Source organism: Brevundimonas diminuta (assembly GCF_039673845.1).
Classification (GTDB): domain Bacteria; phylum Pseudomonadota; class Alphaproteobacteria; order Caulobacterales; family Caulobacteraceae; genus Brevundimonas; species Brevundimonas diminuta_E.
On sequence record NZ_JBDJMK010000006.1, the window covers coordinates 114,221 to 171,891 of the forward strand.

Genomic DNA, 57,671 nt, shown 5'->3' on the forward strand with positions numbered 1-57,671 from the left:
CCGTCGGCGAGACGCTCAAGGATGGGCTGGAGCGCGCCCGACTGCTCGCCCGCCGCCGTCATGGCGCGATATAGCGGCGGAAAGGCCGCGCCCTGCTGGCCCATGGCGTCGGACAGGCGCCGCCCCTCGATCACCCCGGCGTGGACGCCCTCCAGCACACGGCGCACGTTGGGCCGGTCCGCTTGAAGCATCAGGTTGCGCAGCGCCTCCTCCAGCGGAGAGACGGAGATCAGTGTCGCCAGTTGCCGCGTCATCAGCGCCAGCGCCTTGGGCGACAGCCGCCCAGCCCTGCCCGTCTTCGATGAGGCGACGACCGCGCCCGAACGACCGGGCGAAAGCTGCAACGGCGCCAGTTGGCGTTTCGCCAGCGCCTTGCGCGCGGCGGCCTCGTCGGCGGCGGTCACGGAACCGCTGACCGTCCGCCCAGCCGCATCGGCGGCTACATAGTCGAAGGCCGCCATCAGGCCGCGACCTCTTCGGCGGCGGTTTCCTGACGCGCGACGCGCAGGGCCTCCTCGACCGAGGTGACGCCTTCCAGCACCAGCGCCCGCGCCCGGTCGGCCAGCGTCCCGCCGCGCGCGAAGGCCGCGTCGAACACCGCGTCCTCATCAGCGCCCGAGGCGATCAGGCGGCGCACCTTCTCGTCCACCGCCAGCGTCTCATAAAGGCCGATGCGCCCGACATAGCCGGTCGAGCCGCAGTCGGCGCAGCCGTGCGGCCGCCAGACGCGCACGCCTTCCTCGGCGCCGATCAGCCGCGCCGTCGCCCTGTCCGCCGTCTCCTCGATCCGGCAGTGCGGGCACAGGCGCCGCACCAGCCGCTGCGCCACCACCAGCCGCAGGGTCGAGGCCAGCAGGAAGGGCTCGACTCCCATGTCGCGCAGGCGCGTCACGGCTCCGGCCGCGTCATTGGTGTGGACCGTCGACAGCACCAGGTGGCCTGTCAGCGACGCCTGCACGGCGATGGCCGCCGTCTCCGTGTCGCGGATCTCGCCGACCATCACCACATCCGGGTCCTGACGCAGGATGGCGCGCAGGCCGGCGGCGAAGGTCATGCCGACCTTGGGGTTCACCTGGGTCTGGCCGACGCCCTCCATAGCGTATTCGACCGGGTCCTCGACCGTCAGGATGTTGCGCGAGCCGTCGTTCAGCAGCGACAGCCCGGCATAGAGGCTGGTCGTCTTGCCCGAGCCGGTCGGCCCGGTGACGAGGATGATGCCGTTCGGCTCGGCCAGCGCATGGCGGAAGGCCTCGAGCGCCGCCGGGTCCATGCCCAGCCGGTCCAGCGTCAGCCCGGCCTGATCCTTGTCGAGAATCCGCAGCACCACCCGCTCGCCCGCCCGCGACGGCAGGGTCGAGACGCGCACGTCCAGCGACTTGCCGCCCAGCGTCAGGGGGATGCGCCCGTCCTGGGGTTTACGCTTCTCGGCGATGTCCAGCCGCGCCATGACCTTGATGCGCGACACCAACAGGGGCGCCACGCGCGGGTTCAGGCTCAGCGCCTCGCGCAGCACCCCGTCCACCCGCATCCGCACCAGCAGGCGCGTCTCATAGCTTTCCAGGTGCACGTCCGAGGCGCCGATGCGGGCGGCCTCGGCGATGACGCCGTTGATCAGGCGGATGACCGGCGCGTCGTCCGTCGCGTCCAGCAGGTCCGCCGCCGCCGGGATGTCGTCCACCAGACTGTCCAGCCCCACCGGCAGGGACAGGTCGTCGCCGTCGGCCGCCGTCAGTTGCTCGCCCGCATAGACTTCCGACAGCTTGCGGTCGAAGGCGGCGGCGCTCAGCGGCGTCGCCTCCAGCGGACGGCCCAGCGCGCGGCGCGCCTCGACCAGGGCCAGAGGGTCGGCGCCCTCGCGCACCCCGACCGCCATCACCTCGCCCGCCGCCAGCAGCAGGACGCCGTGGGTCTTGGCGAAGCCATAGGGCAGGCGCGGATCGACGACGGTGATCACCGGGCGGCTCCCGATACCGGCGGCAGAGGTTGCGCCACGACCGGCGCCACGGGGGCGATGACCAGCGGCTCGCCTGCTGCCGGAGCCGCGGGCGGCTGGGCCTGCATATAGTCGCGCAGCAGGGCGTCCAGGCTGGGCTCGCGGTCGGGGTGAACCCGCTGCTGTTCGCCGCGCATATAGCCCCAGCGATCCGCCGCCAGCCCCTGCGCGTCCGCCGTGGTGCGCAATATGGTCGGGCGCAGGAAGACCATCAGATTGGTTCGCCCCCGCTCGCGGCTGGTCGAGCGGAACAGGACGCCGACGCCCGGAATATCGCCCAGGCCGGGAACCTTGCTGGTCTCCAGCCGGTCGTTCTGATCCAGCAGGCCGCCCGCCACGGCGATGTCGCCGTCATCGACGACCAGCGTCGTCTCCAGCTCGCGCTTGTCCAGGATCAGGTCGTTGGCGCCGCTGGTCAGCAGGCCGTTGATGCTCGACACCTCCTGCCGCAGCGTCAGGGTGATGGAGCCGCCCGCATTGATCTGGGGCCGCACCGTCAGGCGCACGCCGATGTCCTTGCGCTCGGTCGTGGTGAAGGGATTGGAGTTGCCGTCCAGAATGGTCTGGCCGGTGGTGATCGGCACCTCCTGCCCGACCAGAAAGGTGGCCTCTTCATTGTCCAGCGTCATGATCGACGGGGTCTGCAGCAGGTTGGAGCCCGCGTCCGTCTTGGCCGCATTGATGATAAAGCCGAACAGGCCGTCGCCCCACTTGCCGCCCGCGCCGCCGACGAAGCCGTTGGCGCCCAGCAGGCTGTTCAGGGCCAGGTTCTGCAGCCGCTCGCGCAAGGGGTCGTCCTTGTCGAGCTGACCCGCCCCCGCCCCGCCCGCGATGGGAACCAGCGGCGCCGCGCGGTCGGAATAGTTGGTCAGGCCGACGCCCTGCTCGCCCGCCATCAGCCACTGGACGCCCAGGTCGCGTACGGCCTTGTCGCTCAGCTCGACGACGATGGCCTCGATCAGCACCTGCTGACGGCGCACGTCCAGCTGGCGGATCACCTCAGTCAGGGTGCGTTGCAGGTCCGCCGGACCGGAGATGACCAGAGCATTGGCGCCGGGGAAGCGGGCGATGGTGGCGCGCTGGCCGGTGGCGGTGACGGTGGTCGAGCCGATCGAGCCGCTGTCGGCCTCGCCCGTCGTGGTCAGGCCGCCCTGCCCCATGCCGCTGGTCGTATTGTTCGCACCGGCGCGCGCGGTGCGCAGGCGCGGTGGCGACGCCGCCGCAGCATCCGCAGGCTGGCCCACGATCTGTTGCAGGACCGGCAGCAACTGCTCGGCGTCGGCATGTTCAAGGAAGACGACGTTGACGTCCTGACTGGCCCGCGCCCGACCGTCCAGATCGGCGATCAGGCCGCGCACCCGCGCCAGCGCCTGCCCGTCCCCGCGCAACACCAGGGCGTTGGAGCTTTCAACCGGGGTGATCGTCACCAGGCCGGGACCGCCGGGGCCGCCCGTCACCTGTTGCAGCACGCCCGCGATCTCGCGCGCCGAGGCGTTCTCCAGCGCCACCACCTCATAGGCCGAACGGTCCACGTCGATGCGGCCGACCAGCGCCCGGATACGCGCCAGATTGTCGGCGAAGTCGGCCACGACCACGCTATTGGCCCCGGGGTTGGCCAGCACCTGCCCCTGCGCCCCGACCAAGGGCCGGATCGTCTCGGCGGCCGAGGCGGCGTCGATATGACGAAGACTGAAGACCTCGGTCGAGAAGCGCTCGGCGCCGACGGTGGCCGGACCCTGCGCCGCCCCCTGCGCCGGGCTGATGCGATAGGCGCCCGACGATGTCGGCGTCACGACCAAACCATTGGCCCGCAGCGTCGACAGGAAGACCTCGAACAGCTGGGCGCGGGTCAGGGGGCGCGGGCTGGACACCGTCACCGTGCCCGTCACCGCCGGATCGACGATGAAGGTGCGCCCTGTCGTGCGCGCCACATCCTGCACGAAGGCGCGGATGTCGGCGTTCTGAACATTCAGCGTCTGACGCGCCTCCTGCGCGATCACCGGCGCAGAGGCCAGCGGCTGAACCGCCAGAACAGCGGCCAGAACGCCGGTAAGAATACTGCGGCTGCGGGCCTTCATGGGCGCGTCCTTACGGTGGTGGAGCGGACCTGACCGTCGCGCTCGAACTGGATCTGGGCCGAAGGGGCGTCGGCCAGTTGACCGCGCAGGGCGGCGACCGCCTGCGGGCTGTTCAGCGCCGTGCCGTTGACCGACACGATGACGTCGCCCGAGCGCAAGCCTGCGTTGCGCAGCTCACCCCCGTCGCCCGAGGCCGAAACGGTCAGGCCGTTGACGCCCAGCCCCTGAATGCGCGGCTTCAATCCAGCCTGTGCGATCAGGCGCTGCGGATCGACCACCGCGCCCTCGGTGGAGGCCGCTTCAGGCGCAGCATCCGCCGGTTGCGCCGTCGTCGCGGGCGCAGCAGAGGCGGCGCCGGTCGCCATATCGGGAAAATCGAGGCGGAACGGCGCGCCGCCACGCGACAGCATGACGTGATCGGGCGCGACGGCGGTCAGGGTCAGGCCCGGCTCAACCTCCTCGCCCGCCGCGACCGAAACCTGCCGTCCGTCCGGCAGGCCGATGATGGCCGAACCGCCGCCCGACCCGTCCGCACGCACGCCGAACAGGCTCAAACCGCCGCCGTCCGACGCGCCCGCCGCCTCGCCTCCGCCGCCGTTGCGAAAGAAGGCGTCAAAGCGCGACAGCACGCCCATGTCGACCGGCGGCAAGGGCTGCGCCTTGACTGTCGGCGGGGTCGGCGCGGCGAACAGCCAGACAAGCCTTATGACTTGAATTATCAGAAGAACCGCCAGCCCCGCCTCGACCAGACGCCGCAGCGGAGGGCGACGAAATCCGCGCAGGAACAGGACTTTCCCGCCCGGCGAAACGGCGCTCGATTTGCGAAGGCCAGCGAACAAGGAAGACATCCCCCACGGCCTTTCGCGGCCGCAAAACCTCCCTAGTCGGATGCTCCGTACCCGGCTCGCTCCGAACCATGACAGGGCCGAGAAGTTGTCGCGACAACTGTGGCGGGTTCGGAATGAATGACGCGCAAACGTCACCCTCTCCCGGCGGGAGAGGGAAGAAAAAAGCCGGGAGGCCGCGTGACCTCCCGGCTCCAATGTCCGACCCGCCTGCGCCTAGAAACGGGCGGTCAGGCTGACCGAGGCGCTCTGGCCCAGATCGTATTTGTTGATGCGGATCTTGTTGCCCAGCTCCTGGTATTCCTCGAACCCCGTGCCCAGCAGATTGCGCAGTTCGAAGGCGAAGCCCAGATCGCGCCCCTTCACGGTGAAGTCCTTACGATAGACGAAGTCGAGGAAGGCGCCCGGCTCCTGCACATAATCAGGTTCGCGCGCGTCATACAGGCCCGCGCCGCGCGCCGTGATCCGCTCCGACACATAGTTCAGGATCAGCGTCGCCTGCGACCGCGCCGTGTCGTCTTCCCAACCCAGTTGCAGGTTGGCGACGTGTTCGGACTGGCCCTGCAGACGGCTGCCGTCCTGCAGGAAGGCGCGGGCCGGTTGCGGGGCGCCGGCGCCGCTCAGGGTGATGACGGTGTCGTTCTCACCCACCGAAATCTCGGAGTCCGACCAGGTGTAGTTGGCCTGCACCAGCCAGCGCTTGTTGGAGATGAAGGCCGCCTGATCGGCGAACTCGAAATACTTCTTCACCTCGGCCTCGACGCCCATGACGGTCGCTTCGGGCGCGTTGAGGAAGGACTGCTGGCGCTGGTTGCCGACATCGACGATCATCGCCTCGACCGGCTTGTCCAGCTTCTTGTAGAAGACGCCCGCCGTGACGAACTGCTGGCGGCCGAAATACCATTCCCAGCGCGCGTCCAGATTCAGGATTTCGGTGTCCGTCAGATAGGGGTTGCCGATGAAGACGCGGTCGCTTTCCGGGTCGGTATAGGCCTGCGGCGCCAGTTCGCGGAACTGCGGGCGGCCGATCGTCTTGGAGGCGCTGAAGCGCAGCTGCTGATCTTCAGCGAAGTTCCACGTCGCCGTGAACGACGGCAGCCAGTACTGCTCCTTGATCTCCGTCTCGTCATAGGACGAGGTCCCGCCGAACAGGTCGCGCGGCGTCACGCTCTGCTGGCCGTCCTCGAAACGGACGCCGAAGGTGGTGCGTACGGTCGGCACGAACTCGGCGTCGACCATGGCGTAGACGGCGTTGACCTTCATCTGCGCGTCATAGGCGTTGGCGCCGTTGGACCCGGCGATCTCACGCAGCTGCAGCGTCCACGGATTGATGTTGTAGTCCGAGAACAGATAGTCGATCCGCGCCCGGCGCTGGCTGTCGGTCAGGCCGTTGACGGCCTCGAACTGCAGGTCGTGACGCTCGGCCGAACGGGTGTTGTCCAGCGTCGAGGCGCCGACGCTGATGGTCGCCTCGCGGCCCGCCGACATCGGCAGTTTATAGGCCAGGTCCGCGCCGCCGGACCACACCTTGTCGTCCAGATCGCTGAACGAGATCTGGTTGCCCTGGACGTTGTGGATCAACTGCCCCTGCGCATCGACGCCGTACTGGAAGCGCGATTCATAGGGGGCGTCGCGCGAGGTCTTGGCGTAGGCCGCGCGCCAGTCCAGCTTCCACGCGCCATCGGCGCCGAAGTAGTGCTCGCCCGACAGCTGGCTGCTGAACAGCTGGCGCACGAACCATTCCGTGTAGTCGTTGCGGATGATGCTGTCGCCCGCGTCGAAGTCCGGGCCGCTGGAGATGCGGGCGCGCTTGGTCGTGGTGCGGACATAGAGGTTCGTCCACTTCACTTCATGATCGCCGTGGGTCAGCGACAGCCCGCCCAGAAAGTTCAGGCGCACGTCGTTCTGGTTGGACTCCACATCCTTGGGCGAGATGGGCTTCAGGATGTCGCCCTCGAACTGGGCCTTTTCCTGAATGGCCTGACGCGAACGCCACGCGTTGTCGTAACCGGCCACGGCGATGACGCCCAGATCGCCGATCTCGGTCGGCGTGCGGAAGCCGCCCGCCAGTTCAAGGCTGCCGTCCACCGGCGTCTGCTGACGCTGCATCAGGCGCAGCGGCGCATTGACCAGCGACCGGCCCATGGCTTGAAGCGCATCGGCCGAGAAGTTGGCGCTGTTGATCTGCTGGCCCATGCGGAAGGCCTGGGCGATGCCGCCAGGAACCTTGCGCGTCTCGTCGTCGAAACCGGTCCAGTCGGTGTCCGAGCCGTAATAGACCAGATTGTCGCGGGCGGTGGTTTCGGTATTGCCGCCGACGCCCGCCTTGAAGGTCAGGAAGGGCTCGGCCGGAGCGTCCACGGTGCGCAGGTCGATGACCCCGCCGCCGAACTCGCCCGGAAAGTTGGGGGAATAGGACTTCTGAACCGTCACCCCCGCCAGAATGCTGGAGGGGAACAGGTCCAGCGGCACCACGCGCTGCAGCGGCTCGGGGCTGGGCAGCGGCGAACCGTTCAGCAGGGCCGAGGAATAGCGCTCGCCCAGGCCGCGCACATAGACGAAGCGACCGTCGACGATCGACAGGCCGGTCACGCGGGTCAGGGCGGCGGCGGCGGTGGAATCGCCGGTGCGTTGCAGGTCTTCCGTCGTCAGGAAAGCAGCCACCTCGGCGCTCTGACGGTTCGGCTCAGGGATGTTGCGGCCCAGCACGACGATGTCGCCCAGTTGTGTGGCCGGGGTCTGCGACACCTGATCCGGGTTGGTTGGATCGGCAGGCAGTTCGTTGCTCAGGGTCACGGCGGCGACAGGAGTGGCGACGGGGGCGACGACGGGGGCGGACGCCTGGGCGAGCGCGAAGCTGGGCGCGCCGAAAGCGGCGACGAGTGCGCTGCTGGCCAGCAGCGCCCCGTTACGGGTCAGGGTCTTGGTCTTCATATTCGGCTGCCTTGCGAAGGTCGTGAGGGGCTGGACGCTCAAAGGGTCGGCGGCGGCCCTTTCGGACCGCCGCCTCGCCACAGGGTTCATCAGCACTTCAGGTTGGCCGTCAGGCCGCAGGTCCAGCCCTGCCACCAGGTGTCCGAGGCGTTCTTCACGGCGCCGATGTAGTCGGTGTCGGCAAAGAAGGGATGGACACTGGAGGCCTTCACCGGCGTCACGGCGGTTTCATTGGCGCCGTTGATGAAGGTCAGCGTCTGGTTCGTAATGGTGATCCCGGCCGTGGGCGCGGTCAGGGTCGAGGTCCCCTTGGCCGTGTTGTTCGAACCCGCCGTGAAGATCGGCTCCGAGCGGGCGGCGCCACTGGCGCGGTAGGAGATGCCGCAGGACATGAAGACCGAGTTGAACACCGGGTTCACGCTGGCCGTATCGGCGTCGGCGATATCCAGGCAGCCGGCGCTGGAGCCGGAGACGCTGGTGAAGACCGAGTTGACCACGGTCGCCTTGGTGCCGGTGTCGAAGTGGGCGACGGTGTGGGCGTCGGTCGGCGAGTTGCGGCCCACCAGCGTCCAGTTGGCGATCTTGGGCTGGGAGTTGTAGCGCTGGGCCAGCGGCGTGGCGGCCGGGGCGGCTGAGAACTCGAACCCGGCCGAGCGGCTGGTCGCGTTCGGGGCGCGCTGGGTCACGATGCCGAACTGGGCGCCGCCGCGCCAGCCGGTGTCGGTGTCGAAGCCGTCGTCGTCGGCGCCGTTGATGACGATGTGCTTCAGATTGACGTTGCCGCCGAAGATCTCGATGCCGTCATCCGACGAGTTGTAGGACTGAACGTATTCGATCAGTGTGCCTGCGCCGACGCCCGCCAGGGTCAGGGCCTGCAGCTCGTTGCCGGTCGAGATTTCAAAGCCCGAATAGCGGATCTGCACATAGCGCAGACGACCCGAGTTATCGTTGGCGTCGCCGCCGCCGTAGAAGGCGTTGGTGCCCTCGACCTGGCCGGTGCAGGTGACCGGGGCGGTCAGCTGGCAGTTGGCCTGCGGGGCGCGGCCGGCGATGACCACGCCGCCCCACTGGCCGTGCGAGTTCTCATTGGTCGAACCTTCGACGTTCTGACGGCTGGTGAAGATGATCGGCTTGGCCGCCGTGCCTTCGGCATAGATCTGCGAGCCGCGGTTGATCAGCAGATAGTCGCCGCCGCCCGAGGCGAAAATGGTCACGCCCGGCTCGATCGTCAGCACGCCCTGCGTCCCGGTCGTCGACGCCGCGTCCACGCCGCGGTCCACGCCCACCGCCGTGCGGCCCGAGATCGAATAGATGGTGCCCGCGCGCAGCGGCACGGTCAGCGAGCCGTTGATCTGTTGCGGCAGCTGGCAGTTGCGCAGCGTTTCATTGGCCATGGTGCCGACGTTGGCGAAACCGGCGGGGCAGTCAGCGGCCGCCTGACCGGTTCCGCCATTGCCGTTGCCATTGCCGTTACCGTTGCCATTACCCTCGCCGAAGTTGCCTTCGCCCGGCGAGGCCACCTCGGCCGAACCGCCGCAGGCCGCCAGGGCCAGCGCGCTGGCCGCCACCGCGAGCAGGGTCTTGAAGCTGCTGTTCATCGTCATTCCACCGGTCTGGTCAAAGGATGCGACAGCGGGCGGCCGCTCCTGTCCCGGACGGCTTCTGCTCCCCCTGCCTCGGCGGAATGGATAGCGACTGCGGTTATCGAAGCTTGCGCGCTTCAGTGAAGGATCAACGTAGGTTCCTTGCAGATTCATCGCTGTTTCGATGACGAACCTTCCGAAACCGGAAGGATTGCGGACCGCGTTCGACGAAGGAGGCGCTTGTATCCACGGCGCGTCTGTCGCAACAGAGCGCGCCGGACGCCTCGGCCGGCCGATTTCTCCAAAACAAAAAGAACAGGTTTCCGAATGGCGGGCTGGAACGTACGCAAGCGCATCACGGTCGATCCGCAGGAACGCAGCCTGACCCGCAGTCTCAGCTGGCCGCACCTGGTGGCCATGGGCGTGGGCGCCATCGTCGGCACCGGCATCCTGACCCTGATCGGCATCGGCGCGGACAAGGCCGGCCCGGCCGTCCTGCTGTCCTTCCTGATCGCGGGCTTCGTCTGCGCCTGCGCCGCCCTGGCCTATGCCGAGATGGCCTCGACCATCCCCGCCTCGGGCAGCGCCTATACCTACAACTACGTCGTCATCGGCGAAGTCGTCGCCTGGGTCATCGGCTGGAGCCTGATCCTGGAATACAGCCTGGTGGTCAGCGCCGTGGCCGTCAGCTGGTCCGGCTATGCCGCGCCCCTGCTGCACGACTGGCTGGGCCTGCCCATGGCCCTGATGCAGGGGCCGCACGCGGGCGGCGTCGCCAACGTCCCGGCCCTGTTCATCATCCTCGTCATCGCCGGAATGCTGATCATCGGCACCCGCAAGAGCGCCACGCTGAACCTGGCCCTGGTGGTGGTGAAGCTGTCGGCCCTGGTGCTGTTCGTCTGGTTCGCCCTGCCCCATTTCAACGCCGCCAATCTGGAGCCCTTCAGCCCCTTCGGCTTCGGCCGCACCATGGGCGCGGACGGGGTCGAGCGCGGCATCATGGCCGCCGCCGCCATCATCTTCTCGGCCTTCTACGGCTTCGACGCCATCGCCACCGCGGCCGAGGAAACCCGCAATCCCAAGCGCGATCTGGCCATCGGCATCGTCGGCTCCATGCTGGCCTGCGCGGCCATCTACACCGTCATCGCCACGGCGGCGCTGGGCGCAACCTCCTTCACCCTGTTCGCCAACAGCCCCGAGCCGCTGGCCCTGATCCTGCGCGAGATCGGCCAGCCGGGCGCCGCCCATTTCCTGGCCGTGACGGCGGTGCTGACCCTGCCGACCGTCATCCTGGCCTTCTTCTATGGCCAGAGCCGCATCTTCTTCGTCATGGCGCGCGACGGCCTGCTGCCGCGCGGCCTGTCGCAGCTGTCGGCCAAGGGTGCGCCCCTGCGCATCACCCTGTTCACCGCCGCTGTGGTGGGGACCATCTCCCTGTTCTTCCCGCTGGACGAGATCGTCGCCCTGGCCAACGCCGGGACGCTGGTGGCCTTCAGCTCGGTGGCGCTGTGCATGTTGATCCTGCGCCGCCGCTCGCCGGATCTGCCGCGCGGGTTCCGCACGCCTATGGCCTGGATCATCGGCCCGATCGCCATCGCGGGCTGCCTCTATCTGCTGGCCAGCCTGCCGCAGAAGACCCAGATGTGGTTCCTGATCTGGAACGTCATCGGCGTCGGCGCCTATCTGCTGTACGGTCGTCGTTTCAGCGTCGCCCGTCGTGAGGCCGAACAGGCGGAACAGACCGCCGACTGATCCATACAGGGGGCGCTGCGACCGGCGCCCCCGCTAATCCGCAACCGGCCCAGGCGGCGCCGGGGGCCGCCTGCTATCCAGACGCCTCGCCCCGATGGCCGGATGGCGGAGCGGTTACGCGGCGGAGTGCATATCCGTCCAGCCTGGTTCGATTCCAGGTCCGGCCTCCATCGGGGCGCCCTGCCGTTCAGGAGCCGCCCCCATGCGCCGCCCCGCGCCCCCGATCGACGCTGTGGACTGGCTGAACACGCCCACCCCCGTTCATCTGGAAGACCTGCGCGGCAAGGTCGTCTGCATCGCCTTCCTGCAACGCCTCTGCCCCGGCTGCTCCCACTACGCCCTGCCGCAGGCCCGGCGCGTGGCCGAGACCTTCACCTCCGGCGAGGTCGCCGTTCTGGGCGTCCACAGCGTGTTCGAACATCACGACCAGCAGTCGGATCGCGCAGGCCTGACAAAGTGGCTGGCCGAGCACGGCTGTCGTTTCCCGGTCGCCGTCGACGCGCCCTCGGCCGATACGACAGCGCCGCGCACCATGACCGCCTTCAATCTTCAGGGCACGCCCAGTCTGGTGCTGGTCGACCGGCTGGGCCGGATGCGGATGCGCCGTTTCGGCCCCGTCTCGGACATGATGCTGGGCGCCGAGATCATGGCCCTGTTGCTGGAGCCCGCAACCCCCGCGTGAAAAGCCGCCCGTGCCTGCTTGCCCCAGCATCAAATGCTCATTTTATTGAGCACGCTGAACACGAAATCAGTGACTTAGGCCAAAACCATAAAGGGCTTGGCGCCTGATCCGTTATCGTGCCCACTATCCTGGACGGCGAACCAGAGGGGGATCGCCTTCACAGTGAGCCTAACGACATGGTCGCGCCCTTCCCCACGGATAAGGTCTTCATCGGCGGCGTCTGGCGCCCCGCAGGGGGCAGCGCGTCCCTGCCGATCGAGAACCCGTCGACGGGCGAGGTCATGGGCCGCCTCGCCGCAGGAACCGCCACCGACGTGGACGCCGCCGTCCGCGCCGCGCGCACTGCCTTCGACGGAGACTGGGGCCGAACCACCGCCGTCGAACGCGGCCGCATCCTGGCCCGCATGGGACGCGAGATCGAAGCCCGCATCGACATGCTGGCCGAGCTGGAAGCGCTGGACGTCGGCAAGCCGCTGAAGCAGGCTCGCAACGACGTCATAGCCTTGGCCCGCTACCTCGAATTCTATGCCGGCGCGGCGGACAAGCTGCACGGCGAGACCATTCCCTTCCAGGACGGCTACACCGTCTACACCCTGCGCGAGCCGCATGGGGTGACGGGCCACATCATCCCCTGGAACTATCCGATGCAGATCATCGGCCGCTCGGTCGTGGCGGCCCTGTGCGTCGGCAACGCCATAGTGCTGAAGCCTGCCGAGCAGGCGTCGCTGACCGCCCTTGCCTTCGCCCACGTGGCCGCCGACTGCGGTCTACCCGCAGGCGCGCTGAACGTCGTGACCGGCACGGGCGCCGAAGCGGGCGCTGCGCTGGCCGCCCATCCGGTCATCAGCCACCTGTCCTTCACCGGCTCGACCGGCGTGGGCGTCGCCATCCAGCAGGCGGCGGCGGTCAACGCTGTGCCGGTGACGCTGGAGCTGGGCGGCAAGTCGCCCCAGCTGGTCTTCGACGACGCCGATCTGGACAAGGCCCTGCCCTTCCTCGTCAACGCCGGGGTTCAGAACGCGGGCCAGACCTGCTCGGCCGGATCGCGCGTGCTGGTTCAGCGCGGCGTCTATGACAAGGTCGTGCGCCGCATGGCCGAGCGCTTCCGCGCCCTGACCATCGGCCCCGCGATGGACGACCGCGACGTCGGCCCGCTGGTGTCGAAGAAGCAGCAGGCCATGGTCGAGGGCTTCATCGACAAGGGCCGCGCCGACGGCCTGATCGTGGCTCAGGCGACGCTGGCCGACCTGCCGTCCGGCGGCGCCTATGTCGCGCCGACCCTGTTCGCCGATGTCGCGCCCGATCATCCGCTGGCGCAGCAGGAAATCTTCGGCCCCGCCGTCGTCGTCATCCCGTTCGAGACGGAAGACGAGGCGGTGGCCATCGCCAACGGCACCGATTACGGCCTCGTCGCAGGCGTCTGGACCGCCGACGGCGGGCGGCAGATGCGGCTGGCGAAACGGCTGCGGGCCGGACAGGTGTTCATCAACAACTACGGCGCGGCAGGCGGGGTCGAACTGCCCTTCGGCGGCGTCGGAAAATCGGGCCACGGTCGCGAGAAGGGGTTCGAGGCGCTCTACGCCTTCACCACCCTAAAGACCGTCGCGGCCCATCATGGATAGCGCAAGGGAGTAGCGTCTTGGAGGGGAACAGATCGAAGCGGCTGGAGGGCAAGCGAGCGATCGTCACGGGCGGAGCCTCCGGCTTCGGCGCCGGAATCGCGCGTCGCTTCGCCGAGGAAGGCGCCTGCGTCATCGTCGCCGACCTGAACGGAGATGCGGCCCGCGCCTTGGCCGCTGAACTGGGCGACGCCGATCTGGGCGTGAAGGTCGACGTGTCCAGCGCCGCCGACGTGGCTGCTCTGGCCGAAACAGCGAACCGCCTGCTGGGCGGCGTGGACATCGTGGTCAACAACGCGGGCGTCGGCCACACGCCCCAGCCGCTGGACGAACTGTCGGACGAAGCCTTCGACCGCATCGCCGCCATCAACATGCGCTCCATCTATCTGATGTCGAAGGCCTTCGTCCCGGCGATGAAGGCGCAAGGGTCCGGCGCCATCCTGAACATCGCCTCGACCGGCGGGGTCAGCCCCCGGCCCAACCTGACCTGGTACAACGCCTCCAAGGGCTGGGTCATCACGGCGACGCGGGCCATGGCGGTCGAACTGGCGCCCTTCCAGGTGCGGGTGAACGCGCTGAACCCGGTGGCGGGCGACACCCCCCTGCTGAAGACCTTCATGGGCGCCGACACGCCCGAGGTGCGGGCGAAGTTCCTAGCCTCCATCCCCATTGGCCGCTTCTCGACACCCGAGGACATGGGCGCCGCCGCCGCCTTCCTCTGTTCTGACGACGCCTCGATGATCACGGGCGTGGCGCTGGAGGTCGACGGTGGCCGCTGCATCTGACCGCGTGTTCAGGCTTCTGGTCCTGCCGGGCGACGGCATCGGGCCGGAGATCATCCGCGAGACCCTGCGCGTCGTCGACTGGGCCCGAAACGCCGGGCTGCGCATTGAACTGAGCGAGGCTCTTGCAGGCGGCGCCAGCATAGACGCCGTGGGCGCGCCCATCGCCGAAGACGTGGTGACGCAGGCTCTGGCGTCCGACGCCGTCCTGTTCGGCGCCGTCGGCGGGCCGAAGTGGGACCACCTGCCCCGCGCCCAGCGACCCGAGATGGGCATACTGCGCCTGCGTCAGGCGCTGGACCTCTACGCCAACCTGCGGCCCGCCGTCTGTTTCGACGAATTGCTGGACGCCTCGGCGCTGAAGCCCGAACTGATCCGGGGCCTCGACATCCTGATCGTGCGCGAGGCGACGGCGGGCGTCTATTTCAGCCTGCCCCGCGCCAACGAAGTCGCCCCCGACGGCCAGCGCCGCGCCTATGACACCCAGGCCTATACCGAGGCCGAAATCGCCCGCGTCTGCCGCACAGCGTTTGAACTGGCCCGCACCCGCCAGCGCCGCGTCTGCTCGGTGGACAAGGCCAATGTCATGGAGACAGGCGCCCTGTGGCGCGCCGTCGCGACCGAGGTCGCCGCCAACTATCCCGACGTGGAACTGTCGCACATGTACGCCGACAACTGCGCCATGCAGCTGGTCCGGCGTCCGGACCAGTTCGACGTCATCGTCACCGACAACCTGTTCGGCGACATCCTGTCCGACGCAGCGGCGGCCTTGACCGGATCGCTGGGCCTGCTGCCGTCGGCCTCCCTGTCCGGCTTAGGAGAAGGCGGCAGCAGCCGCGGCCTCTATGAGCCGATCCACGGCTCGGCGCCCGATATCGCAGGACAGGGCGTCGCCAATCCCATCGCCACCATCCTGTCCTTCGCCCTGTGCCTGCGCTGGTCGTTCGACCGCGCCGATCTGGCCGAGGCGCTGGAGCGCGCCGTGCGACAGGTCGTGTCCAGCGGCGTGCGCACCCCCGACATCGCAGAAGCCGGGGTCGCCCCTGTCTCCACCCTTCAGATGACCGACGCGGTTCTGGCCGCGCTGGACGCCCAGTTCGCGTGAGGATCAACCCATGAGCGCCCCCACAATGCAGACCGTCATGGACCTGATCGACGGCCGCACCGACGAACTGGTCGCCCTGACGCAGGATCTGATCCGCTTTCCCACCATCAACCCGCCGGGCGAGGCCTATCGCCCCTGCGCCGAATACGTGGGCGAGCGGCTGAAGAAGCGCGGCTTCACCGTCGAATATGTGCGCGGCGAGGGCTCGCCGGGCGACAGCGACCAGTATCCGCGCACCAACGTCATCGCCCGCTGGACCGGCTCTGAACCGGGGCCTTGCGTCCACTTCAACAGCCACATCGACGTGGTCGAGGTCGGGTCCGGCTGGACCGTCGACCCCTTCGGCGGCGAGGTGAAGGACGGTCGCGTCTACGGTCGCGGCGCCTGCGACATGAAGGGCGGGCTTGCCGCCTCCATCATCGCGGTCGAGGCCCTGATCGATTCCGGCCTGCCCCTGCCCGGCGCGCTGGAGATCTCCGGCACAGTGGACGAGGAATCCGGCGGCTACGGCGGCGTCGCCTATCTGGCCGAGCGCGGCTGGTTCTCCGAGCCGCGCGTCAACCACGTCATCATCCCCGAGCCGCTGAACGTGGACCGGGTCTGCATCGGCCACCGCGGCGTCTGGTGGGCCGAGCTCGAGACCAAGGGCCGCATCGCCCACGGCTCCATGCCCTTCCTGGGCGACTCCGCCATCCGCCACATGGGCGCGGTGATGGAAGAGTTCGAGAGCAAGCTCTATCCCGCCATGGCCGCCCGCCATTCCGACATGCCGGTCGTCCCTGAAGGCGCCCGCCAGTCTACGATGAACATCAACTCCATCCACGGCGGACAGGCCGAGGGCTTCGACGGCCTGCCCGCGCCCTGCGTCGCCGATTCCAGCCGCATGGTCATCGACCGCCGCTTCCTGATCGAGGAGACGCTGGAGGATGTGAAGGGCGAGGTGAAAGCCATCCTCGACGGACTGGCGGCCCAGCGCCACGGCTTCCGCTACGAGATGCGCGACCTCTTCCAGGTGGCGCCCAGCATGGCCGACCGCGACGGCCCCGTCGCCAGCACGACCGCCGCCGCCATCGAAACCGTGCTGGGGAAAAAGGCCCAGTTCGTCTGCTCGCCCGGCACCTATGACCAGAAGCACATCGACCGCATCGGCAAGCTGAAGGACTGCATTGCCTACGGCCCCGGCGTGCTGGATCTGGCGCACCAGCCGGACGAATGGGTCGGGATCGACGACATGACCAACTCGGCCAAGGTCATGGCCCGGGCGGCCTATGATCTGCTGACCCGCAAGCGGAACTGACAGGGTGGCGCGCGGCGATATGGAAGAAGAGAACATCATCGGCCCGCGCCTGCGCGCCCTTCGCGATCGCCTCGGCCTGTCGCAGCGCGCGCTGGCGCGCAAGGCGGGCGTGCCGTCCAGCACCGTCAGCCTGGTCGAGAGCGGCCGCACCAGCCCCTCGGTCGGCTCGCTGAAACGGCTGCTGGATGCGGCGGGCATATCGCTGGGCGACTTCTTCAGCTCCGAGTTCGAGACCCCGACCAAATACTTCTATCGCCACGACGAACTGACCGAGATCTCGCGCGGCGAGGTCTCCTATCGCCAGCTGGGGTCCAGTCAGGATTCCAGCCTGCAGATCCTGTACGAGACCTATCAGCCCGGCTCGGACAGCGGCCGGGTCATGCTGTCCCACGAGGGCGAGGAAGGCGGCATGATCATTTCTGGCCGTCTGGAAGTCACCGTCGACGGCCAGTCGCGGGTGCTGAAGGCGGGCGAAGGCTATCTGTTCCCCAGCGTCCTGCCGCACCGCTTCCGCAACATCGGCGACGCCCCCTGCGTGGTCATCAGCGCCTGCACGCCGCCCACCTTCTGACGGCGCCGTTGCGAATGATCGATATTCCGATCATTGGAATATTTTCCCTATATTGGACAGGTATATAGGCAAACGAAGAAACAGCCTTGCCCAAATTCGCCGTCAGGCGGCTACTGATCGCCGAGGGAAGAGGGTTTTTCGAGGCCGATCGTTGCAACTGCGTATAGATGCTGCATTGCACAAAGCATCGGCTACGGAGATAGTTCGGCGATCGGGCTGTCCCGGTCGCGACGGCTGAACGCGGCTTCAGACCGCGGCGGCCTCATGGGGAGGAAAGACGATGAATCGTCTGATGGTCAGCGTTTCCGCCGGGGCCCTACTGGCCCTGTCCGCCACCTCCGTCGCCGCGCAGCGCGCGTCCGACGACCCGACCGCCACCACGGTCGACGAGGTCATCGTCACCGCCCAGCGCCGCGAACAGGCGGCGCAGGATGTCGGCATCGCCCTCAGCGTTCTCAGCGGCGAAAGCCTGACGCAGCAAGGCGTCACCAACGTCAACCAGCTTCAGAACGCCACGCCCAATCTGGAGGTCGAGCCGGCCTTCGGCGGCGGCGCGGCCCAGTTCCGCATGCGCGGCGTCGGCTTTCAGGACTACGCCTCCAACAACTCGCCCACGGTCGGCGTCTATGTGAACGAGGTCGCCTATCCGGTCCCGGTCATGACGCAGGGACTGATCTTCGACATCGACCGGGTCGAGGTGCTGCGCGGGCCGCAGGGCACCCTGTACGGCCGCAACACCACCGGCGGCGCCATCAGCTTCGTCACCAAGCGCCCGACCGAGGCGCTGTCCGCTGGCCTGATGACCGAATGGGGCAGCCACAACCTGTTCCGGGGCGAGGGCTATGTTTCAGGCCCGCTGGCCGAAACCCTGCGTGGCCGTCTGGCCGTCTCGACTGAGCAAGGCGGCGCCTGGCAGCGCAACCGCGACACAGGCGAAAGCCTGGGCGACGCCGACCGCACCGGCGCCCGCGCCCTGCTGGAATGGACGCCCAACCAGACCTTCACGGCCCTGCTGGACGTTCACGGCGGCGTCGATAAGTCAGAAAATCAGGGCCTGTATCTGATCAGCGACCTGCACACCCGACTGGGGACTGGGCCGATCATCCCCGCTGACAAGGACCGCTCCAAGACCGGCTGGGGCCTGTCGCAGCGCTTCGCCGACGCCATCGGCCGCGACGTGAACGCCAAGCCGGGCCGGGACAACTCATCCTGGGGCGCCTCGCTGAACGCCAATCTGGCGCTGAAGGGCATGAGCCTGTCCAGCATCACCAGCTATGAGACGCTGAAACGCAGCGAATACGGCGACTGGGATTCCAGCCCTTCGGTCGAGGCCGATACCTTCTTCGGCAGCGACGTGGACGTGATTTCACAGGAACTGCGTCTGGCTTCGGACAACGACAGCCCCCTGACCTGGGTGGCCGGTTTCTACTATTCGAAACAGGACCTGCACGAGCGCTACTTCTCGGACTTCATCGACATCTACAACACCTATGCCCAGGTCACCTATGACCAGAAGGTCGAGTCCTGGAGCCTGTTCGGCCAGGCCGAATACGCCTTCGCCGAGCGATGGAAAGCCATTGTGGGCCTGCGCTACGAGGAAGAAACGCGCGAGTTGGAAGGCTTCGGCTCGGCCTTCGGCGGCGCCACCGCCCTGCCCCCGACCAGCGTCGACACCAAGATGACCCCGCTGACCGGCAAGGCGGCGCTGGAGTTCAAACCCGCCGACAACGTCCTGCTCTACGGCTCGGCCAGTCGAGGCGCCAAGTCGGGCGGCTTCACCACCTACAACACCGGCGACAGCAGCGGCATCGAGCCGTTCGACCCGGAAATCCTGTGGGCCTATGAACTGGGCTTCAAGGCCGACCCGTCGCGCGCGGTCCAGATCAACGGCGCGGCCTATTATTACGACTACAACGGCCAGCAGGTGCTGTCGGCCGTCTGCGGCGACAACGGCCCGGTCGGCCGCTTCACCAACGCCGATTCCAAGATCTACGGCGCCGAGCTTGAGGGCGTCTTCCGCCCCGCCGCCGGTCTGCGGATCAGCCAGAACCTCAGCTACAAGAAGGGCGAATACACCGACTTCATCGACCTGGACATCGGCGCCTGCCAGCGCACGCCGCGCGCCACGGTCCTGATCGACAAGTCGGGCGAGAAGATCCCCTTCCCCGCATGGTCCTACGGCGGATCGGTCAGCTACGACTGGACGGTCGGCGGCTTCGCCGTCACGGCCGAGGCCAACTACAGCTATCGCGACACATACCCGTCGTGGCTGGGCCAGAAATACGATGTCGAGTCCTATTGGCTGGCCAACGCCAGCGTCACCGTCGGCCCCGCAGACGCCGCCTGGTCCGTGGCCTTCTGGGCGCGCAACCTGTTCGATCAGGACTACGACCTGACGCGCAACTTCTTCACCAGCGCCGACATCGCCCAGCCCGGAACGCCCCGCACCATCGGCGCGCGGCTGACCCTGCGCTATTGACCGATCAGCCTGCTCAGTAAATCGAGCACGCAGATAAAATGTCGTTATTTATCTGCATGTTGATCCAGACAAGTAACAGTCTTCCCTTTCGCTGCGGTTCGGCCGCTACTGGCGAAAGACAGAGGATGACCGCATGACCGCTGCAAGCGCCGGCAAGGCCGCAAACGACCTTGATCCTTTCTGGATGCCGTTCACGGCGAACCGCGCCTTCAAGGCGCAGCCCCGCCTGTTCGCCTCGGCCAGGGACATGCACTACTTCACGCCGGATGGTCGGGCGGTGCTGGACGGCACCGCCGGCCTGTGGTGCGTCAACGCCGGTCACGCGCGCCAGCCGATCGTCGAGGCCATCCAGCGTCAGGCCGAGATTCTGGACTACGCCCCGACCTTCCAACTGGGCCACCCGCTGGCGTTCGAGCTGGCCTCGCGTCTGGGGATGTTGCTGCCCGGCGACCTGAACCACGTCTTCTTCGCGGGTTCGGGGTCAGAGGCGGTCGACACCGCCCTGAAGATCGCCCTCGCCTATCAATCAGCCAAAGGGTTCGAGAACCGCACCCGTCTGATCGGCCGCCAGAAGGGCTATCACGGCGTCGGCTTCGGCGGCATTTCCGTAGGCGGGCTGGAGAACAACAAACGCGGCTTCCCCACCCTGCCCGGCGTCGATCACCTGTCGCACACGCTGAATCTGGACGAGGCCGCCTTCACGCGCGGCCAGCCGGTCTGGGGCCTGCATCTGGCCGATGAGCTGGAGGCCCTGATCGAGACCCACGGCGCCGAGACCATCGCCGCCGTCATCGTCGAGCCCATGTCCGGCTCGGCCGGGGTGATCGTGCCGCCGATCGGCTATCTGGAACGCCTGCGCGAGATCACTGCGCGGCACGGCATCCTGCTGATCTTCGATGAAGTCATCACCGGCTTCGGCCGTCTGGGCGCCCTGACGGCGGCCGAGGCGCTGGGCGTCACGCCCGATCTGATGACCTGCGCCAAGGGTCTGACCAACGGCGCCGTGCCCATGGGCGCCGTGGGCGTCAGCAGCGCCGTCTATCAGGCCGTGGTCGAGGGCGCGGCCGGGCCGGGCATCGAGTTCTTCCACGGCTACACCTATTCCGGTCACCCGCTGGCGGCGGCGGCGGGGCTGGCCACGCTGGACGTCTATGAGAGCGAAGGCCTGTTCCAGCGCGCGGTCGAACTGACGCCTTACTGGCAGGACGCTGTGCACAGTCTGAGGGAGCTGCGCCACGTCATCGACATCCGCGATCTGGGCCTTGTCGCGGGCATCGAGCTGGAGCCGCGCCCCGGCGCGCCCGGCGCCCGCGCCACCGAGGTCTTCCATCAGGCGTTCGACGAAGGACTGCTGATCCGGGTGACGGCGGATGTCATCGCCCTGTCGCCCCCGCTGATTATCAGCCGGGAACAGATCGACGAACTGATCGGCCGCCTGTCAGGGATCATAGAAAAAACACCCTGATCAAGGGTGTCGAGGAGGGGGAATAAAATGAGAAAATACATATTGGCGTCGTCGGTCAGCCTGCTGACCCTGGCCGCCTTTTCCAGTGCAAACGCTCAAAGCGAGGCCCGTTCGGGGGATCAGGCCACGCGCGTCGATGAGATCATCGTCACCGCCCAGCGCCGCGAGCAGGCCAGCCAGGACGTAGGCGTCTCGCTCAGCGTCATTGGCGGCGAACAACTGGACGAAAAAGGCATCTCGGTCGTCAACGATCTGGAAAACGCCGTGCCCAACATGGAGGTCGACAGCCAGTTCGGCGGCGGCCAGCCCCAGTTCCGCATCCGCGGCATCGGCGCGCGCGAATATTCATCGAACAACGCCTCGACTGTCGGCATCTACGTCGATGAAGTGGCTCACCCCTATACGGTGACGACCCAAGGCGCGATGTTCGACATCGCCCGTCTGGAAGTCCTGCGCGGGCCGCAGGGCACCCTGTACGGCCGCAACACCACCGGCGGCGCCGTCAACATCATCACCAACGCCCCAACCGCCGACTTCCGCGCCGGTTTCAACGCCGAATACGGTTCCTACGACCATCTGAAGGTCGAGGGCTATGTCTCCGGCCAGATCGCGCCGAACCTGCTGGGCCGTCTGGCCGCCGTCACCGAACAGGGCGGCGCCTGGCAATACCACCGCGATACCGGCGAAAAGCTGGGCGACCTCGACAAGACCGCCATCCGCGGCCGCCTGACCTGGGACGCCAGCGACAGGGTCAGCGTCGACCTGAGCGCCACCTATTCGGTCGACAAGTCCGACGGCCGCGGTTTCCGCCTGCTTGGCCCGTACAAGGTCGCCGACGGCAGCGTGACCTATCCTGCGGACACCGCATGGCGCATCACCGGCTGGGGCATTTCGCCGGAAATGGCCGCCGTCGCCGGGGTCGGCCTGAACGCCAAGCCGTTCCGCGACAATGACGGCTTCGACATCAGCGCTCGTATCAAGGCTGACCTGGGTTGGGCCGACCTGACCTCCATCACGGCCTATCAGACCTTTTCGCGCAGCGAGTTCAATGACTGGGACAGCACGCGTTTCAACGAGTCGAATGTCTTCTTTTACAATGATATCGACGTCTTCGCTCAGGAACTGCGTCTGAGCTCAAACGGCGATGGTCCGCTCAGCTGGATGATCGGCGCCCACTATGCGGACGAGAGCATCGACGGCGGTTTCTACACCAACTTTCGCGGCAACCCGAACCTGATCAACACCGCCTATGGCCAGTCGGTGTCGGCTTTCGGCATCTTCACCCACAACTCCTATCAGGTGAACGAGCGCCTGAACCTGATCGCCGGCCTGCGCTGGGAGACAGAGGAACGCACGCTCGACAGCGGGGGCACGGTCGTCGCGCCCAATCCGCCGCCGCCGACGATCAGCTACGATACCGACCTCAACGAAGTCTCGGGCCGTCTGGGGCTGGAGTATAAGGTCACAGACGACGCCCTCTTCTACGCCAGCGTGGCGCGCGGGGTGAAGTCAGGCGGTTTTACGACCTATAACGCCACCTCGGCCACGCCGTTCAAACCTGAAATCGTCATCGCCTATGAAGCGGGCATCAAGTCGGACCTGTTCGACCGCCGCCTGCGCATGAACGGCGCCCTGTTCTACTATGACTACAAGGATCAGCAGGTTCAGGGCCTTGAGTACGACAGGGATACAGGCCGCCTCGGCAAGATCACCAATGTGCCCAAGTCGCACATCTGGGGCGGCGAGATCGAGCTGACATGGATCCCGGTCGACGGTCTGACCATCAGCCAGAACATCGGCTACAAGACCGGCGAATATGACGAATACAACGCCATCGACGGCGCCAAGACCGACGCCGCCAACCCGCCGGACGGTCCCTGGGACATCATCATCACCAATGATCGCTCTGGCGAACGCCTGTCCTTCCCCAAGATGAACTATGGCGGCTCGGTCTCCTATGACTGGGAGACGTCAGGGTGGGAGCTGCGCGCCGAAACCAACTACAACTATCGGGACGAGCTGTATTCGGTCAGTTCCTCGTCGATCATCGACGCCTACTGGCTGTGGAACGCCAACTTCAGCGTCAGCCCGGCGGGCGCCAACTGGCGGGCGGGGCTGTGGGTGCGGAACATGTTCAACACCTACTACGAAGAGACGCGCAACGGGTTCAACGGTTCGGCCCGTCCGACCACCTCGCCCAGCCAGGGCCGCACCTTCGGCGTGCGGCTGTCGATGGACTTCTGAGGCTTCTCCCCGAGCAGGGCGGGCCGGTTCCGGCCGGTCCGTCCTGCGTCTTTTGCTGATGGTATGATGGCTTATTCTGCTTCCCGCCTTGATCGCCGCGCCCTGCTGACGGGTCTGGTCGTCGCGCCCGCCGTGCTGAGTTTCGGCCGTGCGCAGGCGGGCGGCGCCTATCTGTTTCCGCTGGGCGTCGCCAGCGGCGATCCCGCGCCGGACGGCTTCGTCATCTGGACCCGACTGGCTGCCGATCCCTTGGCCGCCGACGGTCTGGGCGGCCTCGACGCCGCGATCCCCGTGCGCTGGGAAGTCGCCGCCGACGACCAGTTCCGCCGCATCGTCGCCTCAGGCAGCGTGACCGCCGCCCGCGACGCCGCCCACAGCCTGCACGTCGAGGTGTCGGGCCTGACGCCCCACCGCCCCTACTGGTACCGCTTCACCGCACAGGGCCAGCAGAGCCCGATCGGCCGCGCCCTGACCACCCCCGCCCCCAACGCCAGCGCGGATCGCCTGCGTCTGGCCGTCGCCTCCTGCTCGCACTGGGAGCGCGGCTATTTCAGCGCCTATGGCCATATGGCCGACGAAGCGCCGGACATGACCCTGTTTCTGGGCGACTACATCTATGAATACACCCTGCTGCCGGACCGTGCGGCCGAGGTGGTGCGCCCCTATAATCTGGAAGAGGCGACGACGCTGGCGGGCTATCGCAACCGCTACGCCCTGCACAAGACGGACGCGAACCTGCAGCGTCTGCACGCCGTCGCCCCCTGCGTCGCCATCTGGGACGACCATGAGGTTCAGGACGACTATTCCGGCGTCTGGTCCAAGATTTCAGGCGTCGCGCCCAATGACTTCCTCCAACGCCGCGCCGCCGCCTATCAGGCCTTCTATGAAGCCATGCCGATCCGCCGCACGCGCCTCAACGCCGCCCTGCAGATGCCGATCTATCGCCGCGTCCGCTATGGCAAGCTGGCCGAGTTCTTCATGCTGGACGGCCGCCAGTACCGCTCGAAACAGCCGTGCAGCGAGGGCGAGAACGGCGGCAAGGGCCAGATCGTCAGCGACGCCACCTGCACCGACCGGCTGGACCCGTCACGCACCTTCCTCGGCTTCGATCAGGAGCGCTGGCTGTATGACGGCCTGGCCCGCGCCGATGCGCGCTGGAACATTCTGGGCCAGAATCTGGTGATGGCGGGCCTGCGTCTGGCCCGCAGCCCGGCCGATGAAAACCGCTACTGGACCGACACCTGGGACGGCTTCCCCGCCGCCCGCGACCGCCTGACCGGCGCCCTGTCCGAGCTGAAGCCGTCCAACCCGGTAGTGCTCAGCGGCGACTACCACTCCTTCTGGACCAATGACGTGAAGCTGGACAGCCGCGACCCGTCATCGGCCACCGTGGCGACCGAGTTTGTCGGCACCTCCATCACCTCGACCGGCCCCAGCTACGACGGACTGATGGCCGTCATGCCCAATAATCCGCAGGTGAAGTTCTTCGACAGCCGCCCGCGCGGCTATATGTCGATCGACGTGCGCCCTGACCGCATGGATACGCGCTATCAGGTCATCAGCGACGTGCGCGACCCCAAGGCCAGCCTGTCGACCCTGAAATCCTGGACCGTTGAATCGGGCCGCCCCGGCGCCGTCGCCGCATGATCCTTTCTACCCGGAGTTTTTCCATGACCACCTCGCGCCGCTCTTCTTCCCTCATCGCGATGAGCCTCGCTCTCGCGCTCGGCGGAGCGTTGAGCGGCTGCGCCGGAGCCGTGTCCACTCAGACGGCGGCGACTGCGCCCGTGACCTTCTGGGAGGGTTTCCGCGACCATCCGCACGGTTATCTGACGGCCGAGAATACGCCCAACGCCGCCAACTTCCTGCCGCCGCCGCCCGAGGAAGGCTCGCTGCGTGAACAGGCCGACATCGCCGCCTATCGCGCCATGCGGTCGCTGGAAGGCTCCGAGCGCTGGGCCATCGCACGCGCCGACAATGAGATCGAAACGCCCGGCGCCCCGCGCGCCTTCGCCTGCGCCCTCGGCTTCAGGTTCGAGCCAGAGAAAATGCCGACGCTGACCCTGCTGATGGGCAAGATGCTGGGCGATCTGGAGATGATCCAGACCCCGGCCAAGAAGGGCTATTTCCGCAAGCGCCCCTTCGTGGTCGAGCCTCTGCCCACCTGCATCGCACCTGAGACTTGGCTGGCGGCCAGCGGCTCCTATCCGTCGGGCCACTCGGCGCTGGGCTGGGCCTGGTCGCTGGTGCTGGCCGAACTGGCGCCCGACCGCGCCGATCAGATCCTGCGACGTGGACTGGCCTATGGCGAAAGCCGCGCAGTGTGCGGCGTCCACTATGTCAGCGACGTCGAGGCGGGCCGCATCGTCGGCGCGACCATCGTCACCCGGCTGAAGGCCGATCCGGCGTTCCAGGCCGACTTCGCCAAGGCCAAGGAAGAGTTCGACGCCGCCCGCGCCGCCGCGACAGAGGCGACCGCCGCCTGCCCCGCTTCACTGGCGCGCCAGCCGTGGTGAGGCGCGCTTAATCCATGGCGTGAGTGCAAATCCATGACGTAGGCTGACGAAGATCGGCCGCGTCGCAAGGGGGAGATCGAGGGACGGTGACGAAGACAGGGGCGACACGCGTCGCGACAGCATCCCGACGGCGCAGCCGGAACGGCGAGCTTCGGCCCGGCCTGATCACGCTCGCGCTGTCGCTGGCCCTGTGCGTCGTCTGGGGCCTGACGGCGCCGCAGGTTCAAGCACAAGCGCCTCGCGACCGCCTGATCCTCGGCCTGCCGCTGGAGCCGCCGAACCTCGACCCGACCTCGGGCGCGGCGGCGGCGGTGGATGAAGTCGTCTACGCCAACGTCTTCGAAGGCCTGACCCGGCTGACCCAGAACAGCGCCGTCGCCCCCTCGCTGGCCGAGTCGTGGGAGGCCGCGCCCGACGGCCTGACTTGGACTTTGCACCTGCGGCGCGGCGTGACGTTTTCGGATGGCGCGCCGTTCGACGCCGCCGTCGCCAAATTCTCTCTCAACCGCATCACCGCCAAAGACTCGACCAACGCGCAGAAGGCCCTGTTCGAGCCGATCAGCAACGTCGAGGTCGTCGATCCGGCCACCCTCCGCATCCATCTGTCCCGCCCTATGGCGACCCTGCCCTATGTTCTGGCATGGGGCGACGCAGTGATGGTGTCGCCGAACAGCGCCGCGACCAACGCCGTCACCCCCATCGGCACCGGCCCGTTCAAACTGCAGAGCTGGCAGCGCGGCAGCCAGCTGACACTGATCCGCCGCGACGGCTACTGGGGCCCGGCGCCGCGCCTGAACACCGTCGTCTTCCGCTTCATCAGCGACCCGACCGCCGCCTTCGCCGCCGTCAGCGCCGGCGACGTGGACGCCTTCCCCAACTATCCCGCGCCGGAAAACGTGGCCCAGTTCCAGCGCGACCCGCGCTTCCGCGTCGTCGTCGGCGCCTCGGAAGGCAAGGTCATTCTGGGCATCAACAACACCAGGGCGCCGTTCAACGACGTGCGGGTGCGCCGCGCCCTGTCCTACGCCATCGACCGCGACGCCCTGATCCAGGGCGCCATGTTCGGCTTCGGCCAGCCGATCGGCAGCCACTATTCGCGTCAGGCGCCGGGCTATGTCGATCTGACCGGCCTGTCTCCGCACGACCCGGCCAAGGCGCGGCAACTGCTGGCCGAAGCGGGCTATCCCAACGGCATCGACGTGACCCTGCGTCTGCCGCCCCGCCCCTACGCCCGGCGCAGCGGCGAGGTGCTGATCTCGCAACTGGCTGAAGCGGGCATACGCGCCAGGATCGAGAATCTGGAGTGGGCCCAGTGGCTGGATCAGGTGTTCAAGCGCCGCCAGTTCGACCTGACCATCGTCGAGCACGTCGAGCCGATGGATTACGACATCTATGGCCGCAAGGACTACTATTTCGGCTACGACAGCCCCGCCTTCGACGCCCTGTTGGCCGAGGTCAACGCCGCCCCAGACGAGCCGACGCGCAACCGCCTGCTGGGCGACCTGCAACGCCGCATCGCCGACGACGCGGTCAACGGCTTCCTGTTCCAGTCCTCGCGCGTCGGCGTGTGGAAGGCGGACGTCAACGGTCTGTGGATCAACGGCCCCATCGCCGCCAACGACGTCACCGGCGCCTACTGGACCGGCGCGGGCGCAGCGGGCGCAGCGACCGCCGAACGCACCGGCGGCGCCCTGCCCTGGGGTTGGATCAGCGTGATCGCGGGCGCCGTCCTGCTGGCCTTCGTCGCCTGGCGCTTCGGCCCGGCCTGGCTGCTGAAGAAGCTGGGCGGCCACGCCCTGACGCTGCTGGCGGCCACCGTCGTCATCTTCCTGCTGCTGCAGGTCGTGCCCGGCGATCCGGCCAGCTATATGATGGGGCTGAACGCCAGCCCGGAAAGCATCGCCGCCCTGCGTCAACAGATGGGCCTCGAAGGCTCGGGCCTTGAGCGCTACTTCGCCTGGCTCGGCGACCTGCTGACCGGCAAGTTCGGGACCAGCTACACCTATCAGGTGCCGGTCGGCGGCCTGATCGCCGAACGTCTGGCCGTGTCCGCGCCGCTCGCCCTGATGGCCACCGTCCTGTCGCTGCTAGTCGCCCTGCCCATCGGCGTCACCGCCGCCAGCCGGCGCGGCACCGCCGTCGACACCGGCCTGATCGGCGTGACGCAGGTCGGCGTCGCCCTGCCCAACTTCTGGATCGCCATGCTGCTGATCCTGCTGTTCTCGGTGAACCTGGGCTGGTTCTCGGCGGGCGGCTTCCCCGGTTGGAACAGCGGCTTCTGGCCCGCCTTCAAGGCCCTGATCCTGCCCGCCGTGGCGCTGGCAGCGCCGCAGGCCGCCATTCTGGCCCGGGTGCTGCGCACCGCCCTGCTCGACACCATGAACGAGGACTATGTCCGCACCGCCCGCGCCAAGGGCCTGTCGGTCAATCAGGCCCTGTGGCGGCACGCCCTGCGCAACGCCTGGATCCCCATCCTGACCATCCTCGGCCTCCAGTTCCCCTTCCTCTTGGCAGGCGGCATCATCATCGAGAACGTCTTCTCCCTGCCCGGCTTGGGCCGTCTGGTCTTCCAGGCCATCACCCAGCGCGACCTGATCGTGGTGCAGAGCGTGGTCGTGGTGCTGGTCTTCGCCGTGGTTGTGGTCAGCTTCCTGATCGACCTCGCCTATCTGTTCGCTGATCCGCGTCTGAGGGGACGCCGCGCATGACCGACGCCCCCCCCGTTATCGCCCCCGCCAAGCCCCGCATGCGCTGGCCCCTGTCCCTGATCGTCGGCGCCACGCTGACCGCCGTCGTGCTGGCGACCGCCCTGCTGGCCCTTGTCTGGACGCCCTATGACGTCGAGGCGGTGGATATCGCCGCCAAGCTGACCGCCCCGTCCGCCGCCCACTGGATGGGCACGGACCATTTCGGCCGCGACGTGCTGTCGATGATCATGGCAGGCGCGCAGAACTCCCTCGTCGTGGCCTTTGTCGCCGTCGGCATCGGCGTCGGGATCGGCGCGCCGCTGGGTCTGACGGCGGCGGCTCGCGGCGGCTGGATCGACGAACTGGTCATGCGCGGCAACGACCTGATCTTCGCCTTCCCCGCCCTGTTGCTCGCCGTGATGATCACCGCCGTCATGGGACCGGGCGCGATCAACGCCGTCATCGCCATCGGCGTCTTCAACATCCCCGTCTTCACCCGCGTCGCGCGCGGCGCGGCGCAAGGGTTGTGGACCCGCGAATACGTCCTGGCCGCCCGCACGGCGGGCAAGTCCAGGGCCCTGATCTCGCTCCAGCACATCCTGCCCAATCTGATGAGCCTTCTGGTCGTGCAGGCCGCCATCCAGTTCGCCGTCGGCATCGTCGCCGAGGCGGGGCTATCCTACGTCGGCTTGGGCGCCCAGCCGCCCGCGCCCAGCTGGGGCCGGATGCTGGCCGAGGCCCAGACCATGATCGGTTTCGCGCCATGGCTGGCGATCATGCCGGGCCTCGCCATCTTCGTGACCGTGCTGGGCCTCAGCCTGACCGGCGACGGCCTGCGCGACCTGTTCGACCCACGCGTGCGGCGGGAGCGTTGACCATGACCGTCCTCGACATCCGCGACCTCAGCCTGTCGATCGGTTCGACGCCAATCCTGAAGAACGTCAGCCTGTCCGTCGCCCCCGGCGAAATCCTCGGCCTTGTCGGCGAAAGCGGCTCGGGCAAGTCCATGACCTCTCTGGCCGTGCTGGGCCTGACGCTGCCGCGCGCCACCCTGACCGGCGAGATCCGCCTGAACGGCCAGCTCGTCTCGAACGCCCCCGACGCCGTGATGCAGCAGGTGCGCGGCCGCGACGTCGGGATCATCTTCCAGGAGCCGATGACGGCCCTGAACCCCGTCATGACCATCGGCGATCAGGTCGCGGAGACCGTGCGCCTGCACAAAAAGGCCTCGCGCAAGGAAGCCCTCGCCGTCGCCCGTTCCGTGCTGGATCGGGTCGGCCTGCCCAGCGAACGCTTCCCCCTGACCCGCTATCCGCACGAGCTGTCAGGCGGCCAGAGACAGCGCGTCGCCATCGCCATCGCCATCGCCCTGACGCCGAAACTGCTGATCGCCGATGAGGCGACGACGGCGCTGGACGTGACGACGCAGGCTCAGGTTCTGGACCTGCTGAAGCGGCTGGTGCGCGAGGACGGCATGGGCCTGATCCTCATCACCCACGACCTCGCCATCGTGGCCGAAACCGCCGACCGGCTGGCGGTGATGAAGGACGGCGAACTGGTCGAGGAAGCGCCCGTCGACCGCATCCGCACCGGCATGGCGCACGACTATTCCCGGCGCCTTCTGGCCAACGCCACCCACGCCCCGACGCGCCGCAGCGTCCCGCAGACCGACGCCGCCCCCGTGCTTCAGGTCGAGGGTCTGGTGCGCGAATACGGCGGCGCGCCCGTCCTGTTCGGCCGGTCGAAAGCCTTCCGCGCCGTCGATCAGGTCAGCCTGTCGATCCAGCCCGGCGAGAGCGTCGGACTGGTCGGCGAAAGCGGCTGCGGCAAGTCCACCCTGCTGCGCGCCATCCTCGCGCTGGAGACGCCGCAAGGCGGCCGCGTCCGGGTCAAGGGTCGCGACATCACCGCCGCGCGCGGCGCCGTGCTGAAGTCCATCCGCCGCGACATTCAGGTGGTGTTCCAGGACCCCTACGGCAGCTTCGATCCACGCTGGAAGGTCAGCGATCTGGTGGCCGAGAACTTCCACCTGCTGGACGCCACCCCCCCCCCCGCCGAGGCCCGCCGCCGCGTCGATGAAATGCTGGAGCGCGTGGGTCTGAACAGCGCCGCCGCCGACCGCTATCCGCACGAGTTCTCGGGCGGCCAGCGCCAGCGTATCGCCATCGCCCGCGCCCTGATCACCGAACCCTCAGTCATCTGTCTGGACGAAGCAGTCTCGGCGCTGGACGTGTCGGTGCGGGCGCAGGTGCTGGACCTGCTGGCCGACCTGTCGGACCGCTTAAGCCTGTCCTACCTCTTCGTAACCCATGACCTCAGCGTCGTGCGCACGGTCACGGATCGCCTGCTGGTCATGCAGGCCGGAAAGATCGTCGAACAGGGCGAGACGGCCGCCGTCTTCGCCGCGCCGTCGCACCCCTATACGCAGAAACTTCTGGCGGCGACGCCGGATCTGGTCCGCAATCACGCTCTGGAAAAGGAAACCGCCGGATGAACCGCAGAACCGTCCTCGGCTCGGCCCTGATCGGCGCCGCAGCCTCCGCAGCAGGCGCCGCCAGCGCCAAGCCCGCCGCCCAGAGCGCCGCCCGCGCCTCGGGCCGCACCGGCCGTCTGAACCTGATCACCGACGTCGAGGGCCTCAAGGTCGGTCAGGCCCATGACGCCGGCGTCCGCACCGGCGTCACCGTCATCCTCGCTGAAAAGCCCGCCACGGCTGCCGTAGACGTGCGCGGCGGCGGCCCCGCCGGGCGCGAGACCGACGTGCTGCGCCCCGAAAATCTGGTGCAGGAGGTGGACGCCATCATCCTGTCGGGCGGGTCGGTCTATGGCCTCGGCTCGGCCGACAGCGTGGCGGCCTGGATGGGCATGCGCGGGCGCGGCTATGGCATGAGCGGGGCGCCGGGCGTGCCCCCCTCGCCCATCATCCCGACCGCCTGCCTCTATGATCTTGCCAACGGCGGCAACAAGGCGTGGGAGATGGAGCCGCCCTATCGCCGCCTGTCGGTTCAGGCGCTGGAGGCCGCAGGCGACCGCTTCGACCTCGGCACGGCGGGCGCGGGCTATGGCGCGGAAGCGGGCGCGCTGAAGGGCGGAATCGGCTCGGCATCGGCCGTCATGGCGGCGGGCTGGACCGTCGGCGCCATCGTGGCGGTCAACAGCGTCGGCTCGGTCGTGGCGCCGGGCGGCAAGAGCTTCTGGGCCGCGCCCTATGAGATCGGCGACGAGTTCGGCGGCCTCGGCTCGTCCGGCCTGCACGCCTCGGCCGAGGACTGGGGCGCATCCAAGTTCCGGCCCCAGCCGCGCGAGAACACCACCATCGCCTGCATCGCCACCGACGTGGCCCTGACTCGCGTGGAGCTTCAGCGCGTGGCCATCATGGCGCAGGACGGCATGGCCCGCGCCATCCGCCCGGCCCACGCGCCCTTCGACGGCGACACCCTGTTCAGCCTGTCGACGGGCAAGAAGGTCATCGAAGACCCGGCCGCCCGTCAGGTCGCCGTGGCGCAACTGGGCAACGTCGCCGCCGACGTGCTGGCCCGCGCCGTGGCGCGCGGCGTCTATCACGCGACCAACTATGAGGGCGTCACCGGCAAGACCTGGCGGGAACTGTAACCCTCTCCTGTTGGGAGAGGGCTTGAGCGCACGAGGGCGTTAGCGATCGTTCTGGCGCGAAAGGGTGAGGGTTCGCGGTTGAAGTCGGCCGAAGGCCGTCGCGCTACGGCTTATGCCGACGGATAGGACAAGCCCCTCACCCTTTCGCCTTAGCCAATCGCCTTCGGCTCTTGGAGGCTCAAGCCCTCTCCCGCCGGGAGAGGGTGGCCTCTTCAGTCAGGATCAGATCGGCGCGCCGGGCGGGACCGCCTGCGCCACCGGCAGGGTCGCGCTCAGCGCTTTCAGCCCCTCGACCGGCCCGGTCAGAGCTTCCGCCAGATAGGCGCACTGCGCCATCTCCAGCCGGTCGCCGCGGCAACGCTTCAGCTGCTCCCCGAATCGCCGCGCGCTGTCGCGCACCGCACCTTGCGCCGTCGAGGACAGATCCTTGCCCTGAATCAGCGCGGCCAGATGGGCAGCATAGCGCGCGCGCGCCACGCGCCGCAGTTCAGCCTGACGCGGGTTCAGCGCCGCGCCCGGACCGACCGTGACCGCCACCCGGTCCAGCGTCTCGACCAGACCCAGCTGGCCCGGATCGCGGCGTTCCTGCTCGACCAGACGGTTCAACCGCTCGGGCGCCAGCAGCGTCTCGAACACCACCTCGGTCGCCGAGGCCGCCGCCGAGGACGGGTCGAACACGGCGTCCGTCCTGCTCTCGAACAGTTCGATCTGCATCTGGCGATCCGGCGTGCCCGACTGCACCGAGGACAGCAGGTCGATGACCCGGTCCGGCATGTCCAGCACCTCGGGCGACAGGGCCTGCATAAGGGCCTCCAGCGCGCCGCGCTGACGGTCGGCGGGGATGGCCTCGGCGCGTTCATGGCCGTCGCCCTTGACCGCATAGGCATAGTCGACGCCGCCGACCAGACGCCCCACCGCCGTCGTCTGATAGCGATGATACAGATAGATGGGCACGATCACGCGGCGCAGGTCCGCCGCCGCCGCTCCGTCCGGCAGATTGTCCAGCCCGAAGCGCGACAGGGCGATGCGGCGCACGGCCAGGGTATTGGCGAACTCGGCCGTCGGATCCTCGCCATTGTCCCACATGGCGCCATAGGCCTGAAGACTGCCCAGCGGCCGGGTGTCGTTATCCGACACATAGCGATAGCCCTTGGCCTGCGCCTGCGCCGCCAGCGCCGCACGGCGGGCCTGCGGGTCCTGACCCGGCGCATCGCCGTACAGCCAGTCGACGACAAAGCGGTCCCAGGCGCCGACGCCGGTCGTATAGGCCTTGCTGAAGTCCAGCCGGTCGCCGTCTGCGATGACCCACGGCGCCGGATAATCCATCACCGAGGCGCGCCCCTCATAGGTCGAGGCGGCGAAGTTGTGCGCGATGCCCAGGGCGTGGCCGATCTCGTGCGCCGACAGATGGCGCAGGCGGTGATAGGCCAGACGGTCCGGGTCGTCCTCGGCGCCCGTTCCGGCGCGGGCGGCGCCGACCAGCCCCTCAATGATCATCTTGTCCTGACGGTCGCGCAGCGAGCCCAGTTGCACCACGCCGCGCACGATCTCGCCGGTGCGCGGGTCGTTGACGCTGGTGCCCGTCGACCAGCCGCGCGTCTCGCGGTGGACCCATGAGATGATGTTGTAGCGAGCGTCCATCGGATGGGCGCCCTCGGGCAGAAGTTCGACGCGGAAGGCGTTCAGATAGCCCGCCTGTTCAAAGGCCTGCGCCCACCAGTTGCCGCCCTCGATCAGGGCCTCGCGGATGGCGGGCGGGGCGGCGCGGTCGACGTAGAAAACGATCGGCTTCTTCACCGGCGAACGGGCGGCCGAAGGATCGGTCTTCTCCAGCCGGAAGCGGCGGGCCAGACGGCTGACCACCGGCGTATCCAGATCGGCGGCGAAATCGACCGACAGCACCTGGGCCGACACGCCCGAGCGCGGATCGAACGGCACGGGCCGGAACGCCTCGTCCGGCAGGCGGATGAAGGAGTGACGGATGGCCAACGTAATGGAGCGCGAATCCGGCGAGACGCGCGACAGGTCGCCGCCCGGATCATCGCTGGTGAAGGTCTGGACGGTCTGCAGTTCGATGTTGTCGGGGAAGACCAGCGTCTGGTCCAGATCGACATAGCCCAGCGCAGGCGCGGGCTTGAAGGCGCCCAGCTTGGCCCGCTTCAGCCGACCGGCGACATTGACCGCGTCGCGCTCCAGAAAGCCGGACAGGTCCACCGTGACCGATCCGTCGGCGTGCGTCTCGATCGCCTCGCCCGACCAGACGACCGAAGGGGCGAAGGAGGCGGCGACCGCATTCACCTGATCGGCGTCGGCGTCGATGGCGCGAAAGCGGGTGTTCTCGAACCGGGCGAAGACGCGGTTGCCCACCTTGTGAAAGGCGACGATCTGGGTCTGGCCCAGACCCGAGCGGTCCAGCCCGGCGCCGTCCAGCCCCAGACCCGCCGACAGGCCCGGCTGGTACAGATAACGGCCGACGACGCCCTCGGCATCCGGGGCCGACAGGCGGGCCAGCACCCGCCCCTTCTCGCGATCCAGCCGGACGCCGAACAGGCCGTCCTGCCACCCGGCCGGGGCCGACTGCGGCGCGGCGACGACAGCGGCCTGCGCCGCGCCCCCGCCAACCATTCCCGTTCCTGCACCGGCCAACACCAGGCCGGCGGCCCCCGCCAACAGCACCTTGCGCAACATCGGCTCCCCCCGATTGATTTACAGTCCGGACGTTCAGACCACTGAACGCCCGGAACGGCAAGCGCCGAGCTTAACGGACGCCCAGCGCCAGGGCATCCGGCCGACGGGTGTCGGCGGCGCCCATGAAACGATCGCCCTCGACCAGAATGGACTGGGTGCTGCCCATGGTCATGGACGGACGCACCGTGTGGCCCCGCTCGCGCAGCAGACGCTCCACGTCGGGCGAGAAGCCGCCTTCCAGCTCCAGCGCGCTGTCGCCGGCGCCCTGATTCAGGCGCGGACGCATGGCGGCCTCGGCCACGTTCAGTTGATGGTCGATGACGTTGGACACCAGTTGCACCATGGTCGCGATGATGTAGCCGCCGCCCGGCGTGCCGGTGACCAGCCAGGGCTTGTCGTCCTTGAACACGATCATCGGCGTGATGGTCGAGCCCAGACGCTTGCCCGGCGCGGGCGAGTTCGGCTGGCCCTCGGTGCCCCAGTAGAAGTTGTCCAGGTGGTTGTTCAGCAGGATGCCCGTCCCCACCGGCGCCACGTGCGCGCCGTAGGAGTTCGACAGCGTATAGGTGTTCGACACCGCATTGCCGTGCGCGTCGGCCACCGAATAGTGCGTCGTGTCCTTGCTCTCGAACGGATAGGGGTTGCCCTCCGGGATGTCCGCGGCCTTCAGCGTCTTGTCGAGCGAGATCAGCTTGACGCGCTCAGCCGCGAATTCCTTGCTGGCCAGACCGTGGGCCGGGGTCGTCCATTGCGGGGCGCCGCCGATCAGGTTGCGGTCCGAAGAGGTGATCTTCATCGCTTCCGAGATCAGGTGCAGGCTGTCGACGCTGCCCCACCCCATGGCGCGCAGGTCGAAATGCTCCAGCAGGTTCAGCGCCTCGGCGACGCTGACGCCCGAGGCCGTCGGCGGCATGAAGGAGATGCGGTGGCCGCGATAGCTGCCCCAGATCGGCTCGGACACATCGGCGCGATAGGCCGCCATGTCTTCCATGGTGATGGCGCCGCCGCCGGCCTGAATGCCCGCCACGATCTGACGCGCCAGTTCGCCCTTGTAGAACTCGTCCGCGCCGCCGCGCGCCAGCTTGCGCAGGCTCTCGGCCAGCAGGGGCTGACGGAAGACCTCGCCCGCGCGATAGGCCGTGCCGTCGGCTTTCAGATAGGCTTCGCGCGCGCCGGGATCGGTCGCCAGAACGCGGGCGCGGCCGCCCGTCGCATCCGCTTCGCCGTCGGACAGGACATAGCCCTCCTCAGCCAGCGCGATCGCCGGGGCGACCAGATCGGCCCAGGGCATGGAGCCGAAACGCTGGTGCGCCTCCCACATGCCCATGACGGTGCCGGGCACCGCCACATTCTTGAAGCCCGAGGGCTTGGTGCGGTCGAACTTGCCGTCCGGGCCCAGCAGGAAGTCCGGCGTCGCGGCCGCCGGGGCCGTGCCGTAATAGTTGATGGCGATGTCCTGGGCCGGACGTTCCGCCGTCGCCGCCATGTGGACGACCATATAGCCCGAACCGCCGATGTTGCCCGCGCGCGGCAGGGTCACCGCCTCGGCAAAGGCCACGGCGATGGCCGAATCGACCGCATTGCCGCCCTGTTTCAGAATATCGACGCCGACGCGGGTCGCCGGGTCACTCTGGCTGACCACCATGCCGCCGCGGCCCATGACCGGGCTGTGAATCTGGCCGTAGTTGACGATGTCGCCGCCGCTTCCGGCGCCCGGATGCACCTGCGCCACGGCCGGAGCGCCCAACATCAGGGCGATCGCCGCCAAAGCTGTCGCAGATTTCATGTTACGAATACGCATGCTTACGCCCCGCCTCTTTTTCCTGGTCCCCAGCCGGTCCAACCGGCAAAATAACTGAGACTTTCTTCATATTTAAGCCCCAGGCGAAGCCTTGCATGAAACAGTGCTTTGAGGCGCGTTTATGGCGAACATTCGTTCAAAAAACCCCGATATTCGCAAATTTTTGTCCGGCCAAGGTTGACGGCCCCGACTATGGCAGCTTCAAGTCCGCGCCGAGGCGGACCATCCGAAACAAGCTGGCGCAACGATTCTTCCCTTTACAAAGGGGCGTCGTGACCAGGGGGACGCGCTTCAAACATCATTGGTCAAGCCAGGCGGAAGCGTCGCTCATCCGAGTGAACGACCTGGCGAAAAAACGACATGGGGATGACAGTCAGTATGCGTTCCATTTTTGCCAGGCACGGCGTGAAAGCCGCCATGCTGGCCAGTACGGCGCTGTTCGGCGCCTCGGCCGCCATCGCTCAGGACATTCCTGCCGATGAACCCACCCAGGTCGACGAAATCGTCGTCGTCGGCTCGCAGATCAAGGGCGCCAAGGTCACGGCCGCCCTGCCCGTCACCATGGTCGGCGAGGAACTGATCCAGTCCACCGCCGCCACCTCGGGCGACGAACTGCTGCGCTCGATCCCGCAGATGGGCGATGTGGCGTTCAACTCTTCCTATCTGCCGAACAGCTCGAACTCGGCGCGCGGCGACACCGGCTCGGTGAACCTGCGCAACCTGGGCATCGGCAACACCCTGGTGCTGCTGAACGGCCGCCGCGTCGTGGGTCACCCGACCTCGCAGGCCAACGAGCACCTGGTGCCGGTCCTGACCTACAACACCAACGCCATTCCGGTGTCGGGCCTGAAGCGCATGGAAGTGCTGCGTGACGGCGCCGCCGCCATCTACGGCGCCGACGCCGTGGCCGGCGTGGTCAACACCGTCCTGCGCGACGACATGAACAACTGGACCGTCTCGGCCCAGTACGGCGCCGCCGAAGGCACCGACATGTGGGAATCGAACTTCTCGCTGTATGGCGGCAAGGACATCTTCGACGGTCGCGGGAACATCTCGATGTTCTTCAACTACGACCACCGCGCCGAGCTTTCGACGCTGGATCAGGGCTACACCGCCTCGTCGGACAAGCGCGCCCTGTTCGCCGGCACCGGCTATGAGAACGTCTCCAGCCTGGACGGCCGTTCGTCGCTGTCGCCGTGGGGCGGCTTCAACGTCCTGACGCCGGGCGTTCGCCTGCCCGGCGCCACCAAGGATCTGACCGCCTTCGGCATCCAGCCGCAGGGCATCAACACCAACTGCACCGTCAACATGGGCGACGATCTGTGCCTGCGTTCGGGCACCGCCGTCGACCGTCAGCTGTACGCCGACACCGCCGCGCAGGACCTGACGGTCATGCCGGAAGTCGACCGCTTCAACCTGTTCCTGACCGGCCGCTTCCAGATCAACGACAACGTCGAAGCCTTCGGCGAACTGGGCGGCTACCACGCCAAGACCTCGGCGCGTCAGGCCTCGATCGGCACCCTGTCCTCGATCCTGCTGACGGTTCCGAAGTCGAACTACTACAACCCGTTCGGCCCGATCGCTTTCGCTGACGGCACGCTGAACCCGAACCGCCTGCCGGGCATCACCGCCCCGGCCGACGGCGCCGACCTGCAACTGCGCAACTACCGCTTCGACGACATGGGCCCGATCCAGGTCGACGTCACCAACAAGCAGTATCGCGTGCTGGGCGGCCTGCGCGGCGACTGGAACGGCTGGAACTGGGAAACCGCCCTGCTGTACTCCGAAGCCAGCGCCGAGGATCTGAGCGACAACATCGAGACCAGCGCCCTGTTCCGTCAGATGTCGCTGTCGACGCCTGACGCCTACAACCCGTTCGCGGGCAGCAACCTGGCCAACCCTTCGGTGGGCGGCACGGGCGCCAACAAGGCGGCCCTGGACGCGATCCGCACCAAGATGCGCCGCTACACGGAAACCAGCCTGACCCTGTGGGACTTCAAGGTTTCGCGCGCCGACCTGTTCGCCCTGCCCGCCGGTCACATCGGCATGGCCGCCGGCGTCGAGGCCCGCCACGAAACCCAGCTGGACGATCGTGACAGCCGCATCGACGGCACCGTCACCTTCACCGACCCCGTGACGGGCGCGGTCTACAGCGACCTGATCAACGCCTCGCCGAACCCGGACACCGAAGGCAAGCGCGACGTCTACTCGGCCTACCTCGAGTTCGCCGTGCCGCTGGTTTCGCCGGAGATGAACATCCCGTTCGTCCACAATCTGGAAGCCCAGATCGCCGGCCGTTACGAGCACTATTCGGACTTCGGCGACATCGCCAAGCCGAAGATCGCCATGGCGTGGGACGTGGCCGACGGCCTGCGTTTCCGCGGTTCGTGGGCTCAGGGCTTCCGCGCCCCGAACCTGGAGCAGGTCAACGCCAGCCTGGTGACGCGCAACAACAGCAGCACCGACTGGATCTTCTGTGAAGCGCTGCGCCTGAACGGCAACATCGCCAACATGAACGAGTGCGTCGGCGCTCAGGGTTCGTTCAACAACGCCCGCATCCGTCGCAACGTCGCCGAACAGCGCGCCGGCAACCCGGATCTGAAGGCGGAAGAGTCCGAAACCCTGTCGTTCGGCGTCGTGGTTCAGCCGGACTTCACGCCCGCCAACCTGGGCGACTTCACCCTGACCATCGACTGGTGGAACGTGAAGCAGGAAGGCATGGTCGGCGTCTTCCGCGGCCAGAACGCCCTGACGCTGGACTACCTGCTGCGTCAGCAGGGCAGCTACAACCCGAACGTGGTCCGTGCTGAGGCCACCGCTCAGGACAAGGCTCTGTTCGCTGCCGCCGGTCTCGATGCAGCAGGCGAAATCCTCTACGTCATGGACCGCTACGACAACCTGCAGCCGCAGGAAGTCCAGGGCATCGACCTGGGCCTGATGTGGAGCCTGCGCGGCACCAAGTTCGGCGACTTCAACGCCAACTTCAACGTCTCGCACCTGCTGAAGTACTATCTGGATCCGTCGCCGCAGGTGAAGGAACTGATGGACGCCCAGGCCAAGGGCGACATCGACCCGTTCATCTCGTTCTCGGGCTCGGCCGGCGACCTGATCCGCGACGGCGGCCGTCCGGAATGGAAGTGGTCGGCTTCGGCGACCTGGCGCTACGACAACGTCTCGGTGGGGGCTTACACCTCCTATACGGGCAGCGTTTATCAGGACACGCTCAAGAACAACCTGGGCGAAGCCTGGACGGTCGACTCCCTGCTCACCGCCAACCTGTACGGCGAGTATGAGTTCGACGAAGGCCTGCTGCACGGCACCGCCGTCCGCATCGGCGTGCGCAACATCACCGACGAGAAGCCGCCGCTGGCTTCCGACGGCTACCTGGGCACGGTTCACCAGCCCTACGGCCGTTACTGGTACGCCAACATCCGCAAGACCTTCTAAGAACGATCTTGCAAACCTGACGGGGCGGGGGATCGATATCCCCCGCCCTTTTCATTTGAGACAACAGTCAGACGGAACGATCCATGAAACCTGTGTCCCCGAAATCCCCTTCCCTGCGCGCCCTCGCCGTCGCTGCGGCCCTGACGGCCTTTGCCCCAGTCGCCACCTCGGCCGCCGCCGCTGAACTATCGGCCCAGGCGAGACAGCAGATCACCGCCACAGTCGACAGCAACCAGAACGCGCTCGACCACGCCGCGATGGAAATCTGGAAGTTCGCCGAGCTGGGCTATCAGGAAACCCAGAGCACGGCCCTGCTGCAGGGCCAGTTGCGCGACGCGGGCTTCACCGTGACGCCGGGCATCGCCGGCGAACCCACCGCCTTCCTGGCCAGCTTCAAGAACGGTTCGGGCCCCGTCATCGCCGTCCTGGCCGAATATGACGCCCTGCCCGGCCTGTCCCAGACCCTCAGCCCCATTCAGGAATCGGCTGGCGGCAACGCCGGTCACGGCTGCGGCCACAACCTGTTCGGCGCCGCCTCGGTCCACGCCGCCATCGCGGTCAAGGCCTGGATGGAAGCCAACAACATCAAGGGCGAACTGCGCGTCTACGGCACCCCGGCCGAAGAAGGCGGCTCGGGCAAGGTCTACATGGTCCGCGACGGCCTGTTCGACGACGTCGACGTGTCGCTGCACTGGCACCCCGGCAATGTGAACTCGGCCAGCCAGGGCGAGACCATGGCCAACGTCTCGGGCAAGTTCCGCTTCTACGGCACCGCCTCGCACGCCGCCGCCGCCCCGGACAAGGGCCGCTCGGCCCTCGATGCGGTCGAATCCATGAACTACATGGTCAACATGATGCGCGAGCACATCCCCGACCGCACCCGCATCCACTACGCCATCACCGACGGCGGCAAGGCGCCCAACGTGGTCCCGGCCTATGCCGAGAGCTACTACTACGTCCGCCACACCGACCCTGAAATCGTCCGCGACGTGCTGGAGCGTGTGAAGCTGGCGGCCGAAGGCGCGGCCATGGGCACCGGCACCCGCGTCGAGTTCGAGGCCATCGGCGGCGTCTACTCCATGCTGCCGAACGAAGCCCTGATGCACGTCATGGACCGCAACCTGCGCCACGTCGGCGCCATCACCTGGACGCCAGAGGAAACCGCCCTGGGCGCCGAGATCCAGAAGACGCTGAAGAACGCCCCGGCCCTGTCGACCGTCGGCGAGATCCAGCCCGCCATCATCGGCGGCGACTTCGGCGGCTCGACCGATGTGTCGGACGTCTCGTGGGTCACGCCCACGGTCGGTCTGTCGACGGCGACCTTCGTGCCTGGCTCTGCCGGCCACAGCTGGCAGAACGTGGTGGCCGCCGGCACAAGCATCGGCCTGAAGGGCGCCCACGTCGCGGCCAAGACTCTGGCCCTGACCACGGCCGAGCTGTTCCAGAGCCCTGACACCATCGCCGCCGCCAAGGCCGAGTTCGAACAGCGCCGCGGCCCGAACTTCCAGTACCGCGCCCTGCTGGGCGACCGCGCCCCGGCGCTGAACTACCGCGACTAAGATCGCAACCGCAGCCTTCTTCTCCTGCGAGAGAAGGCGATCAAATAAGGGGCCGCCGGGCGACACGCTCGGCGGCCCTTTTTCATGCAGAGAAGAGGCCGATTACCCATCGCACTCTGGTTGGCTGCGACATCCCCTCGAAGGGGGAGAAGGAACGGCGAGGACTTTCCATTTGTGCAGTCCGGCGTCACCCTGCCGTAAAGATCAGGAAACGTCTGCCATGACCCACTCCGACCACGCCCCCACCGGCCGCGCCTCGCTGGAGGGCGCGCGCGGGCTCGCGGTCGTCCGCATCGGCATCGGTCTGTTGCAGGGCCTGATCCTTTATCTGCTGTATCGTTCGGCGTCGGACAGCGCCGCCCTGATCTGGCCTGCGACACAGCCTTCGCTGTTCGCCGCCCTTGTGCTGGCCGCCGCCTTCGCGCCGGTCATGCTGCTGGCGGGCGTCGGGCGGATGGGGTTGAGGGCGCTGGCGCTATGGGGCGCGGTCGCGGCGGCGGCGCTGGCCCTGATGGGCTGGCACGATGCGGCCCAGCAGGCGACCGACTATTTCCGCCCGCCCTATCTGCGGTTTCCCGTCGTGGCCTTTGCGGCTGCGGCCCTGTTCATCGCCCACCATCTGATCGTGCCGGCGATCGAGGGCCGACGCTGGATCGCCGACTATGACGACTATTTCGACACGGCGTGGAAAGCCGGGGTGCAACTGGTCCTGTCGCTGGGCTTCACCGGCGCCTTCTGGCTGCTGCTGTTTCTGGGCGCGGCCCTGTTCCGGGTCATCGGCCTCAGCTTCCTGAGCGACCTGCTGGGCAAGGAATGGTTCTCTATCCCCGTCACCTGCCTCGTCTTCGCCGTGGCGGTGCAGTTGACCGATGTGCGCGGCGCGCTGATCCGGGGCGTGCGGACGGTGGCGCTGATGCTGCTGTCGTGGCTGCTGCTGGTCATCACCGTGCTGGTGGCGGGTTTTCTGGCCGCCCTGCCATTCACCGGGCTGGATGGATTGTGGAAGACGGGCAGCGCCACGGCCCTTGTGCTGTCGGCCGCCGCCGCCCTGATCGTGCTGATCAACACCGCCTATCAGGACGGGCGCGAAGATAATCTGCCGCCCGCCGCCCTTAGGATCACCGCGCGGGTCGCCTCGGTGCTGCTGACGCCGCTGGTCCTGATCGCCGTGTGGGGCCTTTCCCTGCGGATCGGCCAGCACGGCCTGACGCCCGACCGCATCATCGCCTCGGCCTGCGCCCTTGTCGGCGTGCTGTACGCCGCCGGATACGGCTGGGCCGCCCTGTCGCCGCTGTGGCGCAGGACCGCGTGGATGAAGCCGCTGGAGCGGACGAATGTGCTGGCCGCCGTCCTGACGGTGCTGGTCATCCTCGCCCTGTTCAGCCCTCTGGCCGACCCCGCCCGCCTGTCGGTCAACGACCAGACCGCCCGGCTGAAGCGCGGCGCCGTCAGCGCAGAGCATTTCGACTATGCCTTCCTGCGCTTCGGCTCGGGCAAGGCAGGGCGCGCGGCTCTGGCCGATCTGGCGAAATCCTCCGACCCCGAGATCGCCAGCCGCGCCAAGGCCGTTCAGGCCAAGACCTCGCGCTATGACATCGAGGACGCCTCCATCCCCCCGCGTGCGCCGGTCATCACGCCCTGGCCGCAGGACCGGCCCCTGCCCCCCGCCTTCCTGAACCCCGCGCCGTCCAACGATCCCCGCCACGCCTGCACGAAGGAGGTCGGCTGCGTCGCCGCCCAACGCGATCTGAACGGCGACGGACGCGAAGAAATCCTGCTGGCGACCACCTACAGGATCGCCCTGTTCGCACAGGACGCCGACGGCCGCTGGGTTCATCAGGGCGATTATCAGGTTCCGCACTGTCCCGGCCCCGGCGGCCGCGACCTGCGCGAGGCGCTGAAACATCCTGATCTGAAGACGGCGGAGCCCGCCTGGCCCGATCTGGCCCTCGGCGCCGTCAATGGACGGTTCGAGCCTGAAACCGCCTGCCCAAGCCCCCCTTCCGTTAACCCCTGACTCAGGTCTCCGAAACCCGATCTTCATTCCCTGCCGTCTAGGGTTGTCTCGAAACGAGCCAGTCCCGCCTGAACGAGGACGGCCGTCCGATGGTGATGTTGAAGGGTGTTTTTCATGGCCAAGACCGTTCTGGTCGTCGACGATGATCCGACCCAGCGCCGCCTGCTGCAGGCGGTGCTGGAGCGTGAGTCCTATGCGGTGGTCCACGCGGAATCGGGCGGCGAGGCCATCGACCGCCTGACCAAGGGCGGCGGCGCCGACGTGGTGCTGCTGGATCTGGTCATGCCGGGCCTGTCGGGGCTGGAGGCGCTGGCCGAACTGCGTACGGCGGGCGTGACCACGCCGGTCATCGTGCTGACGGCCAACGGCGGCATCGAGACGGTGGTCAAGGCCATGCAGGCCGGGGCCCAGGACTTCTTCGTCAAGCCGGTCGGGCCTGAACGCCTGCTGGTCGGGGTGCGCAACGCCCTGCAGATGACCCAGCTGACCGCCGAGATCGGCCGCCTGAAAAAGCGTGCTGCGGGCCGCACCTCCTTCGACGACATGGTCGGCGACAGCGCCCCCATGCGCATGGTCAAGGCGCTGGGCCAGCGCGCGGCCAAATCCTCCATTCCCGTGCTGATCACCGGCGAAAGCGGCGTGGGTAAAGAGGTCATCGCCCGCGCCCTGCACGGCGCCTCGGACCGGGCGGGCAAGCCCTTTGTGGCGGTCAACTGCGGCGCCCTGCCCGCCAATCTGGTCGAATCCATCCTGTTCGGCCACGAGAAGGGCGCCTTCACCGGCGCGCATGAGAAACACGCGGGCAAGTTCGTCGAGGCGAACGGCGGCACCCTGTTCCTGGACGAGATCGGCGAACTGCCGCTGGACATGCAGGTCAAGCTGCTGCGCGCCCTTCAGGAAGGCGAGGTCGATCCCGTCGGCGGCAAGCGCCCGGTCAAGGTCGACGTCCGCATCATCTCGGCCACCAACCGCGACCCGGCCCAGCAGGTGAAGGAAGGCGCCTTCCGCGAGGACCTCTTCTATCGCCTGAACGTCTTCCCGATCGAGGCCCCGGCCCTGCGCGAACGGCGTGAGGACATCCCCGCCCTGATCGACCACTTCATCGCCCGCTTCAACGTCGAGGAAGGCAAGCGCGTCACCGGCTGCTCGGCCGAGACCCTGGCCCTGCTTCAGGCCCACGACTGGCCCGGCAACGTGCGCCAACTGGAAAACGCCGTCTATCGCGCCCTGGTGCTGGCCGATTCGCCGCTGCTTCAGCCGCACGACTTCCCGGCCATCTCGGGCGTCGCCGTGCCGCTGGACGCCGCATCGGAAGCCATGCCTGCGCCCGACAGCCCTGTCGGCGAGGCCCCGGCCGCCTCGCCCGACGAAGAGGGCCATCACGACAGCCCGATCCGCATCACCGACGACCGCGGCCACGTCCGCACCCTTGAGCAGATCGAGCGCGACCTGATCCAGCACGCGATCGAGGTCTATGCGGGCCATATGTCCGAGATCGCCCGTCGTCTGGGCATCGGCCGCTCGACCCTCTACCGCAAGGTCCGCGAACAGGGGCTGGAGGAACAGGTCAAGGAAGCGGGCTGACGCCGCCCGCCTTCCTTCATCGGCTCAGTTCGACGGCGGACCATAGCGGTTCGGCCCCTTCGTCCCGTCCAGCACCAGCAGGACCACCAGCCCCAAAAGGAAAGCCTTCATCGTGTTCAGACGCCCCGCCACCCTCGCCCTGACGTCGCTTGTCGTCCTGACCGCCGCCTGCTCCAACGAGGACCCCGCCAGAACCGAGGCCGCCAGTCTCGGCAAGGTCGCCACGCCGCCTGAGTGCGCCAACCATCCGCTGCTGCCCGCCATGCCGACGGCGCAGACGATCGCCGGCCACGCCCTGACGTCGATCGAATGCGAGGCCTTTTCGATCACCATGACCTATGGCGAAGAAGGCGCCAGCGCCGAGATTCTGCTGATCGATTCCAAGGTGCCGCCGCCCAAGGACGCCGGGCCGCTGACGGAACTGCTGGTCGGCACGCAGCAGATGGCCTTCAACAGCGTGGTCGCCGCCGTGGGCATGACGAAGGGCGTGCGCCAGATGACCCTTGATACCCCCGGCGCCGTGGAGCGGATCGGCGGCCCGGACTATCTGCCGGTGGTCATGGACGGCCCGACCGGCGAAGCCTTCGTCATCGGCGTAGAGCCCAAGGACGCAGGCGGCGGCGTCGGTCCCCTGATGTCGGTGCTGAAGGGCCGCTATGCCCTGACGGTCCTGATCGAACAGGAGGGCGTCTCCGGCGCCGCCGCCGCCCTCAGCACCCACCAGCCCTATCTGGCCGCCACGAACCTGAAGGCCCTGCCTTGATTCTGAGACGCTGAAGGCGGCGGCGACCGTCGCCGCCTTCGCCTTCCTCAGCTGCGGCTGACCGTCAGACCATAGCCGCCTTCAGAGCCGCGACGCGCCATGGCGCGGGGCTGATAGGGCGTGATGACATAGGTCGTGTCCCGCACCGCCTTCAGTTCGGCTGTTTCACCGTCGACCTCGCCCCGGAACACAGCCGCACCGCTCTGATCGGCCGCATCGCTGATGTTGAAATACAGGTTGGCGTTCGACGGCTTGAAGACGACCTTCAGCGTCTGTCCCGTCGCCACAGGCACGGCGTAGACCGGCGCCCCATAACCCTTGACCATGCCCGCCTTCGACACCGACCCGACCCGGTCAAAGGCCAGCACCTCGAGCGTCGCGCCATCCTCCCGGACAAAGGCGCGCACGGCCGCCTCGTCGACGGTCGGCAAGGGCCGGTCGGCACCCGGCGCCGCACTGACCGCCTGCGGCGCCGCTGCCGGACCGCCGCTGAGATCCGGCGTCGCTTCCGACGCTGCCTGCGGCGCCGCGCCCGGTCCCTCCCCGCAGGCGGCCAGCGCCAGGCTCAGACCCAACAGGGCGATGGGGGCGAAGCGTGTCATCAGTCTTCTCTTTCAGGCAGATGGATATCTGCGGGCTGAACGCTCGGCCAAGCCAAGCCGTTGCGGCTAATCTTCCGCCTCGCCGTCCGGCGCCTTTGCGGGTCGCGGTGCGAATCGACGCGGCTCGCCCTTGGCCTTGGCCGTGATTTCTTTCAGCTTGCGGCCCTGCATGGCCGACAGGGCCTGCCCCGGCGCGCCCTTTTCCGGGTCCGCGAAGGCGCGGCCATGTTCGCGAATCCTCTCGCCGACAGAATCGAGGAACTCCCCCTCCCAGTCAGACAGGGAAACGCCTCCTTTTTCCGCCGTGCGGCGGGCGCGTTTCAGGGCGTTGAGCGCAGACCGCTTCGCCGCTTCCCGCTGTTGCTCCCAAGGGCTCAACAGCTTGGTTTTAAAGGCGCTACCGTCCTTCGGACTGCTTGAGCGAGTCTTAGGCGCGCTACCGTCCTTCGGACTGCTTGAGCGCGAGAAGCCGCTGGAGCGCAGCTTGCTCGAGTCGCCGCCCTTCAGGCTGCTGGAGCGTGAAGGGCGGTCGCTGGGGGGCTTGAAGGGCGTGCGCTTCAGGCCCGCCTCCCTCAGATCTCGCCGAGAGCCGAGAGGTAGAGGTCCAGAATCGCTTCTTCTTCCTGACGCTTGGCCTTGTCCTGCTTACGCAGGCGCAGGACCTTGCGCAGCACCTTGACGTCATAGCCCTCGCCCTTGGCCTCGGCGAAGACCTCCTTCATGTCGACCATGACGGCCTGCTTGTCCTCTTCGAGGCGCTCCAGGCGCTCGATGATGGAGCGAAGACGACCCTGCGCCGTGGCGGTCAGGACGTCGGGGCTGGCGTCGAAGGAAGCGTCGTCCATGACTGAACTCCAGAACTCAAATCAGGCTGCGCCCTCAACAGGCCCAAGGGCTTGTCAGGGCAAGAAAGAACCCACCCTCAAGCAGGCCGAAGGCCGTTAGGGCGGCTAACGAAACCGCCCTCAAGCAGGCCAAAGGCCGTTAGGGCGACTAAAAAGAATCACTAGTCAGGCGCGCGTCTGCACTCAACGCCGGACGCGAAAAAGCCGCGGACAAAGCCCGCGGCCCTGTGGATAGTCATCCCATCCACCGACGTTCGGCGCGCGCCTTACCCGTTGATCAGGCAGAGGCGCGCCGGTCGCGCGTAATCAGCCTTGCTTGGCTTTGAAGCGCGGATCGGTCTTGTTGATGACGTACAGAACGCCCTTGCGACGAACGATCTTGCAGTCGCGGTGGCGACCCTTCAGCGACTTCAGCGAGCTACGGACCTTCATGGTCGGATGTCCCGGTTGGAGGCCCGTGAGGGCGAGTAAAACAAAAGAGCCGCGGGCGAACCTGCGGCGGAGGCGATCGTATAGAGAGGCCTTGGCCTTTCGTCAACATTCCGCCCGGTAAATCCGCTGTCGGGAAACCCGCTGCCAGGAAAATCCGCTGGAGGCCTGACCTCCGAGTTGAACGGAGGCTCTCCGGACATGCACGTCCGACGCGTCGCCCCTCCGCCATCAGGCCAGCGCTCAGGGAACGGCGTCATTTATACAAGCTCGACCATATCGTCCATTCCAAAAAGGTTAAGCCCGGCTTCATCCTTTTTACGGAAACTTCAGCAGCCTTCGCGCGCTTGTGAATGGTCGAGGAATTTTGGGGCGTTAGCCTGTGTCTATGCGTATTGCCTATCGCCTTCTCCTGCTGGGTTCGGTCGCCGCCTGCACCCCCATGGTGCCCACGCCGCAGCATCCGCAGCCTGCGCCGCCGCCCGTGGTCCAGCCCGCCCCCCCAACGCCGGCGCCCACGCCGCCGCCTGCCCAGCCGAATCTCAGCGACGCCTATGACCACGCCAGTTTCGATGCGTGGAAGCAGAGCTTCCTTGATCGTCACGGCGGCGCCCGCAAATGGGAATACGCCCGCGAACTGGAAGGGGTGACGCCGAATCCCAGCGTCATCCGTCTGGACCGCAACCAGCCCGAATTCTCGCGCCCTGCCGGGGTCTATATCCAGAACGCCACCACCCCGGCGCGAATCGCCATGGCCCGCCAGCGCGTCGACCGCGTGCCGTGGGACGTGACCCAGAAATACGGCGTGCCGACCGAGATCCTGCTGGGCGTCTGGGCGCAGGAAAGCGCCTTCGGTCAGGTTCAGGGCGATTTCGACGTCATTCGCTCGCTGGCGACCCTGGCCTATGACGGCCGCCGCCGCGACTGGGCCGAGGAACAGCTGAAGCACGCCCTCGACATCGTGGTGACGGGCAAGCGCGACCGTGCAGGCCTGAAGGGCAGTTGGGCCGGCGCCATGGGCCAGACCCAGTTCATGCCGGACAACTATCTGAAGCTGGGGGTCGATCAGAACGGCGACGGCAAGGTCGACATCTGGGGTTCGGACGCCGACGCCCTGGCCTCGGCGGCGAATCTGCTGGCTCAGGCGGGCTGGAAGCGCGGTCAGGGCTGGGCCTATGAAGTCACCCTGCCCTCCAACTTCGACTACAGCCAGGCCGAGGGGCCGAAACACCCCTGGTCCTACTGGGCCTCGCGCGGGGTGCGGCTGGCCGACGGCTCATCCCCCAACAGCGCCGAGGCGGCCGAAGGCGCGGCCATCCTGCTGCCGCAGGGCGCCAAGGGCCCGGCTTTCCTGGCCCTGCCCAACCACTATGTCATCCGCCGCTACAACAACTCGGTCAGCTATGCGCTGGCCATCGGCATGATCGCCGACGGCGTGGCGGGCAAGCCCGCGCTGAGAGCCTCCTGGCCCAACGACGGCCCCCTGACGCGGGACCAGCGCGTCGGCGCCCAGCAGGCCCTGACCCGCATGGGCTTCGACACCCAAGGCGTCGACGGCGTCATCGGCACAAACACCCGCAACGCCCTGCGCCGCTGGCAACAGGCGAACGGTCGGACGGCGGACGGATACCTGACGGACGTGCTGGCGGATGAACTGATCCGTCGGGCGCGCTGAACGCCGTTCACCACCAATAGGCAGGATAGTGCGCGCCCGTCAGGCGTGCACGGACAAGGCCAAAAGCGACCAGGACGCAGGCCGCAACCGCTACGCCCGCGACAAAGCTAGCCTGACCGCTGACCAGCAACGCGCCGATCACGGCGGTGGCGGCAGCAGGCGAATGGGCCATGCGCGCAGCCATCATCGCTCCCAGCGCCATCGCGCCTGCCAGCGCCGCCGCCCACGCGGAATGGCTGACCAACCCCGTCAGCACCCCGATCATGGCCGACAGCACCTGTCCGCCGACCACGTTTCGAGGCTGCGACAGCGGCAGGTCCGGCGCCCCCGCGATCAGCGCCATACTGGCCGCCATCGACGGAACCAACAGCATATGACCGCTCAGTCGGCCCAGAGCGACCAGACAAAGCAGCGCCGCCGACGACGTCAGGGTCGCAATGACCACCACGCGAACGGCGGGCCGCTCCGGCGCCCGGCTGATCCAGACACGGCTTGGATTCATCTCCACAGAGCCAACATCCCTATTGCTGAGAACGATCGTTCTCGTGTTAGGAAACGCCTAGAGAACGGTCGTTCTCCAGGCAAGAGCGAATACGGGAGAGCCGCCATGTCCGCCGACGACGCCGACCGCCTGCTGGACGCCGCAGAAGCCCTGTTCTACGCGCGGGGCTATCAGGCTGTAGGGATGGACGAGATCCGGGCCGCGAGCGGCCTGCCGCTCAAGCGGATCTACGCCCTGTTCAAGGGCAAGGACGCCTTGGCCGTCGCCATGCTGGACCGCCGCGACGACCGGTGGCACGCCGCCTTAGTCGCCCACGTCGCACGCGAAACCGCCCCGAATCAACGCGTGTTAGCGGTCTTCCACTGGTTGGAAAACTGGCTGAAAGGCCCCGGCCATCGGGGCTGCGCCTGGACCAACGCCTTCGGTGAACTGGGCGGCGTCTCGCCCGCCATCACCGAGGCCGCCCGCCGCCATAAAGCGCGCTTCCGCGCCTATCTGGCCGATCTGGCCGCACAGGCGGACGCCACAGCGGTCTCCGCCACCCTCTACCTGCTGGCCGAAGGCTATATGGTTACGACCGGCATCGGCGGCCCAGCGGCCTTTACCGGCAATATCAAGGACACAGCGCAGCGTCTGCTGCCCTCCCCGGCGTCACCCGGGTCGCTTTAAGCCCGTACCGCCCGACTGGCGTCGACGCCCAGCGCCGTTACGGCGGCGGCGGCGATGTGTTCGGCGTTCAGACCGGCCTGAGCGTACATGACCTCGGGCTTGTCCTGATCCTGGAAGATATCAGGCAGGTGCAGGGTGCGGATCTTGAGCCCGCCGTCCAGCGCGCCCTTCTCGGCCAGAAGCTGAAGCACAAAGGCGCCGAAGCCGCCCATGGCGCCCTCTTCCACCGTGATCAGCGCCTCGTGTTCGCGGGCGAGGCGCAGGATCAGGTCGGCGTCCAGCGGCTTGGCGAAGCGGGCGTCGGCGACGGTGGCCGGCACGCCCCTGGCGGCCAACATGTCGGCGGCTTTCAGCGATTCCTGCAGGCGCGTGCCCAGCGACAGGATGGCGACCGAAGTCCCTTCGCGGACGATGCGGCCCTTGCCGATCTCCAGCGGGGCGGCCAGTTCGGGGATGTCGACGCCGACGCCATCGCCGCGCGGATAGCGGAAGGCGCTGGGGCGGTCGTCGATGGCCAGCGAGGTCGAGATCATCGCCGCCAGTTCGGCCTCGTCCGAGGCGGCCATCAGCACCATGCCCGGCAGGGCGCCCATATAGCCGATGTCGAACGACCCGGCGTGGGTCGAGCCGTCGGCCCCGACCAGACCGGCGCGGTCCATGGCGAAGCGCACCGGCAGGGATTGGATCGCCACATCGTGCACGACCTGGTCATAGCCGCGCTGGAGGAAGGTCGAATACAGGGCGCAGACCGGCTTCATCCCGTCGGCGGCCAGACCGGCGGCGAAGGTCACGGCGTGCTGCTCGGCGATGCCGACGTCGAAGGTGCGGTCCGGGAAGGCCTGGCCGAACAGGTCCAGCCCCGTGCCGGACGGCATGGCGGCGGTGATGGCCATGATGGTCGGGTCGACTTCAGCGTGCTTGATCAGCTCGGTCCCGAACACCTTGGTGTAGCTGGGGGCGTTGGACACGGCCTTGGCCTGCTTGCCCGACACCACGTCGAACTTGACCACGGCGTGCAGCTTGTCGGCGCTGCTCTCGGCCGGGGCGTAGCCCTTGCCCTTCTGGGTGACGACGTGGACCAGCACCGGGCGGTCGGTGATGGCCGCCGCATTCTTCAGGATGGGGACCAGATTCTCCATGTCGTGACCGTCGATCGGCCCGACGTAGTAGAAGCCCAGTTCCTCGAACAGGGTGCCGCCGACGATCATGCCGCGGGCGTATTCCTCGGCCTTGCGCGCGGCGTCGCGGAAGGGGCGCGGCATATGGTCGACGAACTTCTTCCCGACCTTGCGGATGTTCTGATAGGCGCCGCCCGAGACCTGCTTGGCCAGATAGGCGCTCATGCCGCCGACCGGCGGGGCGATCGACATGTCGTTGTCGTTCAGGATGACCATCAGCTGGCCGCTGGTGGCCTCGGCGGCGTTGTTCATCGCCTCATAGGCCATACCCGCCGACATGGAGCCGTCGCCGATGACGGCCACGACGCGGTTGTTTCCGCCCTTGGCGTCGCGCGCGGCGGCGAAACCCAGCGCCGCCGAGATGGAGGTCGAGGCGTGGGCCGCGCCGAAGGGGTCGTATTCGCTCTCGGACCGCTTGGTGAAGCCCGACAGGCCGCCGCCCTGACGCAGGGTGCGCATCCGGTCGCGCCGCCCGGTCAATATCTTGTGCGGATAGCACTGGTGGCCGACGTCCCAGATCAGGATGTCCTGCGGCGTCTCGAAGACGTGGTGCAGGGCGACCGTCAGCTCGACCACGCCCAGACCCGCGCCCAGGTGGCCGCCGGTCACGGAGACGGCGTCGATGGTCTCGGCCCGCACCTCGTCCGCCAGCTGTTTCAGCTGGGGAATGTCGAAGCCCCGCGTGTCGGCGGGAAACTTGACGGTGTCGAGCAGCGGGGTGTTGGGCATGGGGATCGGGGGCCTTCAGACGACGGAGCGTCAAACAGTAACCCGCTGAGGGCGGGCGCGTTTCCTATCAGGACCGGCGTTTAAGCACAAAGTCCACGCTGGCTTTGAGGATTTCGGCATCGTGGCCGAACAGATCAAGGTGCGAGCGGGCCTGATCGGCCAGATGCGCGACCCTCTGTCGCGCCGCATCGACGCCCAGCAGGGTGACGAAGTTGGTCTTGCCCAGCGCCGCATCCTTGCCGCCCGCCGCCTTGCCCATCTCCTCGGCCGAGCCTTCGGCGTCGAGAACATCGTCGACGATCTGATAGGCCAGACCGATATCGTGGGCGAAGCTGGTCAGGGCGTGCCACGCGGCTTCGTTGGCGTCGGCCACGATCAGCGGAATCTCGAAGGCGTAGGCGAACAGGGCGCCGGTCTTCAGACGCTGCATCCGGGCCACCCCGCCCAGATCGTCGCGCACCCCCATCAGGTCGATCATCTGCCCGCCCGCCATGCCGCGCGCGCCAGACGCAAAAGACAGACGCCGCGCCAGTTCACAGCGCACAGCCGCGTCGTCGTGGGTGTCTTCATCCAGAATGATGTCGAAGGCCGCCGTCTGCAACGCATCGCCCGCCAGAATGGCCGTCGCCTCGTCATAGGCGATGTGCAGGGTCGGGCGGCCGCGCCGCACGTCGTCGTCGTCCATCGCCGGCAGGTCGTCATGCACCAGAGAATAGGCGTGAACGCATTCCAGCGCGCAGGCGGCGCGCAGGACGGCCCGGTCGTCAGCCTCCAGCATCCGGCCCGCCTCGATGGCGAAGAAGGGACGCAGGCGCTTGCCCGGCCCCAGGGCGGCGTAACGCATGGCCTCGGTCAGGCGGACCTCCGGCCCCTCGGCGCGCGGCAGAAGCTCATCCAGCGCGACCGTGACCACATCGGCGACCTCCGCCACGCGGTCGATGACGGCCTGTTCGGGCGAATTGGCGGCCAGAACGGTCAAAACAGTCTCCCGCCCAGCGGCAGGTCGCGGTCGACGCCGACCAGCACGACATTGCCGTCTCCGTCCGGGAAACCGAGCGTCAGCACCTCGGACATCACCGGGCCGATCTGGCGCGGCGGGAAGTTGACGACGGCGGCGACCTTGCGGCCGTTCAGCTCGTCCAGCGTGTAGTGGTGCGTGATCTGGGCCGAGGATTTCTTGACGCCGATGACGTCGCCGAAGTCGATGGTCAGCTTATAGGCGGGCTTGCGCGCTTCGGGAAAAGGCTCGGCCTTGATGATCTGACCGACGCGCACGTCGACCTTCATGAAGTCGTCGAAACCGATCTGCGGGGCGATGGCGCTGGCGTCCGACATCAGCCGAACTCCGCCGGTTCGGCGCCCTTGGCCTGACCATCGGCGCCGACCACGATCTTCTCGACCCGCAGCTGGGCGGCCTTCAGCCGCGCCTCGCAATGGGCCTTCAGCCGTGCGCCTTCTTCGTAAAGGGCGATGGATTCCTCAAGCGGCGCCTGACCCGATTCCAGACGGGAGACGATGCCTTCAAGGCGCGACAGGGCGTCCTCGAAGCTGAGGTCGGCGGGCACGGCGGGGGAAGCGGATGCGTCGGTCATGATGCGGGCAACCTAGAGAGGCGACGACGCCGCATCAACGGCGAAAGCCGTCACAGATCGTCACCCCCGCCCCGCCGCGCGGAACAGGCGGCTCAGCGCTTCACGAAACGGCGCTGGGACCAGTATTTGAAGCCCTGGTTGTGGGCCAGACGCCAGCCGTGCGCCTTCAGACGCTGGCCGACCATATGGTTGAAATAGCCGTGGGCCAGCACCAGCACATCATGGCCTTCCGAGGCGCGGGCGATCAGCACGCGCGCGGCCTGATCGGCGCGGACCTCGGCCTCGGCGCGGGTTTCCTGTCCCTCATGGTGGTTGAAGGCGTGCCACCAGATGCGGGCGATCACGCCCCAGTAACGCGGCGACAGCTTGATCCACGCCGGGAAATGGGGCGGCGGCAGCGGCGCCTCGATGAACAGGGCGTCGACCAGCACGTCGCGGTCCGGCGCCACGGCGCGGGCGGTTTCCTGCGCGCGCGGACGGGTCGAGGCGTAGATGGCCCCGGCCCCCTCGGCCGCTGTCAGCAGGGCCTGCGGCGGCGTCTGGCCCGCGCGCAGACCGCCGATCTCATAGCGGCCCCACCAGTCGCGATACTGATCCGAGGTGATCATGCATTTGCGCGACAGCGCCGGTTCGCCGTGGCGGGCCAGAGTGATGGCCCCATAGACGGCCTCAGCCTCGGCGGAGCGAGCGGCCGCGACCGGCGTCTGAACTGGGGATTCGGAATGAGTCATGAGTGCAGGAGAAGTCATAGCATGGGGATCAGCCTGTGAAACCAAGGCCTTGGCGTCCCGTAACCTCCCCGATCCCAGCATTGGCGTGCATCGCCGACGACGCACCTTGGAAAAAGGTGGTAGCTCTCGCCGCGCGCCCCTGCAACCACGCAAAGCTGATGATGATGCGATGAACAGGGCGTAGCGCGTCCCGCCGCGCCTTCACCCGGCCCCCGCGCAGCGCTATGCGTCGCAAATGAGCGCCCCTGTGATCCGTCCCGCCCGCCCCGAAGACGCCGCCGCACTGGCCGTTCTGGGGCGACAGACCTTCATCGACACCTTCGTCACCGGCTTCGGCATTCCCTATCCTGCGGCCGACCTGACCGCCTTTCTCGACGCCGGTTTCAACGCCGAAGCCATCGGCAGGAAACTGGATGAGCCCGGCGCCGCCTGGTGGGTGGCCGAACGCGACGGCGACCTGCTGGCCTTCGCCAACGCCGGGCCGAACACCCTGCCCCACCCCGACGGCCGCGCCAGCCACGCCGAGTTGCGCCGCCTCTATGTCGGCAAGCAGGCGCAGGGACTGGGCCTTGGCACGCAACTGCTGAAAATCTCGCTGGACTGGATGCAGGCCAACACCGACGGCCCCCTGTGGATCGGCGTCTGGAGCGGCAATCTGAAGGCTCAGAAACTGTACGCCGCCTACGGCTTCGAGAAGGCGGGCGAGTATCAATATCCGGTCGGCGCCTGGATGGATGACGAGTTCATCTTGCGGCGCGGCTAGGCCGGGGCCAGTCTAAGCCCATGCTGCTGCCCTTCTTCACCGCCCTGCGCGAGGCCAAGGTGCCTGTGTCGCTCAAGGAATGGCTCCATCTGATGGAGGCCATGGACAAGGGCGTGGGGGGCCGCGACGTCGAGGCCTTCTACCACCTGTCGCGCGCCGTCCTGGTCAAGGACGAGAAACACTACGACCGCTTCGATCAGGTCTTCAGCAAGGTGTTCAAGGGGCTGGAGGGCGTCAGCCCCGGCGAAGACATCACCGCCGACATCCCCGAGGACTGGCTGCGCCTGCTGACCGAAAAATACCTGACCGACGAAGAGAAGGCCCAGATCGAGGCGCTCGGCGGGTTCGATCAGCTGATGGAGACGCTGAAGCAGCGTCTGGAAGAACAGAAGGAGCGCCATCAGGGCGGCAACCGCTGGATCGGCACGGGCGGAACCAGCCCCTTCGGCCACGGCGGCTACAACCCCGAGGGCGTCCGCATCGGCGGCCCCGGCCGTCACGGCCGGGCGGTCAAGGTCTGGGAAAAGCGCGAATACAAAAACCTCGACGACACGGTCGAATTGGGGACGCGCAACATCAAGGTGGCCCTGCGCCGCCTGCGCCGTTTCGCCCGCGAAGGCGCGGCCGAGGAATTGGACATCGACGGCACCATCGACGGCACGGCGCGTCAGGGCTGGCTGGACATCCAGATGCGGCCCGAGCGGCGCAATACGATCAAGGTGCTGCTGTTCCTCGACGTCGGCGGCTCGATGGACGGCCATATCCAGCTGTGTGAAGAACTGTTCTCGGCCGCGCGCAGCGCGTTCAAGAACCTGGAGTTCTTCTACTTCCACAACTGCCTCTACGAAGGGGTATGGAAGGACAACCGCCGACGCCACAGCGAACGCATCCCGACCTGGGATCTGATCCACAAATACCCCGGCGACTGGCGCGCCATCTTCGTCGGCGACGCGACCATGTCGCCCTATGAAGTGACCATGCCCGGCGGCTCGGTCGAGCACTGGAACGAGGAAGCCGGCGCCGTCTGGCTGAAACGCGCCCGCGAACAGTGGGACAAGTCGGTCTGGCTGAACCCCGTGCCCGAGCGCCACTGGAGCTACACCCCCTCGGTCGGCCTGATCGGCGAAACCATGGAGCACCGCATGTTCCCCCTGACGCTGGAGGGGCTGGAACGGGCCATGCGGACGCTGGCGCGATAGCGCCTAATCGACCTTGAGCGCACCGAAAACAGGCTGAATTCCCGCCGCACTTTCTTGCCGGAAGACATAACGGCCGGGATGCAGGAAGAAAGTCGCCTCTGTTGAACCCGAAGGCAACAGATAGTGATCCGACGGCGGCCCGGCCATGCTTTCTCCTTGCGGAAAAGCCTGGACCAGCACCGTCTCCTGTGAAGGCGAAACGGGGACCGTGACACGCCTCCGTTCCGGATCGGCGGCCAGCCAGCCAGGACGTCCTGCAACCGCCTCCATCCGGGGATGAAAGACCGAGAGGTCCATTTTGCCGACATAGCTTCGCGTCGCTACGATTTCGCCATCCAAAGAAACCGCAATCGGCTTCTTGGGCGCAAACCGTTCGAGAACAGCAGCAACATGTGGTGGATCATTTTGCGGCTTCATCGCAGGCCAGTTCATGGACTGCTCTATCGTCAACGGATCTATTCCCGTCTTGGCCTTAAGGCGCTCTGCAAACCAGCGGCCACCGCTTCCCGACTGCTCCATGGCGTGGCTATAGCCAACGTAGACAAAGATACGCGCGTCCGGATGCTGCGCCAGAATGTTGGAGATCAGATTATCAGCCTGCGCTTCTTCGCGCACGGCGATCTGGGTCACTCCGTCAGCATCCTGCGACGCCGC

Annotated in this window: 44 protein-coding genes and 1 tRNA gene (2 of these 45 running past the window's edge); 26 read left to right on the forward strand and 19 right to left on the reverse strand. The window is 67.5% G+C overall.

The genetic code is table 11. The features are described 5' to 3' along the window. The 6 genes from gspF to ABE454_RS08160 form a co-directional block, all read right to left on the reverse strand. A protein-coding gene (gspF, locus tag ABE454_RS08135) for a type II secretion system inner membrane protein GspF (RefSeq protein ID WP_346530772.1) crosses the window boundary here: on the reverse strand, positions 1-461 show its start. Its footprint begins 754 nt before the window's first position; the window shows 461 of its 1,215 coding nt (coding positions 1-461); it begins with the start codon at positions 459-461; its stop codon lies beyond the left edge, outside the window. Then, positions 461-1,954: a type II secretion system ATPase GspE gene (gene gspE, locus ABE454_RS08140; protein WP_346530773.1), complete on the reverse strand. Its 1,494-nt coding sequence runs from the start codon at positions 1,952-1,954 to the stop codon at positions 461-463. The genes gspF and gspE overlap by 1 nt, the downstream gene beginning before the upstream one ends. Next, entirely contained in the window at positions 1,951-4,071 is a 2,121-nt protein-coding gene (gene gspD, locus ABE454_RS08145) for a type II secretion system secretin GspD (protein ID WP_346530775.1), read from the reverse strand. Before gspD ends, gspE begins: the two co-directional genes overlap by 4 nt. Then, positions 4,068-4,919 carry a type II secretion system protein N gene (locus ABE454_RS08150; protein ID WP_346530776.1) on the reverse strand — a complete coding sequence of 284 codons (852 nt, stop codon included), beginning with the start codon at positions 4,917-4,919 and terminating at the stop codon, positions 4,068-4,070. Before ABE454_RS08150 ends, gspD begins: the two co-directional genes overlap by 4 nt. 213 nt (positions 4,920-5,132) lie before the next feature. After that, complete coding sequence (locus ABE454_RS08155; protein ID WP_346530777.1) at positions 5,133-7,850, reverse strand: TonB-dependent receptor domain-containing protein; 2,718 nt, start codon at positions 7,848-7,850, stop codon at positions 5,133-5,135. 89 nt (positions 7,851-7,939) lie between these two features. Continuing rightward, entirely contained in the window at positions 7,940-9,448 is a 1,509-nt protein-coding gene (locus ABE454_RS08160) for a hypothetical protein (protein WP_346530778.1), read from the reverse strand. A 312-nt stretch (positions 9,449-9,760) separates the two neighbouring features. Here ABE454_RS08160 and ABE454_RS08165 point away from each other — a divergent pair, with 312 nt between their 5' ends. The 17 genes from ABE454_RS08165 (at position 9,761) to ABE454_RS08245 (ending at position 32,244) form a co-directional block, all read left to right on the forward strand. Next, positions 9,761-11,185 (forward strand): amino acid permease, encoded by a 1,425-nt coding sequence (locus ABE454_RS08165; protein ID WP_346530780.1) that lies wholly within the window; start codon positions 9,761-9,763, stop codon positions 11,183-11,185. A gap of 96 nt (positions 11,186-11,281) precedes the next feature. Further along, positions 11,282-11,355: transfer RNA gene (locus tag ABE454_RS08170), tRNA-Cys, on the forward strand. A gap of 32 nt (positions 11,356-11,387) precedes the next feature. Further along, positions 11,388-11,867 carry a redoxin family protein gene (locus tag ABE454_RS08175; protein WP_346530782.1) on the forward strand — a complete coding sequence of 160 codons (480 nt, stop codon included), beginning with the start codon at positions 11,388-11,390 and terminating at the stop codon, positions 11,865-11,867. Positions 11,868-12,043: 176 nt separating this feature from the next. After that, a complete protein-coding gene (locus ABE454_RS08180; protein WP_346530783.1) occupies positions 12,044-13,489 on the forward strand; it encodes an aldehyde dehydrogenase family protein in 1,446 nt (481 codons plus the stop codon). Positions 13,490-13,506: 17 nt separating this feature from the next. After that, positions 13,507-14,271, forward strand: a complete 765-nt coding sequence (locus ABE454_RS08185) for a glucose 1-dehydrogenase (RefSeq protein ID WP_346530784.1) — start codon at positions 13,507-13,509, stop codon at positions 14,269-14,271. A 4-nt stretch (positions 14,272-14,275) separates the two neighbouring features. Beyond that, the gene (leuB, locus tag ABE454_RS08190; RefSeq protein WP_346530910.1) at positions 14,276-15,373 is read left to right on the forward strand and encodes a 3-isopropylmalate dehydrogenase; all 1,098 of its coding nucleotides are present in this window, start codon (positions 14,276-14,278) and stop codon (positions 15,371-15,373) included. A gap of 10 nt (positions 15,374-15,383) precedes the next feature. After that, the gene (locus ABE454_RS08195) at positions 15,384-16,670 is read left to right on the forward strand and encodes an acetylornithine deacetylase/succinyl-diaminopimelate desuccinylase family protein (RefSeq protein ID WP_346530785.1); all 1,287 of its coding nucleotides are present in this window, start codon (positions 15,384-15,386) and stop codon (positions 16,668-16,670) included. A gap of 4 nt (positions 16,671-16,674) precedes the next feature. Further along, on the forward strand, positions 16,675-17,241 hold the full coding sequence (locus tag ABE454_RS08200; protein WP_128116461.1) for a cupin domain-containing protein: 567 nt from the start codon (positions 16,675-16,677) through the stop codon (positions 17,239-17,241). Positions 17,242-17,521: 280 nt separating this feature from the next. Continuing rightward, positions 17,522-19,720: a TonB-dependent receptor gene (locus ABE454_RS08205; RefSeq protein WP_346530786.1), complete on the forward strand. Its 2,199-nt coding sequence runs from the start codon at positions 17,522-17,524 to the stop codon at positions 19,718-19,720. Between the two features lie 133 nt (positions 19,721-19,853). Continuing rightward, the gene (locus tag ABE454_RS08210; RefSeq protein ID WP_346530787.1) at positions 19,854-21,185 is read left to right on the forward strand and encodes an aspartate aminotransferase family protein; all 1,332 of its coding nucleotides are present in this window, start codon (positions 19,854-19,856) and stop codon (positions 21,183-21,185) included. A gap of 27 nt (positions 21,186-21,212) precedes the next feature. Next, the gene (locus tag ABE454_RS08215) at positions 21,213-23,429 is read left to right on the forward strand and encodes a TonB-dependent receptor (RefSeq protein ID WP_346530789.1); all 2,217 of its coding nucleotides are present in this window, start codon (positions 21,213-21,215) and stop codon (positions 23,427-23,429) included. A 63-nt stretch (positions 23,430-23,492) separates the two neighbouring features. Further along, complete coding sequence (locus ABE454_RS08220) at positions 23,493-25,076, forward strand: alkaline phosphatase D family protein (protein WP_346530790.1); 1,584 nt, start codon at positions 23,493-23,495, stop codon at positions 25,074-25,076. Between the two features lie 23 nt (positions 25,077-25,099). Further along, positions 25,100-25,945: an acid phosphatase gene (locus tag ABE454_RS08225; RefSeq protein ID WP_346530792.1), complete on the forward strand. Its 846-nt coding sequence runs from the start codon at positions 25,100-25,102 to the stop codon at positions 25,943-25,945. A gap of 86 nt (positions 25,946-26,031) precedes the next feature. Beyond that, a complete protein-coding gene (locus ABE454_RS08230; protein ID WP_346530793.1) occupies positions 26,032-28,653 on the forward strand; it encodes an ABC transporter substrate-binding protein in 2,622 nt (873 codons plus the stop codon). Further along, positions 28,650-29,507, forward strand: coding sequence for an ABC transporter permease (locus tag ABE454_RS08235; protein ID WP_346530794.1), 858 nt, complete (start codon positions 28,650-28,652; stop codon positions 29,505-29,507). Before ABE454_RS08230 ends, ABE454_RS08235 begins: the two co-directional genes overlap by 4 nt. Positions 29,508-29,509: 2 nt before the next feature. Next, on the forward strand, positions 29,510-31,126 hold the full coding sequence (locus tag ABE454_RS08240; RefSeq protein ID WP_346530795.1) for an ABC transporter ATP-binding protein: 1,617 nt from the start codon (positions 29,510-29,512) through the stop codon (positions 31,124-31,126). Further along, on the forward strand, positions 31,123-32,244 hold the full coding sequence (locus tag ABE454_RS08245; protein WP_346530796.1) for a P1 family peptidase: 1,122 nt from the start codon (positions 31,123-31,125) through the stop codon (positions 32,242-32,244). The genes ABE454_RS08240 and ABE454_RS08245 overlap by 4 nt, the downstream gene beginning before the upstream one ends. A gap of 222 nt (positions 32,245-32,466) precedes the next feature. On the opposite strand, the gene ABE454_RS08250 is transcribed toward ABE454_RS08245, so the two are convergent. After that, positions 32,467-34,932 carry a zinc-dependent metalloprotease gene (locus tag ABE454_RS08250; RefSeq protein WP_346530797.1) on the reverse strand — a complete coding sequence of 822 codons (2,466 nt, stop codon included), beginning with the start codon at positions 34,930-34,932 and terminating at the stop codon, positions 32,467-32,469. 70 nt (positions 34,933-35,002) lie between these two features. Continuing rightward, positions 35,003-36,733 (reverse strand): gamma-glutamyltransferase, encoded by a 1,731-nt coding sequence (gene ggt / locus ABE454_RS08255; protein WP_346530799.1) that lies wholly within the window; start codon positions 36,731-36,733, stop codon positions 35,003-35,005. 378 nt (positions 36,734-37,111) lie between these two features. On the opposite strand from ggt, the gene ABE454_RS08260 reads away from it, so the two are divergent. From ABE454_RS08260 to ABE454_RS08280, 5 genes are all read left to right on the forward strand, one after another. Then, positions 37,112-40,180 (forward strand): TonB-dependent receptor plug domain-containing protein, encoded by a 3,069-nt coding sequence (locus ABE454_RS08260; protein ID WP_346530800.1) that lies wholly within the window; start codon positions 37,112-37,114, stop codon positions 40,178-40,180. Positions 40,181-40,263: 83 nt separating this feature from the next. Next, complete coding sequence (locus tag ABE454_RS08265) at positions 40,264-41,739, forward strand: amidohydrolase (protein ID WP_346530802.1); 1,476 nt, start codon at positions 40,264-40,266, stop codon at positions 41,737-41,739. Positions 41,740-41,959: 220 nt separating this feature from the next. Then, positions 41,960-43,756: a DUF4153 domain-containing protein gene (locus ABE454_RS08270; protein WP_346530803.1), complete on the forward strand. Its 1,797-nt coding sequence runs from the start codon at positions 41,960-41,962 to the stop codon at positions 43,754-43,756. A gap of 114 nt (positions 43,757-43,870) precedes the next feature. Beyond that, the gene (locus ABE454_RS08275; RefSeq protein ID WP_346530804.1) at positions 43,871-45,340 is read left to right on the forward strand and encodes a sigma-54-dependent transcriptional regulator; all 1,470 of its coding nucleotides are present in this window, start codon (positions 43,871-43,873) and stop codon (positions 45,338-45,340) included. A 112-nt stretch (positions 45,341-45,452) separates the two neighbouring features. After that, positions 45,453-46,103, forward strand: a complete 651-nt coding sequence (locus tag ABE454_RS08280; RefSeq protein ID WP_346530806.1) for a hypothetical protein — start codon at positions 45,453-45,455, stop codon at positions 46,101-46,103. 47 nt (positions 46,104-46,150) lie between these two features. Here the strand turns inward: ABE454_RS08280 and ABE454_RS08285 are convergent, their stop codons facing one another. The 4 genes from ABE454_RS08285 to ykgO all read right to left on the reverse strand — a co-directional run bounded on the left by ABE454_RS08285 (position 46,151) and on the right by ykgO (position 47,982). Beyond that, complete coding sequence (locus ABE454_RS08285) at positions 46,151-46,705, reverse strand: hypothetical protein (protein WP_346530808.1); 555 nt, start codon at positions 46,703-46,705, stop codon at positions 46,151-46,153. A gap of 66 nt (positions 46,706-46,771) precedes the next feature. Next, positions 46,772-47,083 (reverse strand): hypothetical protein, encoded by a 312-nt coding sequence (locus tag ABE454_RS08290; RefSeq protein ID WP_346530809.1) that lies wholly within the window; start codon positions 47,081-47,083, stop codon positions 46,772-46,774. 194 nt (positions 47,084-47,277) lie between these two features. After that, positions 47,278-47,550, reverse strand: a complete 273-nt coding sequence (locus tag ABE454_RS08295; RefSeq protein ID WP_003165749.1) for a DUF2312 domain-containing protein — start codon at positions 47,548-47,550, stop codon at positions 47,278-47,280. Between the two features lie 306 nt (positions 47,551-47,856). After that, positions 47,857-47,982: a type B 50S ribosomal protein L36 gene (gene ykgO / locus ABE454_RS08300; RefSeq protein WP_003165750.1), complete on the reverse strand. Its 126-nt coding sequence runs from the start codon at positions 47,980-47,982 to the stop codon at positions 47,857-47,859. Positions 47,983-48,367: 385 nt separating this feature from the next. Between ykgO and ABE454_RS08305 the strand changes: the two genes are divergently transcribed. Then, positions 48,368-49,654, forward strand: a complete 1,287-nt coding sequence (locus tag ABE454_RS08305) for a lytic murein transglycosylase (protein WP_346530911.1) — start codon at positions 48,368-48,370, stop codon at positions 49,652-49,654. Between the two features lie 7 nt (positions 49,655-49,661). Here ABE454_RS08305 and ABE454_RS08310 read toward each other — a convergent pair whose 3' ends face one another. Further along, on the reverse strand, positions 49,662-50,156 hold the full coding sequence (locus ABE454_RS08310; RefSeq protein ID WP_346530811.1) for an HPP family protein: 495 nt from the start codon (positions 50,154-50,156) through the stop codon (positions 49,662-49,664). A gap of 105 nt (positions 50,157-50,261) precedes the next feature. Between ABE454_RS08310 and ABE454_RS08315 the strand changes: the two genes are divergently transcribed. Continuing rightward, positions 50,262-50,825: a TetR/AcrR family transcriptional regulator gene (locus tag ABE454_RS08315; RefSeq protein WP_346530813.1), complete on the forward strand. Its 564-nt coding sequence runs from the start codon at positions 50,262-50,264 to the stop codon at positions 50,823-50,825. Here ABE454_RS08315 and dxs read toward each other — a convergent pair. The 5 genes from dxs to ABE454_RS08340 all read right to left on the reverse strand — a co-directional run bounded on the left by dxs (position 50,822) and on the right by ABE454_RS08340 (position 55,055). Next, the gene (gene dxs / locus ABE454_RS08320) at positions 50,822-52,732 is read right to left on the reverse strand and encodes a 1-deoxy-D-xylulose-5-phosphate synthase (protein WP_346530815.1); all 1,911 of its coding nucleotides are present in this window, start codon (positions 52,730-52,732) and stop codon (positions 50,822-50,824) included. The genes ABE454_RS08315 and dxs overlap by 4 nt on opposite strands. 67 nt (positions 52,733-52,799) lie before the next feature. Then, on the reverse strand, positions 52,800-53,672 hold the full coding sequence (locus ABE454_RS08325; protein ID WP_346530912.1) for a polyprenyl synthetase family protein: 873 nt from the start codon (positions 53,670-53,672) through the stop codon (positions 52,800-52,802). A 35-nt stretch (positions 53,673-53,707) separates the two neighbouring features. Beyond that, the gene (locus ABE454_RS08330) at positions 53,708-54,067 is read right to left on the reverse strand and encodes a tRNA-binding protein (RefSeq protein WP_346530817.1); all 360 of its coding nucleotides are present in this window, start codon (positions 54,065-54,067) and stop codon (positions 53,708-53,710) included. Further along, entirely contained in the window at positions 54,067-54,324 is a 258-nt protein-coding gene (locus tag ABE454_RS08335; protein ID WP_346530819.1) for an exodeoxyribonuclease VII small subunit, read from the reverse strand. The genes ABE454_RS08330 and ABE454_RS08335 overlap by 1 nt, the downstream gene beginning before the upstream one ends. A gap of 92 nt (positions 54,325-54,416) precedes the next feature. Beyond that, positions 54,417-55,055, reverse strand: a complete 639-nt coding sequence (locus ABE454_RS08340; RefSeq protein WP_346530821.1) for a histidine phosphatase family protein — start codon at positions 55,053-55,055, stop codon at positions 54,417-54,419. Between the two features lie 247 nt (positions 55,056-55,302). On the opposite strand from ABE454_RS08340, the gene ABE454_RS08345 reads away from it, so the two are divergent. Next, on the forward strand, positions 55,303-55,818 hold the full coding sequence (locus tag ABE454_RS08345; protein ID WP_346530822.1) for a GNAT family N-acetyltransferase: 516 nt from the start codon (positions 55,303-55,305) through the stop codon (positions 55,816-55,818). A 20-nt stretch (positions 55,819-55,838) separates the two neighbouring features. Beyond that, positions 55,839-57,017, forward strand: coding sequence for a vWA domain-containing protein (locus ABE454_RS08350; RefSeq protein WP_346530823.1), 1,179 nt, complete (start codon positions 55,839-55,841; stop codon positions 57,015-57,017). 3 nt (positions 57,018-57,020) lie between these two features. On the opposite strand, the gene ABE454_RS08355 is transcribed toward ABE454_RS08350, so the two are convergent. Beyond that, positions 57,021-57,671 carry the 3' portion of a hypothetical protein gene (locus ABE454_RS08355; protein WP_346530825.1) on the reverse strand. Its footprint extends 591 nt past the window's final position, so 651 of the gene's 1,242 nt are visible here — the last part of the coding sequence; its start codon lies off the right edge, out of view; it ends in the stop codon at positions 57,021-57,023.

Excerpts from the sequence above, each read along its gene's own strand:
- ggt (WP_346530799.1), bottom strand. The coding sequence starts at position 36,733 with ATGCGTATTCGTAACATGAAATCTGCGACAGCTTTGGCGGCGATCGCC.
- ABE454_RS08315 (WP_346530813.1), top strand. The coding sequence starts at position 50,262 with ATGTCCGCCGACGACGCCGACCGCCTGCTGGACGCCGCAGAAGCCCTG.
- ABE454_RS08215 (WP_346530789.1), top strand. The coding sequence starts at position 21,213 with ATGAGAAAATACATATTGGCGTCGTCGGTCAGCCTGCTGACCCTGGCC.
- ABE454_RS08285 (WP_346530808.1), bottom strand. The coding sequence starts at position 46,705 with ATGACACGCTTCGCCCCCATCGCCCTGTTGGGTCTGAGCCTGGCGCTG.
- ABE454_RS08220 (WP_346530790.1), top strand. The coding sequence starts at position 23,493 with ATGATGGCTTATTCTGCTTCCCGCCTTGATCGCCGCGCCCTGCTGACG.
- ABE454_RS08305 (WP_346530911.1), top strand. The coding sequence starts at position 48,368 with ATGCGTATTGCCTATCGCCTTCTCCTGCTGGGTTCGGTCGCCGCCTGC.
- ABE454_RS08235 (WP_346530794.1), top strand. The coding sequence starts at position 28,650 with ATGACCGACGCCCCCCCCGTTATCGCCCCCGCCAAGCCCCGCATGCGC.
- ABE454_RS08295 (WP_003165749.1), bottom strand. The coding sequence starts at position 47,550 with ATGGACGACGCTTCCTTCGACGCCAGCCCCGACGTCCTGACCGCCACG.
- ABE454_RS08310 (WP_346530811.1), bottom strand. The coding sequence starts at position 50,156 with ATGAATCCAAGCCGTGTCTGGATCAGCCGGGCGCCGGAGCGGCCCGCC.
- ABE454_RS08210 (WP_346530787.1), top strand. The coding sequence starts at position 19,854 with ATGACCGCTGCAAGCGCCGGCAAGGCCGCAAACGACCTTGATCCTTTC.
- ABE454_RS08275 (WP_346530804.1), top strand. The coding sequence starts at position 43,871 with ATGGCCAAGACCGTTCTGGTCGTCGACGATGATCCGACCCAGCGCCGC.
- ABE454_RS08350 (WP_346530823.1), top strand. The coding sequence starts at position 55,839 with ATGCTGCTGCCCTTCTTCACCGCCCTGCGCGAGGCCAAGGTGCCTGTG.
- ABE454_RS08165 (WP_346530780.1), top strand. The coding sequence starts at position 9,761 with ATGGCGGGCTGGAACGTACGCAAGCGCATCACGGTCGATCCGCAGGAA.
- ABE454_RS08160 (WP_346530778.1), bottom strand. The coding sequence starts at position 9,448 with ATGAACAGCAGCTTCAAGACCCTGCTCGCGGTGGCGGCCAGCGCGCTG.
- ABE454_RS08270 (WP_346530803.1), top strand. The coding sequence starts at position 41,960 with ATGACCCACTCCGACCACGCCCCCACCGGCCGCGCCTCGCTGGAGGGC.
- ykgO (WP_003165750.1), bottom strand. The coding sequence starts at position 47,982 with ATGAAGGTCCGTAGCTCGCTGAAGTCGCTGAAGGGTCGCCACCGCGAC.
- ABE454_RS08240 (WP_346530795.1), top strand. The coding sequence starts at position 29,510 with ATGACCGTCCTCGACATCCGCGACCTCAGCCTGTCGATCGGTTCGACG.
- ABE454_RS08150 (WP_346530776.1), bottom strand. The coding sequence starts at position 4,919 with ATGTCTTCCTTGTTCGCTGGCCTTCGCAAATCGAGCGCCGTTTCGCCG.
- ABE454_RS08260 (WP_346530800.1), top strand. The coding sequence starts at position 37,112 with ATGCGTTCCATTTTTGCCAGGCACGGCGTGAAAGCCGCCATGCTGGCC.
- dxs (WP_346530815.1), bottom strand. The coding sequence starts at position 52,732 with ATGCCCAACACCCCGCTGCTCGACACCGTCAAGTTTCCCGCCGACACG.
- ABE454_RS08155 (WP_346530777.1), bottom strand. The coding sequence starts at position 7,850 with ATGAAGACCAAGACCCTGACCCGTAACGGGGCGCTGCTGGCCAGCAGC.
- ABE454_RS08335 (WP_346530819.1), bottom strand. The coding sequence starts at position 54,324 with ATGACCGACGCATCCGCTTCCCCCGCCGTGCCCGCCGACCTCAGCTTC.
- ABE454_RS08340 (WP_346530821.1), bottom strand. The coding sequence starts at position 55,055 with ATGACTCATTCCGAATCCCCAGTTCAGACGCCGGTCGCGGCCGCTCGC.
- ABE454_RS08330 (WP_346530817.1), bottom strand. The coding sequence starts at position 54,067 with ATGTCGGACGCCAGCGCCATCGCCCCGCAGATCGGTTTCGACGACTTC.
- ABE454_RS08225 (WP_346530792.1), top strand. The coding sequence starts at position 25,100 with ATGACCACCTCGCGCCGCTCTTCTTCCCTCATCGCGATGAGCCTCGCT.
- gspD (WP_346530775.1), bottom strand. The coding sequence starts at position 4,071 with ATGAAGGCCCGCAGCCGCAGTATTCTTACCGGCGTTCTGGCCGCTGTT.
- ABE454_RS08245 (WP_346530796.1), top strand. The coding sequence starts at position 31,123 with ATGAACCGCAGAACCGTCCTCGGCTCGGCCCTGATCGGCGCCGCAGCC.
- ABE454_RS08180 (WP_346530783.1), top strand. The coding sequence starts at position 12,044 with ATGGTCGCGCCCTTCCCCACGGATAAGGTCTTCATCGGCGGCGTCTGG.
- ABE454_RS08250 (WP_346530797.1), bottom strand. The coding sequence starts at position 34,932 with ATGTTGCGCAAGGTGCTGTTGGCGGGGGCCGCCGGCCTGGTGTTGGCC.
- ABE454_RS08195 (WP_346530785.1), top strand. The coding sequence starts at position 15,384 with ATGAGCGCCCCCACAATGCAGACCGTCATGGACCTGATCGACGGCCGC.
- ABE454_RS08175 (WP_346530782.1), top strand. The coding sequence starts at position 11,388 with ATGCGCCGCCCCGCGCCCCCGATCGACGCTGTGGACTGGCTGAACACG.
- ABE454_RS08205 (WP_346530786.1), top strand. The coding sequence starts at position 17,522 with ATGAATCGTCTGATGGTCAGCGTTTCCGCCGGGGCCCTACTGGCCCTG.
- ABE454_RS08265 (WP_346530802.1), top strand. The coding sequence starts at position 40,264 with ATGAAACCTGTGTCCCCGAAATCCCCTTCCCTGCGCGCCCTCGCCGTC.